The 49,483-nt window shown below is 44.0% G+C and carries 40 protein-coding genes, 1 rRNA gene and 3 pseudogenes; 34 read left to right on the top strand and 10 right to left on the bottom strand.

All coding sequences use genetic code 11. The features are described from left to right. A 5S ribosomal RNA gene (gene rrf / locus J2Z18_RS29110) occupies positions 1-92 on the top strand; the annotation flags it as partial. Positions 93-317: 225 nt separating this feature from the next. On the opposite strand, the gene J2Z18_RS29105 is transcribed toward rrf, so the two are convergent. The 3 genes and pseudogenes from J2Z18_RS29105 to J2Z18_RS30860 all read right to left on the bottom strand — a co-directional run bounded on the left by J2Z18_RS29105 (position 318) and on the right by J2Z18_RS30860 (position 1,018). Continuing rightward, complete coding sequence (locus J2Z18_RS29105) at positions 318-497, bottom strand: hypothetical protein (RefSeq protein ID WP_007131491.1); 180 nt, start codon at positions 495-497, stop codon at positions 318-320. Between the two features lie 5 nt (positions 498-502). Beyond that, a pseudogene (locus tag J2Z18_RS30720) lies at positions 503-619 on the bottom strand (AraC family transcriptional regulator); the annotation flags it as partial. A 105-nt stretch (positions 620-724) separates the two neighbouring features. After that, entirely contained in the window at positions 725-1,018 is a 294-nt protein-coding gene (locus J2Z18_RS30860) for a DivIVA domain-containing protein (RefSeq protein ID WP_007131490.1), read from the bottom strand. A gap of 221 nt (positions 1,019-1,239) precedes the next feature. On the opposite strand from J2Z18_RS30860, the gene J2Z18_RS29095 reads away from it, so the two are divergent. The 11 genes and pseudogenes from J2Z18_RS29095 (at position 1,240) to J2Z18_RS29050 (ending at position 12,902) form a co-directional block, all read left to right on the top strand. After that, positions 1,240-1,818 (top strand): DUF8617 domain-containing protein, encoded by a 579-nt coding sequence (locus tag J2Z18_RS29095; protein ID WP_007131489.1) that lies wholly within the window; start codon positions 1,240-1,242, stop codon positions 1,816-1,818. Positions 1,819-2,604: 786 nt separating this feature from the next. Further along, a complete protein-coding gene (locus tag J2Z18_RS29090) occupies positions 2,605-3,360 on the top strand; it encodes an alpha/beta hydrolase (protein ID WP_007131487.1) in 756 nt (251 codons plus the stop codon). Between the two features lie 415 nt (positions 3,361-3,775). Further along, positions 3,776-4,318 (top strand): RNA polymerase sigma factor, encoded by a 543-nt coding sequence (locus tag J2Z18_RS29085; protein ID WP_007131486.1) that lies wholly within the window; start codon positions 3,776-3,778, stop codon positions 4,316-4,318. Between the two features lie 28 nt (positions 4,319-4,346). Further along, complete coding sequence (locus J2Z18_RS29080; protein ID WP_312889706.1) at positions 4,347-5,381, top strand: hypothetical protein; 1,035 nt, start codon at positions 4,347-4,349, stop codon at positions 5,379-5,381. 200 nt (positions 5,382-5,581) lie between these two features. After that, positions 5,582-5,686 (top strand): annotated as a pseudogene (locus J2Z18_RS30710) (TetR/AcrR family transcriptional regulator); the annotation flags it as partial. A gap of 658 nt (positions 5,687-6,344) precedes the next feature. Beyond that, positions 6,345-7,091, top strand: a complete 747-nt coding sequence (locus tag J2Z18_RS29075) for an amidohydrolase family protein (RefSeq protein WP_007131484.1) — start codon at positions 6,345-6,347, stop codon at positions 7,089-7,091. Between the two features lie 132 nt (positions 7,092-7,223). Continuing rightward, positions 7,224-8,105, top strand: a complete 882-nt coding sequence (locus J2Z18_RS29070; RefSeq protein WP_083832651.1) for a metallophosphoesterase family protein — start codon at positions 7,224-7,226, stop codon at positions 8,103-8,105. Beyond that, positions 8,050-8,637 (top strand): chloramphenicol phosphotransferase CPT family protein, encoded by a 588-nt coding sequence (locus J2Z18_RS29065; protein WP_040739586.1) that lies wholly within the window; start codon positions 8,050-8,052, stop codon positions 8,635-8,637. The genes J2Z18_RS29070 and J2Z18_RS29065 overlap by 56 nt, the downstream gene beginning before the upstream one ends. Before the next feature lie 1,160 nt (positions 8,638-9,797). Further along, positions 9,798-10,472, top strand: a complete 675-nt coding sequence (locus J2Z18_RS29060; RefSeq protein WP_007131481.1) for a response regulator transcription factor — start codon at positions 9,798-9,800, stop codon at positions 10,470-10,472. 3 nt (positions 10,473-10,475) lie between these two features. Then, positions 10,476-12,215, top strand: coding sequence for a sensor histidine kinase (locus J2Z18_RS29055; protein WP_007131480.1), 1,740 nt, complete (start codon positions 10,476-10,478; stop codon positions 12,213-12,215). Between the two features lie 3 nt (positions 12,216-12,218). After that, positions 12,219-12,902 (top strand): hypothetical protein, encoded by a 684-nt coding sequence (locus J2Z18_RS29050; protein ID WP_007131479.1) that lies wholly within the window; start codon positions 12,219-12,221, stop codon positions 12,900-12,902. Between the two features lie 280 nt (positions 12,903-13,182). Here J2Z18_RS29050 and J2Z18_RS29045 read toward each other — a convergent pair whose 3' ends face one another. Both J2Z18_RS29045 and J2Z18_RS30965 read right to left on the bottom strand, forming a co-directional pair. Beyond that, complete coding sequence (locus J2Z18_RS29045; RefSeq protein WP_210095705.1) at positions 13,183-14,685, bottom strand: response regulator; 1,503 nt, start codon at positions 14,683-14,685, stop codon at positions 13,183-13,185. Further along, positions 14,678-16,405 (bottom strand): cache domain-containing sensor histidine kinase, encoded by a 1,728-nt coding sequence (locus tag J2Z18_RS30965; protein ID WP_007131477.1) that lies wholly within the window; start codon positions 16,403-16,405, stop codon positions 14,678-14,680. The genes J2Z18_RS29045 and J2Z18_RS30965 overlap by 8 nt, the downstream gene beginning before the upstream one ends. A gap of 269 nt (positions 16,406-16,674) precedes the next feature. Here J2Z18_RS30965 and J2Z18_RS29035 point away from each other — a divergent pair, with 269 nt between their 5' ends. The 3 genes from J2Z18_RS29035 (at position 16,675) to J2Z18_RS29025 (ending at position 19,826) form a co-directional block, all read left to right on the top strand. Next, positions 16,675-17,988, top strand: a complete 1,314-nt coding sequence (locus J2Z18_RS29035; protein ID WP_210095704.1) for an ABC transporter substrate-binding protein — start codon at positions 16,675-16,677, stop codon at positions 17,986-17,988. Between the two features lie 88 nt (positions 17,989-18,076). Further along, positions 18,077-18,973, top strand: a complete 897-nt coding sequence (locus tag J2Z18_RS29030; protein WP_100085266.1) for a carbohydrate ABC transporter permease — start codon at positions 18,077-18,079, stop codon at positions 18,971-18,973. Positions 18,974-18,992: 19 nt separating this feature from the next. Continuing rightward, positions 18,993-19,826: a carbohydrate ABC transporter permease gene (locus J2Z18_RS29025; RefSeq protein ID WP_007131474.1), complete on the top strand. Its 834-nt coding sequence runs from the start codon at positions 18,993-18,995 to the stop codon at positions 19,824-19,826. A gap of 600 nt (positions 19,827-20,426) precedes the next feature. On the opposite strand, the gene J2Z18_RS29020 is transcribed toward J2Z18_RS29025, so the two are convergent. Together J2Z18_RS29020 and J2Z18_RS29015 are read right to left on the bottom strand one after the other, a co-directional pair. After that, the gene (locus tag J2Z18_RS29020) at positions 20,427-21,494 is read right to left on the bottom strand and encodes a hemolysin family protein (protein WP_007131473.1); all 1,068 of its coding nucleotides are present in this window, start codon (positions 21,492-21,494) and stop codon (positions 20,427-20,429) included. A gap of 64 nt (positions 21,495-21,558) precedes the next feature. Beyond that, entirely contained in the window at positions 21,559-22,869 is a 1,311-nt protein-coding gene (locus J2Z18_RS29015) for a hemolysin family protein (protein WP_210095703.1), read from the bottom strand. A gap of 848 nt (positions 22,870-23,717) precedes the next feature. Between J2Z18_RS29015 and J2Z18_RS29010 the strand changes: the two genes are divergently transcribed. The 4 genes from J2Z18_RS29010 (at position 23,718) to J2Z18_RS28995 (ending at position 27,472) form a co-directional block, all read left to right on the top strand. Next, entirely contained in the window at positions 23,718-24,158 is a 441-nt protein-coding gene (locus tag J2Z18_RS29010; RefSeq protein WP_007131470.1) for a hypothetical protein, read from the top strand. Positions 24,159-24,251: 93 nt separating this feature from the next. Then, positions 24,252-24,524, top strand: coding sequence for a DUF2277 domain-containing protein (locus J2Z18_RS29005; protein WP_007131469.1), 273 nt, complete (start codon positions 24,252-24,254; stop codon positions 24,522-24,524). A 291-nt stretch (positions 24,525-24,815) separates the two neighbouring features. After that, positions 24,816-26,261: an erythromycin esterase family protein gene (locus tag J2Z18_RS29000; RefSeq protein WP_210095702.1), complete on the top strand. Its 1,446-nt coding sequence runs from the start codon at positions 24,816-24,818 to the stop codon at positions 26,259-26,261. 272 nt (positions 26,262-26,533) lie between these two features. After that, on the top strand, positions 26,534-27,472 hold the full coding sequence (locus J2Z18_RS28995) for a phosphotransferase (protein ID WP_007131467.1): 939 nt from the start codon (positions 26,534-26,536) through the stop codon (positions 27,470-27,472). Positions 27,473-27,511: 39 nt separating this feature from the next. Here J2Z18_RS28995 and J2Z18_RS28990 read toward each other — a convergent pair whose 3' ends face one another. After that, positions 27,512-28,171: an AlkZ-related protein gene (locus J2Z18_RS28990; protein ID WP_007131466.1), complete on the bottom strand. Its 660-nt coding sequence runs from the start codon at positions 28,169-28,171 to the stop codon at positions 27,512-27,514. A gap of 12 nt (positions 28,172-28,183) precedes the next feature. Then, complete coding sequence (locus J2Z18_RS28985; protein WP_007131465.1) at positions 28,184-28,570, bottom strand: VOC family protein; 387 nt, start codon at positions 28,568-28,570, stop codon at positions 28,184-28,186. An 894-nt stretch (positions 28,571-29,464) separates the two neighbouring features. Here J2Z18_RS28985 and J2Z18_RS30695 point away from each other — a divergent pair. Then, complete coding sequence (locus tag J2Z18_RS30695; RefSeq protein ID WP_306436993.1) at positions 29,465-29,746, top strand: GNAT family N-acetyltransferase; 282 nt, start codon at positions 29,465-29,467, stop codon at positions 29,744-29,746. Positions 29,747-29,973: 227 nt separating this feature from the next. Here the strand turns inward: J2Z18_RS30695 and J2Z18_RS28975 are convergent, their stop codons facing one another. After that, positions 29,974-30,828, bottom strand: a complete 855-nt coding sequence (locus tag J2Z18_RS28975) for a helix-turn-helix domain-containing protein (RefSeq protein WP_007131464.1) — start codon at positions 30,826-30,828, stop codon at positions 29,974-29,976. Positions 30,829-30,934: 106 nt separating this feature from the next. Between J2Z18_RS28975 and gap the strand changes: the two are divergent. From gap to J2Z18_RS28905, 14 genes and pseudogenes are all read left to right on the top strand, one after another. Then, positions 30,935-31,935: pseudogene (gene gap / locus J2Z18_RS28970) on the top strand (type I glyceraldehyde-3-phosphate dehydrogenase). 517 nt (positions 31,936-32,452) lie between these two features. Then, positions 32,453-33,136 carry a response regulator transcription factor gene (locus J2Z18_RS28965; protein WP_007131461.1) on the top strand — a complete coding sequence of 228 codons (684 nt, stop codon included), beginning with the start codon at positions 32,453-32,455 and terminating at the stop codon, positions 33,134-33,136. Further along, positions 33,137-34,138, top strand: a complete 1,002-nt coding sequence (locus J2Z18_RS28960; RefSeq protein ID WP_040739517.1) for a sensor histidine kinase — start codon at positions 33,137-33,139, stop codon at positions 34,136-34,138. It begins immediately after the preceding gene. A 101-nt stretch (positions 34,139-34,239) separates the two neighbouring features. Beyond that, positions 34,240-35,178, top strand: coding sequence for a VanZ family protein (locus J2Z18_RS28955; RefSeq protein ID WP_007131459.1), 939 nt, complete (start codon positions 34,240-34,242; stop codon positions 35,176-35,178). Between the two features lie 89 nt (positions 35,179-35,267). Continuing rightward, the gene (locus tag J2Z18_RS28950; protein WP_007131458.1) at positions 35,268-35,951 is read left to right on the top strand and encodes an ABC transporter ATP-binding protein; all 684 of its coding nucleotides are present in this window, start codon (positions 35,268-35,270) and stop codon (positions 35,949-35,951) included. Then, positions 35,948-38,539: an ABC transporter permease gene (locus J2Z18_RS28945; RefSeq protein ID WP_007131457.1), complete on the top strand. Its 2,592-nt coding sequence runs from the start codon at positions 35,948-35,950 to the stop codon at positions 38,537-38,539. The genes J2Z18_RS28950 and J2Z18_RS28945 overlap by 4 nt, the downstream gene beginning before the upstream one ends. Positions 38,540-39,164: 625 nt before the next feature. After that, positions 39,165-40,031: a carbohydrate ABC transporter permease gene (locus tag J2Z18_RS28940; RefSeq protein WP_007131456.1), complete on the top strand. Its 867-nt coding sequence runs from the start codon at positions 39,165-39,167 to the stop codon at positions 40,029-40,031. 62 nt (positions 40,032-40,093) lie between these two features. Then, positions 40,094-40,927 carry a carbohydrate ABC transporter permease gene (locus tag J2Z18_RS28935; RefSeq protein WP_167324122.1) on the top strand — a complete coding sequence of 278 codons (834 nt, stop codon included), beginning with the start codon at positions 40,094-40,096 and terminating at the stop codon, positions 40,925-40,927. Between the two features lie 38 nt (positions 40,928-40,965). Continuing rightward, a complete protein-coding gene (locus J2Z18_RS28930; RefSeq protein ID WP_210095701.1) occupies positions 40,966-42,120 on the top strand; it encodes an efflux RND transporter periplasmic adaptor subunit in 1,155 nt (384 codons plus the stop codon). Between the two features lie 37 nt (positions 42,121-42,157). Continuing rightward, entirely contained in the window at positions 42,158-43,495 is a 1,338-nt protein-coding gene (locus tag J2Z18_RS28925) for an ABC transporter substrate-binding protein (protein WP_210095700.1), read from the top strand. A gap of 476 nt (positions 43,496-43,971) precedes the next feature. Next, positions 43,972-46,506 carry a hypothetical protein gene (locus J2Z18_RS28920; protein WP_312889702.1) on the top strand — a complete coding sequence of 845 codons (2,535 nt, stop codon included), beginning with the start codon at positions 43,972-43,974 and terminating at the stop codon, positions 46,504-46,506. Positions 46,507-46,775: 269 nt separating this feature from the next. Further along, a complete protein-coding gene (locus tag J2Z18_RS28915; protein ID WP_210095698.1) occupies positions 46,776-47,471 on the top strand; it encodes a response regulator transcription factor in 696 nt (231 codons plus the stop codon). Further along, positions 47,464-48,570, top strand: a complete 1,107-nt coding sequence (locus J2Z18_RS28910; protein WP_210095697.1) for a sensor histidine kinase — start codon at positions 47,464-47,466, stop codon at positions 48,568-48,570. The genes J2Z18_RS28915 and J2Z18_RS28910 overlap by 8 nt, the downstream gene beginning before the upstream one ends. A gap of 41 nt (positions 48,571-48,611) precedes the next feature. Further along, positions 48,612-49,301, top strand: a complete 690-nt coding sequence (locus J2Z18_RS28905; RefSeq protein ID WP_210095696.1) for a stalk domain-containing protein — start codon at positions 48,612-48,614, stop codon at positions 49,299-49,301. Positions 49,302-49,483 lie beyond the last annotated feature (182 nt).

Here is a 49,483-nt window from a genome sequence, read left to right as displayed (position 1 = left end):
CACGCGTTCCCATACCGAACACGACCGTTAAGCCTTCCAGCGCCGATGGTACTTGGACCGAAGGGTCCCGGGAGAGTAGGACGCCGCCAAGCACACGTAAGACACTATCCATTAAGTTGATAGTGTCTATTTTTTGTTATATAGAGTTTATCGATGCAGACAGAGTTACGCAGTATTTGGATGGTCCTGACATCGTATTGTCTTCATTTCTCAATTGCAAAAAAGCGATTGCCTTATGCAGGAAGACAACTTAATGCTTTTTGACATGGTATAAACAAGTAGTACAATATTATGTTTGTTTATTTATAAATGTAAGCTTATACGCTAACCGAAACAATGGCGCCAACTTTCTGTAAAATTAGTAGTCCGCTTTCAATTCGTTCAATGAAGTATTTCTTTTCTTCTAAGACAATAACATCATTTTCATAAAGCTTAACTTCACTTTTGAAGTAGATAAAGTTATCTGATCCTGGTATGGCTCCTTTATAGTAATTCACGGTGTTCAACTCCTTAATCCGCTTCTGAATTCCCTAAAACCTTTAGGTGTTTTTCCTTGGACCTTTTTTAAGGATTGTATGAAGTGATTCACATGATTGAAGCCCACCTTGCGAGCGATCTCGAGCGCCGACTAACATTTGCTGGCAGATTGCTGCTAGAGAGCACACAAAAGGGGCCTCATAAGGCCTCTTTTGTGTCAATACCCTCGTCTGGACAGGAACCTCCCTTAATCTTTCGGTCTGCCGAAACAATGAATCTCTAGTTCGCGAAGTCGTTGATGGAGGCCTGCAGGAACGCTTGAAGGAGTCGCATGATTTAACAACATAACTACATATTCCTGAAGCTCCTTTATTATTTTGTTATATGTTTCATAGTCTTTAATGATCCTATCCAAATAATCGTTAACTTGGTCCTGGTCATACCCACGAAGCCTGTGGTCAAACTCGTGCATATGTATTTCGAGAGGGGTGAGTTCTATTCCCTGTTCAGTTGGTTTCCTTAATAAACGTTCTTTTTCCATTCTCTTCACCGTCCTTAATGGTTACTACGATTCATTATAGCGGGATGTTTCAAAAGGTTTAACATTGAAAATTCAAAACTGGACCATTAAATTGTATATTTCTCTTTAGATTGTTTCTCTTATCGGGCAGGAAAACTCCAGGATGTGGTAATATTTATATTGCAATATACTTTGTAAATGGCAACCCTAATTTTAAGAAGCGGCCGGTTTGAGGTGAACGAATGAATTTTAGACGTGAATGTGGACAAATAATACACGATACGACGGATTATTTATCCTATAAGGGATATTTAATATCGGATCAAGATCAGTTTGATCTCCTGGACGAGATTGACGATGCTATTGAGAAATCGGGACCGTCATCAACAGATAAAGAAGAGGCTGCAATGAGAATCCGATCATTAATAGGCACACTTTTTAAAACGGTTTATCAATGTTCCAATTGCGGTAATTTCTTCATTGATAATAATCATCCTAGGCTAGAAATGTTCAGAGGAGTTAACCCAGTAAATAGAAATTTATTGATGTCGGCTCTCGGGGACAAGTGGAAGGGTTTTATATTTGCGGAGTGGAAAGATAAAATTCCCGATTGGCAAACGTCCAATGGAATCCTGTATAACGAAACAAATGCAAGCTCTCTAACCGTGCGATTAGACGGAAATGGAAAATACAGTGCTTGGGAAACCTTGGAGCAGGATTATTATAAGTTATTTAATGAACTGAAGAATAAGAATGCCATAAGGTACAGCCATTTAAAAAAGAACAATACAGTCATTCATTCATGGAGCTTAAAAAAATAACTTCTATGGAGGAATCCTTAAGAAAACCGGGGTTGTTCTTCCACCAAAAAATGTCCCATATAAGGGGAACGGAGTTTCTTTTTGATTGGATTCTCAATAGCCGGGGGACAAGAACAAAGTCTGATTACCGATTAGATTAGATAAGCTTTTAGCTGCATTTCACTGCTACCTTAAGCTGAATTATTTTTGAAAATCGGAACTTTCACAAATTTATTTTCGTATAAAACTACATGAAAGCTACACATAAGTTGAGTAAAAAGGAATCACCAAAGGAGATCAAATTATGCTTACTAATAAAAAAAGCGAAAAAGGAATCGAAGAAAAATTTGATAATACTGAAAAAGTAATGACGATCGGCGAAATTTTTTACTGGATTACCAGGTCAGTAGCCAAATTACTAAATTAGATGGATATCCTTGTTCACTTATTTGCACTGTAGGTAACGTGGTTTTATTAAAATTATGAAAATAGTATCCGTTTCGTAAGGTAGCTGACCAGTATGGGTCGGCTATCTTTATTTTAATGGCAAGGAGAGGTCAGGCGTCAGACGGATAAGAACATAACCCTTCAGAGATCCGAGCATAAGGAGGGTTTAACGTTTATAGGACCAAGACTTATCCTTTTATAGGACAAGATCTTGATCCTATTGCCAACTGAATCCTTATTCATCATCATAGCCTCCGGGAATAACTTATGACAATTTATCCATATCAACAAATTAAACTTGTAATTATACTTACCGGTAAATATAATTTAATTTATTTCAAGTGAAGGGAAGTGTCAACCATGAAGAAGAAAAACAAATGGATTAGAAGGCTGGTATGGGGATGCTCATTGTTCGTGATTGTTGCAATTGGCTTATTCATATACCTGAAATTGATAACCTACAGTCCTTCCAGTCAAGCGGAGCTCGCTTTTCAGAGCGATAATTTGGTCAAAGTAACAGAGGTAAAAGACGGTTACAAATTTGAGGCTGGTATGGGGAAGGTAATCGAACCTAATATTATTTTTTACCCTGGAGGTCTGGTAGAACCGAAAAGCTATTCCCCCTTTGCGAGGGAACTCGCAAAACTGGGACATCGCGTATACATTGCAGACATGCCGCTGAATCTAGCCATTTTTGGTCAAAATAAAGCCAACTCCTTTCTTGAAGAACACCCCGATGAATCATACGTTATTGGGGGACATTCTTTAGGAGGTTCATTTGCAGCCAGATATGCTTCTGAACACAGTAAGGAGCTTGAGGGAATATTTTTCTTGGCTTCTTACGCTGATGATACGGGTTCAATAAAAGATTCAGATCTGTCTGTATTGCAAATAACAGGGACATCAGATGGAGTACTCAACAGAGAAGCTTGGGAAAGGGCTAGAACCAACCTACCTGCAGACACTTTGTATGTCAGTATCGAGGGAGGGAACCATGGACAATTTGGATCATATGGAAAGCAAAAAGGGGATCATGATCCAGCCATTGATGAGGAAGAGCAATTAGAAAAGGTTGTTCTTGCTATAGAGGATTGGATCACCGAAATGAACAAATAGCCGAAAGTCACTCCGGATTTTTCCCGAGTGACTTTTTTTGATGAGAAAAAAATATTTTTGATAATATTTCATTAACGGTTGCTCACTTATATTGGCTATCTGTTGAAGAGCTGGGTTTCCTTTACTTCTTACATACATATCGTGGAGTTACTAACTGTCGCCGCATCCGGGCTGGGAAATGCGTAACCCGGATGCCGCACAAGTTCGCGAGCAAAACAGGAAATGGGGTGTGGGAGGAGCCAAATCAGATATTCATCGCTCCAGCTAAGCCGTTATCGGGTTCCGGTAACGGTTTTTTGTGAATTTTTATTGGACTTCATGTAGGGTTTCCGGAATTAATGGTGTCTTATATAGTAGCACCGGATTTATGGGCTTAGTTCAACTAAAAGAGATGGTTATAAAGGGGGGAGGATCCATGGAGGATCGGACATTGTTGTACGGTATTGCTCGGAAAGATCCGAAATGTTTTGAAACATTGGTTGACCGATATTCACGCTACATAGCCGCGGTGGTTGCTAAGGTGGCTGGTGGACGGTTTAATTCCTACGATGTGGAGGAAATCACCGGGGACGTGCTGGTCAAGCTGTGGACAGACGGGCCCAAAATCATGCTGCGTGGAGATAGCCTCAAGCCTTACCTGGCCATAGCCGCGCGTAATCATACTTTGAATGTTTTGCGAAAAAGGCAGCGGGTCATAGAATCGGAACTGGAAGATGATGCGGTTTCTTGTCCTTCTGCAGAGGCACTGGCTATTCTGCGACAGGAGAAGGAAGCGATTAGCGGCATGGTCCAGGATATGGGGGAACCGGATCGTGAAATCTTTATCCGCAGATACTTCTATTTGGAGAAAGTCCGGGATATTGCAAGCAGGCTGAATATGCAGGAGAAAGCCGTCACTGCCCGGATCCGCCGGGCGAAGGATAAACTGCGCATCCATTATGAAACCGAGAATCCGTAGGATTTTTATAAGGAGCGTGTCTATAGGAGTGAAGCTTCAAATGAATAGCGAAAGGGGATGGATGCAAGTGAAGCGACGAATTGTAGATATCTTGGCCAATATCGACAATCAGGAACTGGAGAAACTCTTTCTTACGGAGGAAGAGGAACGCGAGTTGACGCAGCATATCAGTTTGGAACGCATCAAGAATCGAGCGATGAACCGTATTCTAGAGGAGGAAACGATGATGTTTAAAAACAGGAAGGTAAAAAAATATAAAGCCAGTATCGTTATCGCTGCCGCGATGATTATGATACTTAGCACGACCGCTTTTGCGAGTCAGTACATGGATAGCTTGAAGCAGTTCTTCGGCCAATCCGCATCCATTGCGGAAGACGAACGGTCACCTATACAAGGGACAGATACCGCCTCCGGGGTAACCATGAATGTGGAAGAAGGGATTTATGTCGGCAACAGCGGTTATTTGGTGGTCAGCTTCATGAAAGAGGATGGCATGCCATTCCCAGAGGGTGCTTCGATACCTGCACTTGAACTGAATATGGAACATGATGTGAATTATATGGTGGGGCAGCAGCTTGTTGACGATGACAAAAAGCTTATCGGCGTATTTGAAATGGATGCGATGAATGACCTCGACGGGCTAAAGGCACGGATCACAGCCGATCGAATCACGTCAGCGGCCATCACCCAAGCCGTTGAAGGCCCTTGGGATGTACAATTCACCATTTCTCCCGGGAAGCAAAGAGAGCAGGGTCTAAATCTGACGATTGATGAGGGCGAGGAGGCAATGTCTCTCAGTACTATTAGTGTTTCTTCCATCGGGTTAGCTATCGAAGGCAAGCGTACCGACGGTGAGTTAGATAAACTGCCGGAATATACGCCGGAGGTTAAGGTTATTGCCGCTGACGGATCAGAACTGATGCTGCATGTCAGCTCGACAAGTACCACAAAGAACGGATTTCAATGGCTGTATAATCTCGACAGCAAGAATAACCTCGTTTTTCTAGGGGATGTAGACATCAAGAGCATCAGCATTGACGGCAACGTGACGGAGTTGAAGTAAATATAGATATAAAGTGGCAGGGGCAACGATCAAAGGGCAGAAGCGTCGACTTCTGCCCTTTATGCATGAGGACCAGACAATACCACTTATTCGTGGTTGATTTTCTTCATATCTGCATGACAAATGGACCAGTAATGCTCTAAAGACTTCTCTCCAATAAGATTCCAACTTGTTTGGCCATAACTTCCGGGGGATAAGGCAGTTCTTTTAGAAGTTGGCTTCAAAGCTATGTAATGGGAGGATTCAAAGGTGAGATTGATCGGGAAAGCGGCAGAAATGTGGATTTAAGTGAAGATGTTGCGTTGTAATACCGGTTTTGGTTGTACGGGTTCATGGTCCGTCTTGTCCAAGATGCCGAGAAGCTGACCGAAGAAGAACAGGAGCAATATGAGCAGGCGACTTCCAAGCTGGCTCCGTACTACGAGAAGATTACCGGTACCGCCAACAAGTAAGACTTGAGGAAGTGTAATATGACATGAGTAAGCCACCTGGTCCTTTCCAAGTGGCTTATTTACATGCTGTATTTAGAATTGACTGAGCTTGTAGGTTGTATTCATAAGACATCCTTAATTATAGGTTAGAATTGAATATCCTAGATAATGGATTCTTAAAGAAATACTTACTTAATGAATACTCATTGGATTTATGCTTTTAATTTCAGCCTCAGCTGTAGGACAAGAATGAGTCCGATTACCGGTTAAATGAAAATCTAAGCAATTCCAATGCTATTTCATTAAGCTAAAGGGTTGGAATAGCTTAATGAAGAGGATCCATATAAAATGTGACTCTAAAGAAAAACATGCGACAAACTCATATAATTCTATCAATGTTGGGTGCTTTTTATCTTAGTGTTTTTCAGTTAGAATATAGATGAAGCATTAGTGAAACTTAATTTCATTAGATGAAACACATGTGTACCTTTTTCTAATGCTTACATCTGGCGATAGGAGAGGAGAAAAATTCATGCGAACCATTTTTGATACACACCTACACATCATAGACCCACGTTTTCCATTAATAGAGAATCAAGGATTCTTACCTGAGCCCTTTACCTGCAAAGACTATTTAGATAAAGTTCAGGAACTAAATGTAATGGGAGGTGCTATTATATCGGGTTCATTTCAAGGATTCGATCAAAACTATCTCATTAATTCGTTACAAAAACTCGGTGAGAATTTTGTTGGTGTAACTCAATTGCCACATGATACGTCAGATGAAGAAATAATCAGGCTGCATGGCTACGGTGTAAGAGCCATTCGTTTTAATGTCAAGCGAGGAGGTTCGGAAGACATCTCCCGTTTAGACTACTTCGCCAGGAGAGTTCATGAGTTAGTAGGATGGCACGCTGAATTATATATTGATTCTACTTCTTTACCTGAAATTGCAACAACTTTGGAAAAACTCCCTGCAGTATCGGTAGATCATTTGGGTTTATCAAGAGAGGGGTTTAATAACCTTCTATCTTTAGTCGATAAGGGAGTTAGAGTAAAAGCAACCGGCTTTGGTAGGGTTGATCTTGATGTAACAGAGGCTATCCGTACAATTTATTCAATTAACCCAGATGCCTTAATGTTTGGAACCGATTTACCTTCAACGAGAGCAAAGAGACCTTATGATCATTCTGATATTGAATTGATTTACAACACTCTTGATAATGATCAAGTTGAAAAGGTCTTGTATAAGAATGCGATTAAATGGTATATGAAATAACTATATTGAGCGAAGCGTATTGAGGAGCTTTAGGATATTACTAGCAGGAGATGGCGAATTTTAGCCGTTTGTCCTTAGCCTGTTCAACGAAGACTCGTCGATATAAACCTGATGGCAATGGCATAGTATATTATGAAAGATTCAACTGAGACAGGAGGGTTCTGTATCAGATCATTGATAATTAGTGATGTTCATGGTTGTCTCGATGAATTCAACTTGTTGCTAAGCAAAGTTAATTATAGGCCTCAACATGATGAGTTGATTTTATTGGGAGACTACGTTGATCGAGGGATAAAGAGCAGAGAGGTCGTGCAGCGAGTCAAGGAATTGCATGAAGAGTTTGGGGTGGTTGTACTAAAGGGAAACCATGATGATATGATGGTAAGCGCCCTGATCAACAATGATGAGAGCCTTAATGCTCATTGGTTAAATAATGGAGGGTATCAGACGATAGAGAGTTATTGTGGTTTTGACTTCTTGGAGGAGCAATTTGATTGGAATACATATATAAAAGCCAAGGAATTTATTCGTAATCACTTCCAACCGCACATTGATTTTCTTAATGATCTGCCATTGTACCATGAAACAGATACTCATATCTTCGTACATGCCGGAATCAACCCATTCTATGAGGATTGGAAAAAACAGCCCGATGACGATTTTTTGTGGATCAGAGACATATTCATTAACAATCTCACAGGTACAGATAAGATCGTCGTTTTTGGCCATACGCCATGCGTTTATTTGCACTCATCTGCAGATATTTGGTTTAGTCCTCTTGAGGATAAGATAGGTGTTGACGGAGCATGTGCCTACGGTAAGCAGCTTAACTGCCTGGAGATAAATCATGGTGAGTACTTTCTACATTCTGTTAAAAAAGGTGAAAGCCCTCCCAATTTGGCAAGAGATAAGACGATATGTGAACGCTACGCCAATCCTATACGTGAGGGTGATTCGTTTGAAGCAAGGGATTATTGTGTTAATGAACGGAACTTCAAGTTCAGGAAAGACTAGTATTTCTATAGAACTGATGAATCAAACAGAGATTCCATTTCATTATTTATCAATAGATCATTTTATTAAAGAATTCAACACCAAATTTTTAGATGTTGTTGAACCTACAAGAGAAGTAGATCAGCAAAGGATCGGACAAATCATTTTTGATCCCTTACTCTCCGTGTACTATTCGACAATAAAATTGTTTTCAGAAATTGGTGTGAATGTAATAGTAGATACCGTAATCGACAACGACAAGTGGTTGAATGAGTGTCTTGATCTGTTTTTCGATCAGCCTACGTTATTTGTAGGAGTAATATGCTCGAAAGAAGAACTCATTAGAAGAGAGCAAGCAAGAGGAGATAGAGTTATTGGACTAGCGGCTTCACAGTTCAACAAGGTATATAGCGTTGATGAGTACGACCTCAGAGTAAATACGGAAAAGATGAATCCAAAAGAATGTGCCGAAAAGATATTAAGTTATATGAAGTCCAATAAGGAATACTTGGCATTTAAGAATTTAAGTAAAAGAGATGTTAGTGTTTCATAAAAGGTGTATCCATCATCAAACCACCCCCCCTTCAAATTATTTGATAGGGGGGGTGACGAGGGACAAGAACTTGAGCCGATTCCCGATTAGATAAAGTCTCTACCTTTTCTTAAAATGCTCATTCATTGTTAGTGTTGAAAAGTTTAGATGCGTTAAAATATTTTCAATATGTCACCTATTTAATATAGTCTGAATCAAAACCTCCAGTGAGATCCCAGTCAATAACCCTAGTGCTTATATAACCTTTTCTCTTGAAATATACTTCTTTTGCGAACTCCTCGATTTATTAGTGAAGCTAATATAAATGGTAAGGAAGATGCAGATTAGAAGTATCGTATGGAACAGGATATGTGGTGTATTTGGCACAATACCATTCCTTAAAGGCAAAAAGGAATGCGTGTTTCCAAACATTTCGATGTATCTTGTACTTTTCTCCTCGGCACCGTATCCAAACAAATAAGGAATCCACCAATCAAGCAATGCTCCAGCAAATATAAAAGTGGGATGAATAAGTAAACCAAAACTTTACCCATAAAGGTTGTCTCTTGCCGACAAAAACCAATATCAGAGCTATCAATATTAAAATTTGCACAACTCCAATAATTGTGACGGTGACCAGTTCGCTCTTTGAACGATTCAATGAAATTGCCTGGACATTATTTAACGTGCCAAGTGGAACCCAATCCTGTACCACCATAAATATAAGGATCAAACCATACCCCAATAACAGTATCTTTTCTGAAACACGTATCTTCCTCAGCTTCTACGCATACCCTTCTATTCCGATTTTTTTAATATATGGATCTTGTGCCCTTTATAATATAAGCCATGAAAGAATATTTACTTAATACGGCTAAAGGCTGATTTGATCCCTAGACCTAAGAACGATACTAGTTGGAAAGCACAGAGATAGAGTATTCTTTTAAGAACTCACTCTCGGAGTGATGGATAGAACAACGGGATTGGATTAGAAAAACGAAAGAATTTGCGCAAAACTATGACGTGTACACACGTTATACACAAGTTTAATTTATATTTAGTTAATGAATGGGATCGCTAAAAGATAAAAGTGGTTCGTGCTTCTATTCTGCTATACTGATAAAACAATAGAGGTGGTGATTTCTATATGCCTTTGAAAACAGAAAGTGGAGCGTGCTGTAATGAAACGAAGCATTTTATTGATTGAAGACGATGTACTTATGAGGGAGTTTATTTCAGATTACTTTATTCAGGAAGAATGGGAAGTGCAAGAAGCGGAAAACGGTAGGATCGCTCTCGATAAGTTTAATGCTGCCCATTTCGACCTTATTATTCTTGACATTATGATGCCAGAAATGGATGGTTATACGGTATGCCGGAGTATTCGGGCAAAATCAGATATACCCATAATCATAATTACGGCAAGGTCTGATGATGAAGACCAGCTATTGGGTTTTGAACTTGGAGCAGATGAATATGTCATAAAGCCTTTGAGTCCTCGAGTATTGGTAGCCCGTGCTAAAGCACTATTAAAGAGGAAAGAAGGAACTGTAGGTCGTAAAAACGAGATGCTTGTGTATGGTGAACTACAAATTAATAGAAAGGCACACGTCGTAAATATATCAGGAGTGAATATAGATTTTTCTCCAAAAGAGTATGACTTGCTCCTTTTTCTAGTTCAAAATTACGGAAAAGTGTTATCAAGAGAATATATTTTAAACGCAGTTTGGGGATATGATTATTTAGGTGATTTAAGAACCGTGGATACACACATTAAGAAGTTAAGAGCAAAGCTTGGTGAAACAGGACGGTATATAGTTACGGTAGTTCGTGCGGGTTATAAATTTGAGGTGTGAGGGATGAAAAAGCACAGTGTAGTTACCAAATTATTTGTAGCGACTTCACTTCTAATCCTGTTTATTTTTTCTTTGGTCATGTTCGCCCAAGGACAATTCTTCGAGCATTTTTATAGATCATCTAAAATTAATGCAATGGAGCATAACTCGAATCAGCTCTTGAAGGAGTTGGAAAAAGAGCCGAATGCAAAACTTCCCGCTAGAACAATCGGGGAGTTCATGAATCAAAATGATACTAGTATTTCAATATTGAACAGTAATTTTGAAATCATTCGTTTGAATCCTTATTTTATAAAACTGCAAACTAAAAATAAAATTGTAAAAATTGAGATCCCGTTAGATGGGATACAGGAAGGGGAGGTACCACAGAACTTAAGATTAGGCGATGTAATAGCTGTAGATGGAATCTTTATGGATGAAAACGATACGATCATGCAGCCTGTTTCCATCCGACCAAGGGGAAATTATCCAGAAGTTGGACTTGTGCGGGTTCAGGGTACGGTATCAGATCTGCTCATTCCTGAGAATCGTACTTATAACCCTTTATATCAAGACGCATTGGTAAAAGAAGCAGTCGAGGAATGGTTAGAAAACGTCGATTTATATCAACACCAACTAAAACAGGGTTCAGTAATCAGGGTGAATTGGAGCGATAAATGGAGCGGGGTCGATTATGTTTTCTTGCTTCACCCATTCTTAAACAGTGCTAACGAGAAACATTACTTATTTTCGATGACCTCCATGCAACCGGTGGGGGAAGCCGTCAATACCCTAAGAAAATATTTCATTTATGCAGCACCCATTATTATTTTCCTTGTAATGTTACTTTCATTAGTTTACTCGAGAATGCTTTCACGCCCTTTGATTATGTTAAACCGTGCAGCAGTACGTCTGGCTAAACTAGACTTTTCTTCACCGCCTGATGTTAGAACCAATGACGAATTCGGAGAACTATCTCGAAGCTTGAATATATTATCCCATAACTTAGATACGACAATAAAACAACTACAACACGCAAACATAATGCTGCAGGAGGACGTAGAAGAAAAAAAACGGGCTGAAGAGCTTCGTAAAGAACTCATTGCTAGTATTTCACATGAACTTAAGACTCCGCTTGGCATAGTGAAAGGTTTTGCGGAGGGGTTACAGGATGGAGTAGCAAAGGAGAAGAAAGAGCGATACCTGGCCTTAATTGTTAATGAGACGGACCGGATGAACGACTTGATTATGGATATGTTGGAATTATCTAAATTCGAAGTGAAAGCCGTCAAGCTGTCTCCAAGCTCCTTTGATCTATATAATCTAATACAGAGGGTAGTAGATTCTTTTTCACAACAAATGGAATCTAAAAAGCTTCAATTTTATACTAATAATCTGAACCAGAGAGGCTTATTTGTTGAGGCAGATTTAAGGCGAATTGAACAAGTTCTTCTGAATCTTATGAGCAATGCAATAAGGCATGCATTTGAAAACAGCGAGATTAAAATGAGCATAAAAAAAGGAATAGGAACTATTACCGTCATCATAGAGAATAACGGAAAGTCTATTCCTGAGGAGGATCTAGTACGTATTTGGGATCACTTTTACCGGGCGGAAAAATCTCGAGATCGGAAAACCGGCGGAACAGGTTTGGGCCTGGCGATCGTAAAGCATATTCTTGAACTGCACGGCAGCGATTATGGAGCAGTAAACACTAAACAAGGCGTGGCTTTTTACTTTACTTTAAACGAAGGCAGGAAATGAATAATGATTAACATTAAAAAGGTAACCGTTATTACAGGTGTGGTAATGATGCTGATTACTAGCGCTTGCGGTAATGAATCAACGAAGACATCAGATGGCAATGTGAATCAAAAGTCTGAAACGATTCAGGGGAATACGACAACTGATTCTAATCAAGAGCAGGAAGATAAGAAAGAAAGTATTAATAAAGAAGAATCCGGTGACATTGAAGAGAATCAAGGTAATAATGCGGAAAGCGGATCTTCTGATACTTCAGATGATAAAAAGATAGGTGGGAATTCTAAAGAAACCAATGATAAAAATGTAAGTGAAACTAAAACAATTCAATCTAATCAGTCTGATCAATCTAATCAAGATACCCAGGACAAAGAAATTTTAATTATTATTGACCAGACAGAAAAGCCAACAACAGGAAATAGCTTTGACTTTTTTGTAAATAAGGCTCCTGAAGGCTACAATTTGGTAGAAATGCAGTGGTTATCCGAACATTCTGTTGTAAAAAACACTATTCAAGAAGCGGTTGAACATGGTAGTAACGGAGAGGATGGCTTTTATATTAGTGGAAATGGACAGTATTCTGGATTTATCTATCCCGATAATCTAAAAGGAGAGAAAGGGAAAGTACTCTTTCTTTTCCGAGATGAACATGGTAATGAGTTAACTTGGGAGAAAGAAATCACACTGTAGTATTTATACAAAGAAAGCGCTCATTGGAAGCTTGTTAATAGTCGGCTTTATGTATGGGATTTGATCTATACAGGGCTGTCACTGTATTCTCATTCATGCAATTTAAGAAGCGATCAGAGATCACAGGAGTGATACTGGATCGCTTCTTATTTTTTATCGGTTAACCTTTCAGCTTCGGCAGAGACAGATAAGGAAAGTGAACCATTGTCTGGAAGGTCTTCTGAATTTTTTGATATAAGGATCGATAGGCAGATCTCCATTCAGGATTTGAGATCGCTTTTTACATTTCGGAATCCGCACTTTGGCTTGGCGGCCTTCCCGTAATTTTCTTGAATACCTTGGAGAAGTATTTGCTGTCCGAGTAGCCCAACTGATAGGCCAAATCCGTCAGTTTCACATCGGGATTGCGGCGGATCATCTCTTCGGCCCGCTCGACCCGCAGCTTGTTCACCAGTTGATTAAACGGCATTCCCGTTTCTTTTTTGATCAGCTGTCCAAGGTAGATGCTGTTGTGATGAAAGATCTTGCCCAGCATGTTCAAGGTCAAGGTCTGATTCAGATTATTCTCGATATACTGAACGACGTTCATCGCTTTGCTCCCCGAATCAGAGTCCGGTTCTGTCGTTGGGGTTAATGCATTCAGTATATGGGCCCTCGAGGAAAAGGCAAGCGAAGCCAGCAGCGCTGCATCCATCTGCTCCTGCATGCCGTAATACGCTGGATCATAGTCGGAATACCACTTGAACACGGTCTTAATGAAGGTATCTAGATGACCCGGTGTCGGAGCTGAGACCAGGCATTGATCGAGCTGCTCGGAAATATACGCAAGCGAGCCCTTGTAATCCTGCAGAGAGAGGTGCATGCTGATGATCCGCTGATCCTTGATTGTCAGAAAAGGGGTATGCACCGCAGTCGCTGGTGTGAATCGGCTCTGAAATAGCTGTCCATATAAACCGGCTATTGTTCCCATTAGCTCCCGCTGCATGCCGGATAGCGACTGAAACTGCATGCTGGCTGCATGCGTTGTCTGGATGCCATCTTCCCGAAGCTGCACCGAAACCAGGTCCGTAACCGAAGCAGCCTGCTCATATGGAGCTATGGCAGCGAGCAGGGTGCCGGACGGTAGGAATAGATGGCATGACCGTGCATGTTGATGAAGAAGAACATCCTCATACTCCAAAAGATCTTCCGTGGTGATCTCGGGTAAACCTCCATCCTCTTGAAGTGGTAACTGAAACAAGAGCCATTGGTAGGGCGACGGAAAAGAAAGCTCCGCGAGAACATCTCCGCACCGCTCACAGGTCTCCACGCCCCGAATGACGGCGGACAAACGATCGCTGGCGTTCCGTTTGGATTCGCGCAGCTCGTGGATACGGGCAGTACGGCTCATTTGGGAGACGTTTTCCTGTTCCTTTAAATGACCGATCGCTTTACGCAGACTGTTCAGCAGCTCCTGGTCCTGAATCGGCTTCAACAAATAACCTGCCACATCATGATCGATGGCTTTCTTAAGATATATGAAATCGTTGTACCCGGAGATGATGATGATTTGCAGTGGAAGCCCGTGGGAGCGCAGCCGCTCGATAAGCGCGATTCCGTCAAGGATGGGCATTCTGATATCCGTGATCATGATATGAGGTGCATGTCTCTCGATCAGATCCAGAACGTCGCTGCCGTCATGGCAAACACCGGAAAGCTCCAGACCAAGCTCATTCCATGGAATGCGGCTTTCCAGCGCTGTGCAAATAATGGGATTGTCATCTGCGATTATGACCTTATACATAAGCATCTTCCTTTCGGATTGGAACTAATAATACGACTCGTAGTCCCTGTGAAGGGGCGGACTGAAAATCCATGGCATAGGAATCCCCATAAAATAAAGCCAACCGGGAATGGACATGTCGTAGCCCGATTGAGGTACCGGGAGAAGACAGTGTTCTTTTCTCCACCTGCTTCAAGCTTTCTCTCAACCGGGATAGTTCATCGGAAGACATGCCCCTGCCGTTATCGCACACTTCGATGCGAACATATTCATCCTGAATGCTGCTTTCGATCCAGATCTTAGGAGTATGTCCCGGCTCCCTGCCGAATCCATGCTTGAAGCAGTTTTCGAGCAGGGGCTGAAGCACCATTTTGGGTATTAGCTGGTCCAGCGTATCCGGATCGATGTTCATGTCCACGTGGATGTCCGGATAAAAAGAGCTGATTTCGGCTATATACATATAATCCATTAGATGCCTGATTTCCTGCTCCAGCGTTACGATGTCCTGAGGCTGAAGGCTGTAAGTAAACAGGGCTCCAAGCTTTTGGCACATGATGCTGGCAGTTTTGGAGCCGTCGATGATGGCCTGGCTGGAGATTGTCTCAAGGGCATTATATAGGAAGTGAGGATTAATCTTTTGCTGCAGAGCATCCAGCTCAGCCTGCGTCTTCAGAAGATTCATTTCATAGTTTTCCTTAAGGAGGTCCTTGGTGCCGGTCACGAGAATATTGAAGGAATTTTTGAGGTCATGGAGCTCGATGATATTCCCTTGGTAGTTTGCGGCGACTTCTAAATTGCCTCTGGATACCTGTTTCATAGCCTTCATCAGTAAATAGATCGGGCGGGTAAACCGCTTCATGGAAACGAGCGAAATGATGAAAATAATAAACAAATACACAGCCATAATGGATAGGATTACAAGGATGATCGAACTGATTTGCTTGATAAACAGCTGCTCCGGCACGTAGCTCTCAATCGCAATCCCCGTAAATGTCGAAACCTGGCGGCTAAACAATTTATTGTCCCTTGAGGACGTCTGACTCGAAGGGTCCATGTTGCTGAACAAGATCTGCCCGGAAGGATCTTGAATCCGGATCGGAATGGATGGATGAATCCGCTCGACCATATCCCTGAAATCAGGGTAGGTAATATCCATAATGACATAAGCAATCGGCTTTCTTGTCTGAATGTCGGGGATCGGTTTGATGATGGAGATGGCTTTTTCGGCTGAAAGATAGTAATCACGCTCATTGTTGAAGAAAATCCGGCTTATCTCAGGATTTCGTTCGAATATCTCATACCAAGCCGCATCCCTGGGGACAAAGTTATCGTTAATGTCTTCTTTCGTCGAGTTGACGGGCAAATGCCCTTTCTGGCCCACAACGCAAAACTGGAGCCCGTCCTGAAACATAGTCATGTTCTTTAACGTTGTCGACATGCTGCGGAACGCGTTGGTGGCCGCGCTGATATCATAATTGGGAACGGCGTAGTAGAGCGTGAGCGGCAGAACGACACTCTTATCGGTCGTAATGATGTTTTGTGTGTTTTCGATCGAACGGAAGAACGAATCCAGCTGATCGTTAATGAGGCCGATGGCTTCGTTATTGTATTTCATGATCTCGTTCCTGGAGTAGGCCGACAGCATGATGAGCAGGGGAACGGTGATCACAATGACGGAACAGACAATATATGCGACCGTTCTGCGGTATAAATAGTTGAAAAAATGCGTTTTTCCAGCCACAGCTTAACCTCCCGTTATCCAAAACACATAAGATTTTTCCACTTTATTGCTAAGATTCGTCGGTGTTCCAGCCGGCGGATATTGTATATCATGGACTCACCACATTCATGTAAGTGCTTACAACATTGGGTTTTCAGTCTAAAAGTAGACACGGTACCGTTAATCTACAGTAAAATCAGTTTTTAATCAACGCTTTATTAAAGCACTGTGCTGCAGAACAGGGCAAGGGATAAAGCATAGGCGAGATTTACGAATGGGAGGGTCTTCAAGTGTTCAAACATTTTAAACGACTGGCTTTACCGCTGGTAGCAGCTTTGCTGCTGGGTGTAGTATCGGCGTGCTCCGGATCTTCAGGGAAGGAGGGAGCATCAGGCACGGATCAGACGGCTTCAGGTAAACGGGTAACGATTACGGCTTGGCATGGTGCATCCGGAGAAAGCGCGAAATTTTTAGACAATATCGTTAAAAAGTATAACGAGTCGCAGTCAAATGCCACGGTGAAGCTCGTGTTCGTGGATACGGACAATATGGTGACCAAGTTAACGGCAGCAGCTGCAGGCAAGGCTTTGCCGGAAGTCGGGATGCTGATGTGGCCGATGTGGCTGGGACCGCTGAAGGATGTCGTCAAACCTCTGGATGAATTTATCCAGGCCGAGCCGGACAAGTGGAACGAGGATGACTTCCTGAACGGTCTGATTGACGGTAACGTGAGATTTGACGGGGTGACCTACGGCATTCCGATTGAGACGAATAATCGTGCACTCTATTATAATAAGAAGCTGTTTAATGAAGCGGGCGTTACACCGCCGAAAACCTGGGATGAGCTGGTCGAAGCGGCACAGAAGCTGACGGACCCGGCTAAAAAGAGATGGGGAATGTCCCTGCCAACGACACAGGGCGGAGCGTTGGATGCCGCCTGGGCACCCTTTTTGTGGCAGGCCGGGGGCGAATATGTCAATGCAGAAGGTACGGAACTGCAGTTTAACGGAGAAGGCGGTAGAGCCGCAACCCAATTTTTCGCTGATCTGATCAACAAGCACAAAGTGGCCAGCCTGTCGCCGCCGCAAAACGGATTTCAATCCGGCATGATCGCGATGAGCATTACGGGACCATGGTCTATTCCAACCCTGAATGCCAACGAAAAGCTGGATTATGGCATTGCGCCGTTGCCTGAAGGAACAAAGGGCAAGGCGACGATTTTGGGCGGCACGAACAATTTTATTTTCAAAACAACTCCGGAAAAGGAAAAGGCGGCCTGGGATTTTCTAACCTGGTTGTCCACGCCGGAAAACACGGCTGAATTCGCGGTCGGTTACGGTTCGATTCCGATTCGCAAGAGCAGTTCGGATATCGCTGCTTGGAAGGAATTCGTCAAGGAGAATCCGGACATTCAGGTTCACATCGACGGGTACCAGTACGGCAGATATCAGCCTTTTAACGTGCTCACCCTTACGGAGATCACCGAGGTTATCACTTCGCATATCGAAGCTGCCATGCATAACAAAGAAACGGCCGAAGAGGCCATGCAAAAAGCGTACGAGGAAAGCAAACCGTTATTAAAAACATGGTCTTCATCTAAATAAGCTCGTGTAGGAGGGAGATGGGGTGAGAAAAGCGGCATCCGTCTCCTTCCCTCTATTCTTGATTAAGCGTGTGCGAGGTGGTGCAAACATGAAAAAGTTTAAACGTATATTCGGCAAGGATGCGGCAGTTGCATGGATGCTGATCGCGCCAAATGTTGTCTGGATCGCCGTATTTACGCTGTTCGCCATATTTTATTCGTTTTATTTGAGCTTTACAGAGGTTGATTTGTTCGCGAATCAATTCACGCTCGTGGGGCTGGACAATTACAAGCAATCCTTTGCGGATCCCGTATTCACGAAATCCATCGTCAATACAACCGTATTTACGATATTTACGGTAGCCTTCTCCATGAGCATTGCGATCGTGGTGGCCGTGCTGCTTAACAGCAAAATCAAAGGCCGAAAGCTGATGCGAGCGGCATTTTTTCTGCCATCCATTCTGCCAGTAATCGCCGTGGCACAGGTATGGATTTGGATTTATGAACCGAGCTACGGGCTTTTGAATTTTTTTCTGGAGAAAATCGGGGTCGGAAATCCCAATCATCCATTTCAATGGCTTGTCTCGCCGGATACGGCAATGCTGTCCGTCATCATTTTCTCAATATGGAAGTCGTTTGGCTATAACATGGTCATTTATCTGGCTGCGCTGCAGGGCGTTCCTAGATCCCTGTACGAAGCTGCGGAAATCGACGGTGCGAATGCCGTCCAGAAATTTTTCAGGATTACGATTCCAGGACTTCGACCAGCCACATTTTTTATCTTGATTACATCGATCAGCGGTTCCTTCCAGACCTTTGGCGAAATTTATGCCTTGACGAACGGCGGGCCGATGAACCAGACAAATATGATCGCTTACTATATCTACCAATATGCGTTTGAGTTTTTCAAAATTGGCAGGGCTTCAGCGGTGAGTGTTCTGCTATTTATTTTGCTGTTCGCTATCACAATCTGGCAGTGGAACTCGTATCAGAAGAAAGAGGATTGAGTTGTAGGAGGTTTAACGGATGAGAAGACCAACACACATGATCGGGATGCTTATGGTTTACGCGATCCTGCTTTTGACGGTCGTGACGACCCTGCTGCCATTAGTATGGATGATCACGACTTCAATCAAAACACCGGGAGAGGTATTCGTGTACCCACCCAAGTGGATTCCTACCGAATTTGCCTGGTCCAACTACACAACGGCTTGGGAAATGGCTCCCTGGAATAAGTACTTTTTTAATACCGCTTTATATACGGCGAGTACCGTGACAGGTGTTCTGATAACGTCGGTCGCAAGCGGATATGCCTTTTCCAAGCTGGAGTTCAAGGGGAGGAAAACTCTTTTCCTGGCTTACATCGGAACAATGATGGTACCTTCGCAGGTAACGATCATTCCCGTATTTATCATTTTGTCGCAAATGAACTGGGTGGATACGTATTCGGGCCTAATTATTCCTGGCCTTACGAGCGCCTTCGGCTGTTTCCTCATGCGCCAGTTCATTACGGGCATCCCGACGGAGCTGATCGAGTCGGGCTTAATTGAAGGCGGGGGGCATATGCGTATTCTGGCTTCGATCGTGACGCCGCTTTTGAAACCGGCCGTGGCGACCCTGGGGATTTTCACGTTTATGGGGACCTGGAACAATTTCTTCTGGCCACTAATCGTCACGAATAGCGATGAACTACGCACCGTACAGGTAGGACTCAGTTCCTTTCAGAACCAGTACGGAGACGGCGATTGGGGGGCGATGATGGCCGCTGCGACCATGGTCAGCGCTCCGGTGCTCATCCTTTTTCTTGTCGCCCAGAGGTACTTCATTGAAGGCATTGCGATGACGGGGATCAAGGGGTAGCTGCAACGGCAGGATACGGGAACGGATCCATCAGCTCGTCGAATGCAAGATAAGCAAATAAGGTAAGACGACAAGAACAAACACGCCTAGTAGCCGCATAGTTGCGGCTATTTTGTATTTGGTTGCGATAAAATCCGGAATTCTTCTAACCACAATCAGGACTGGAAGGATTTGAATTGGCGTTCGGATTTTTCATCCCCTACGAAATCGTAACAAGAATATGCTTTTGCACCTATGACGGCTTGGATGTTGTTCCAGCTGCAAGATGATGAGGAAGCAGGAGCGGTCTTCATTGGAGAGGCAGCGGAAATATTAAGTATTTCTAACTGGCAAAATATTGAAAAGAACAACTGATATTTATTGAGGAAAACAAGAAAGAGAAGAATTTGATGAAAAAGAGAGTAAGGACAGCAAGATTAAACACCAATAAAAAGGATGTTCTCCAATGAAAATGGGAAAATTGTGGAGTATGGGTGGGGTAGCCAGACGTTTCGATGCTTTACCATTACCAGTGCCCCATCCCTATGATAAAAATAACGTCAACCGCCCATAACGGGCTGATTGACGTTTAATATTGTTCATTACGCAGTAAGACTGGAATCAGCCCTGAAGAGCTGGCAGGCTGCGGCCTACCGATTCGTCACGAATGTCGCCGACGATTTCTTCCAAAATATCCTCCATCGTCACAAGTCCGACGATTTGGCCAGAAGCATCGGTCACGGCTGCCATATGAACCCGCGTCTGCTGCATTTTGAGCAGGACGTCCCGAATGGAGGCCGTGTCCGCGAAACGCGGCATGTCGTAGATGAACCGCTCCACGTCGGATTCCTTGCCGGCTGCAATGCTAGTGAGCATTTCCTTGGTATTGATAAATCCGACAAAGTGATCCGTCGAATGTTCATCCACGACCGGATAGCGGGTAAAATCATAGTTGTCCAGCAACTGGATCAGCTCGTTCAGCGGCATTCCCTTACGAACGGTCACGATCTGGTCGCGGGGGATCATAATTTCCCGCAGCAATCGCTCGTCGAAGGCAAAGATATTGTTTAAATAGGCCCGTTCCGTCTGATTGATTTCGCCGCTTTCGTAGCTTTGATCCACGATCCATTTCAGTTCTTCCTCGGAGTGAACCGATTCATGTCCAGCCGGCTTGACGCCAACCATGCGAAGGAGCAAGCGGGCCGCGCCGTTAAGAGCGTGAATAAACGGATTCATGACCTTTCCGAACCAATACAGAGGTCCGGCCAGCATTAGCGTCATTTTCTCCGCAAATTGGATGGCTAGCGTTTTTGGAGCCAGCTCGCCGATGACAACATGCAAAAACGTAATGATAGACAGGGCAATGATATAGGATAGTGCCGTTGCAACCGCCGCTGGCACATCGAATCGCTCGAAGAGGGGATGCAGCATGCGCTCCACGGTCGGTTCGCCTAGAGCACCAAGCACCAGGGCTGTGATCGTAATGCCAAGCTGGCAGGCAGACAAATAATAATCCAGGTCGCCCGCGACTTTCTTCGCAACCGTCGCTTTTTTGTTCCCTTCGGCAATCAGTTGATCCATTCTGGACATCCGCACTTTTAGAATGGCGAACTCGGCACCGACAAAGAATGCGGTCAGTCCGATGAACACGGCTACCAGAAACAGGTTTAATGCAATTATACCGTCCAATAATTTCCCTCAGGCGAGGGATTCACCTCCACAGGTAGATTGATTATAGCGATTGCTCGTTGGTTCAGATGGTAGGTTCCATTTGTTTTAACCGGACTTGCTTGATTTGCAGCTGGTCCGTTTCGGCGACGGTCCATACATAGCCGCCGAACTCGATTTCATCCCCGTTCTGCACTGTCGTGCCGCGTTGATACTGAATCCAGCCCGCGATCGTGTCCATGCCGCCGGTATCCTGGAAGATCATCCCGAATTGCCGCTCCAGGTCCTCCAGCAGGACGCGGCCGTTGATCAGGTATTGATCACCAACGATCTTTCGGATGTCAGCCACCTCATCGGCATCGAACTCGTCTCGGATTTCCCCGACGATTTCCTCCAATATGTCTTCCATCGTCAAAATACCGGCCGTGCCTCCGTACTCGTCGATAACAAGCGCCATATGCACCTGCTCTTGCTGCATCTTCAGCATAGCTTCCTTGATTGGGGTCGCCTCAAAGATATAGGGGATGGTGCGTACGAATTCCTCAAGATTGCGATGGCGTCCGCAAACGATATGCGGGAGCATTTTCTTCACGTTGACGACGCCGATGATGCGGTCCTTACTGCCTTCCTCGATGACGGGGTAACGAGTGTAATTATTCTCGTCCAGGATGGAGACGATTTCTTCATACTTCATATCCTTGTCCAGCGTCACAAGTTCGGTTCTCGGCACCATGATATCTTTTGCAACTCGTTCGTCAAATGCGAATACGTTCTCCATGTAGGCCAACTTCGTTTGATTGATCTCGCCGCCTTCATAGCTCTGGGTCATGATGATACGAAGCTCCTCCTCGGAATAATGCTCCTCATGCCCCGCCGGCTTAATGCCGAATCGTCGCAGAAGGACGCGTGAAGCTCCGTTCAACGCCCAGATGAAAGGGTACATGATCTTGCCGAACCAATATAGCGGGGCGGAGAGAAGAAGGGTCAACTTCTCAGCAAATTGGATCGCCAGCGTCTTCGGCGCCATCTCGCCTACGACGACATGAAGGAATGTCACGAGGATGAATGCGATCGCATAGGATACAACCGATGCTGCGGCGTCCGAAACGTTGAGAAGGTCGAATATCGGGTACAGCAGCCGTTCAACGGCAGGCTTGCCAATGGCCCCGAGCCCCAGGGCGGTAACGGTTATGCCCAGCTGACATGCGGACAGATAGTAGTCCAGGTCGCTCGCGACCTTTTTGGCGGTGACCGCTTTCCGGTTGCCTTCAGCTATCAATTGATCAATTCGCGACATCCGGATCTTCACGACGGCAAATTCCGATGCGACGAAAAATGCGGTCAATCCGATCAAGACAACGAGTATGATTAAATTTGTAACGGTAATAATGTCCAATTAATTCCCTCAAATTTGAGGGATTCACCTCCAGATTGAAATACGGCTATTCGGATACGCACGATTCAATGCTGGTTCGGCTCCATTGCAAGCCACGAAAGGAGGTAGCTTGAAAAAGTCCCAACCACTCAAGCTGCTTGGCCGAACCGAGCAAAAAGCTTGTCGGCAGTCGCTTCTGAAACCGTTTTAGTTCCGGAGCTTGATCCATTTGCAATAACGCCTTCCCAATGTACTACCTCCTTCCTGTTTGTAATTATGATGGTTGGCTACAAAGCATAATTTGCTGCATTCGTAACCATACAGTATTACGTTATAGTCTGCAGTTGGTTTCATGAATTGTTCCTACACAATGCCCCGCTTGGCTTTTCCGACGCATCAATACCCATTCCTAACTCTTTGAACCAGGAATCAGCTTTGGCTGAAAAGTGATTTTGAGAAGTTTACCAACGAATGAATCCTGTCTCTATCTCTTTAACAAGCAATAACCTTCAAAGATAAGGGCTGATTTAACTAATTTCTTTCCTTTTCATAATTTAACAAGAATGTTACAGTCAACAAGAACGAGCATTCCGATTTAGAGATGAAAAGTGTAGGGGATATCTTTAAGTGCTAAGAAGGTTGATGAATATTCTTCATTTAAGATTTATCCAACAAGGGTCACATATGATGTGCTTGCCGCTGCCAGGCATTAACCAGCACTCGATGTGTTTCTAAGAGAGGGCAGAGGGCGCTTATGGACAATTACTTGGAAAGCAATCAACGCGGCTTTATCGTCAGGTGTTTGCCGAAATTTCCGATTGAAAAAATGATGCAACTACTTAACTTAAGAATGGAAGAAGGTAGAGAAAATGATCCGAGAAATTGAAGAGCAATTCACTGAAGAGATCCTTGCCGAAGCAATAAAGCGATATGACATTAATAGAGACAATATTCGTTCAATGGGCGGTTATGAAAGCTTTGTTTATGAATACCATAAAAACAATGCATTTTTCATATTGAAAATCTCACATACAATTAGAAGATCAATAAATAATATACGGGGGGAAATTGAATTTTTAAATTTTTTGTCGAAAAAAGGACTGGCAGTTTCAAATGCTCTTCCATCGACCAGAGGTAATATGGTTGAAGAAATTGCTGCAGAAAATGGTTCGTTCCTAGCCATTTCATACGAAATGGCTCTTGGAAAAGAAGTGTCGGATGAAGATTGGAATGAATCGCTTTACGAAAAATGGGGCGAATGTTACTCGCGTTCGTTCCTTTACAAAGTCCGCGTTTTGCTTCTTTTTTAATATGAAAGGGTTGAGGAACTATTTGAATGAGCAAACTATGTTATGCTGGATACATCAAAGTGCGTTCATTACAAGAAAGGGGTTTAGTATGCCATGTGCCGAAATATCAAGACCTTATTTAATTTCGACCCGCCTGCGACGGATGAAGAAATTCAGGCTGCAGCGCTGCAATTCGTAAGGAAGCTCTCGGGCTTTAACCGTCCTTCCAAAGCGAACGAAGCAGCATTTAACCAAGGGGTGCAAGAGATTACCATCGTTGCAAGGCAGCTGCTGGATTCTTTGGTGACTCAAGCTGAACCCCGCAATCGAGAGGTTGAGATCGCTCGGGCCCGGGCACGAGCCGCTAAGCGATTCGGGGAATCTTGAGCGAAAATAGACGGAATCTCATTGGAGATTCTTCGTGTCGGGAACAAGATCATGATCCCATTGAAAGTCGCTAATTTAGCGGCTTTTTTGTTTTATCGGTACAAGTTCTTGTCCCGATTGCCGTAATGAATAAGAACATTACCCGATTGCCGATTAGATATGCATAAACTACATTTCACTTCTCTAGATCATTAAGCTGAAAGGCAGGATTACTCAATAAAATTATAGAATACCTAATATGGGATTTGATGTTAGGAAGATAAATCCCCTATAGAGAGGAGAGTTGCAACAATGAGGCGGCGATTATATTTAGCATGGATAACCGTTATATTGATATTACTTACTGCTTGTTCTAGTCAACCAAATGATCTAACGAATAAACTAGAAAAATATGCTGTACCCGTTAAGCAATTGACGATACCCGATGGTGTCCAGATTATTGGTTTAGGCGAAGCGACCCATAACAATGCTGAATTTCAGTCTGTGCGGCTTGATGTATTTAAGGTGCTTGTCGAAAAGTATGGAGTTCGCACATTGGTATTGGAGGAGGAATTTGCGGGTTTTGAATTAATGAATCGATATCTTTCTGGCGAGGACATAGAGTTGAAAGATGTGTGGGAAGACTGGATTCCGATGTACCACACACAAGAGATGGCTGCGTTATTCAATTGGATGCGCGAATATAATCGATCCGCATCTAGTGAAGAACAGTTGCAATATTGGGGCATGGATGTTCAGCGACCAAACCTAATACAACCCATACTTGACAAGTATTTAAAAGATGTGGATTGTGATCTTTACAGAGAGTTCAGCAGCATTAATGTAAGTGTTGATGACCTTATGGGATTATTTTATCTCTTAGTCGGTGATGAATTAGATTCTGATAGAGATAGAGCATTAACTGCAAGTATGTATAAACGGATACAACATCAATGGAGTCCACTGTTACAGAAGGATGTTCGTCTTATTGAACAATTGATACACAAAATGAATATGAAAGCTGATCATCTTATATCCAAGTCCAGCAAGCAATTGTACGAGATCGCGATGCAGAATATGCTGTCTATATATGCCTACTATTCGTCGATAAATGATTCTTTAATACGAGATTATAGTAAAGGTTATGGTTTCTTACACTTTATTTCACATTCGCAGAATCGCGATACAGCCATGAAGGAAAAAGTGGATTGGATTATAAATCAAGCAAACGGGCCGATACTAATCGCAGGGCATAATGGACATATCGCTAAAAAGATTAAAGCGTCAGGAGACTATTTTGTTAAAATTGCAGAAGATAAAGGGATTAGTATAGATAACGAAATGCTAGAAATTACATATATCGGAGAACAATTAAAGAAAAGTTATGGTGATGCATATTATACAATTGGAACATCCTTTAATGAGGGGGTATTAGCAGCAGACTCAATGATACGATCGGATAAGAATCCGCCTTCATTAACCGTTCGTATCGACAACATATTACTGAATTCATTCATGAAGTTGCCAGAGGATGCTTATTTCTTGGACTTTGATCGTGCAATGCAAGATAAGCAATTAAAGCGAATACTCACGAAAGAGATGTTGAAGATGCCTCATATCGGAAGCCTTAATGGTGTTGATTTGAATGATCCTAATTCTCGCAACTCGGACGATTATCAATTTGAAATGAATTTAGATGAAGCATATGATGCTTTGATTAATTTTAGACATGCCAACCTGTTTACACCTTATAGATGATACCGGGAAACTAACGGGAAACGATAATTAAATAAAGAAAAGAAGGCAGCTGACAATGAATTGGGGCGCTGTCATTATCCTTCTATGCGTCGATATATTAGCAATTAAGCTAACAGAAACGTAAGTTGAATAAGGCTTAAAAATGAGCAGGCTACAGTTGCCTGCTCATTTTATTAAAGTTACGGGAAGTAGAGTTTCATTATAAACGTACTATCCAAAATAGTGTGTGATAAACTATTAGAAGCACGACGCTTGGAGGGATAAAGGACACAATGGAAAAATCTGCAGTTATACAAGCAGAGCGAATAGCATGCGATTTTCTTCAGGAACAAGTAAAAAGTTCATATCAAATTATAGGTAAAGGCATCATAAATCAAATTTTCGTAGTCGAAACGGAGAGTCATAAAGTTGTTGTCCGGATGAACAATAAAGATACATTTCAGAGCTTTATCAAAGAAAAGTGGTGCATCGAGCAGGCAGCCGCAGTTGGCGTTCCAGGACCTAAGGTGTTGTCCATTGGTATAGTTGATGAAACCGCATTTATGATTCAAGCCTTTATTGAGGGAGACAACGGGGTAGACAGTACTGTTCCCAAGTCTGATATTTGGAGAAAACTAGGCGAATATTCCAAGCGTATTCATTCTATTCAAGTGAGAGGATATGGAGGGGATCTGTTTGATCCAGTCCACGGTGAGTTTCAGTCACCTACTCATGCCGGATCAGACGGCAGTTGGCAAGGGTATGTGCAATATAATATCAATTGTTTGAATGAGCATGATCGTTTGATTGAGCTTGGAGTAATTACTCCGATGGAATCGCAGAGAGTAAAAAAACTGTTTGAAAATTTGAAGAATACATCGTTTCACTTCGGCTTAAACCATGGAGACATGTCTTTGAAGAATACAATTGTCAATCAGGCAAAGCAAGTTATATTACTGGACTGGAATCCAGAAGTAAGCGTGGTACCGCATGCAACTGTTGCTCAAATGATACATTATCAAATCTTAAGACTAGAAGAAAGTGCAAATGTTGAGGAATTTAAAGCGTTTATGGACGGGTACGGAATAAGTGAAAAAGACCTACCTGAAACGAGGCATTTGCTACTATTAAGGGCTTTCGATAACCTAAGGTGGGCTATTGATCGAAGCCCTGATCTGATCGATCCCTATGCTGCGTTTGCAAAACAAGTCATCAACATGATTATGGATTAGCAAAAAATGATCGGTTGATGATGCGTCATAGAGGCGGAGTCAGAGAGCTAGTTTCTTTGCAAAGAATCTAAAAGATTTCTCAGAGCAAAATTCGGATAATTCCGATTTCAACCGAATCCTCGCATCATCGACGAGTACATCTTCACTTCTTGCCTGAATCGAGCTCAACCATAATTCCGAAGGTTGGTAGCACATACTGTTCCAGCCTGAATTATCTTCATTTTGTTTTGCTGCTCCAGTGATAACGACATCACCATAATTCTGTAGTTCAACCAGTGACGTTTCATATTCTTTTTTGTTCTCTTTTTTATCCAAACCGGTCAATTTCCGCAAGTTTCGCGAATCGATATTTCCATGCTCGCACAAGACTTTATAGATATGATACGCAGTTCTTGATATCAGACCGTCATTATAACGTACTTCAATGGTTTTGCCGGATGATAGGAGGGACCTGACTATGGGAAAATAATCGGTTTGAATGAAGCAGGCCTTATCACCAAAAAACTTTCCATATGCAGCAACACCGTCTTGGACAATCCGAATACGCCACAACCATGGATCCGTACCGGATCCTGAATGCCAGTCGTTATGATCCGCCGCAGCTGTCAACGATGGATAATCTGGGATAAACGCTGCGAACGGAATAATCTTATTTTTTTCTACTAATTGGACAAATTCTTCATAACTTATAGTACTCATTCAATACACCCCCTACTCCATAGGAATTTCATGATACAACTCGATCAAGTTTCCTGCTGGATCTCTGAAATTTAAGCTTCTAATCCCATATTGCCTTGAAACCGGCTCAGATATAAAGTTTACCTTTCCCTTCAATTCGAGAAATGACTTGTCTACGTCATTCACTTGAAAGACGATGACTGTCCTATCATTAAAGTGATCGTCTACAGAGTAAGATTCGTTGATCGCTTCGGCCATGGATTTTCGGTCAAAAAGGGCCAGAGTAGTGTTACCTGCATTGAAATCAGCATATCTTCCTTCCTCTGTTCCCCAAATGGGTTCCAACCCCATTACATCTCGGTAAAAAATAAAACATTCCTTAAAGCAATCTACAAGCAAGCGAGTGTGAGTTAGTTCCATGCCAATGGCCTCCAGACTATTTTGGAATAATTCGGTAATGAATCCTTATAAATATAACATTAACTGGGCTTAAGTGCTAATACATGTTCTAACACTCACATATCACCTCCTAGTACTTTATTTAAGTGATAAGAAAATAGGTGGGCTGGCACTTCAAGTGATTCATGTTTCCTGTTCACTTCATTACTTAACGAAAGTTAACGAGAATCTAAAACTTAGTATAGATTAGGATAGTGACAACTTCTGTCATAGTCATAAAGATACGGAGCTGATCGCATTTATAAATTCAAATGGGTCATGGAATTGATGAAGACCGTCAAATTTTAGAAGTAATACGTGACTCTAAGATACAAAGCGGAAAGAAAGGAAATTATTTAGCTAACGAGCAGGGTAGTTCAATAATTTCTCTCGAATTCTCTACATATGTGGCTATTTACGAAGAGCATAGATAGGATGTTATGCGAAACCGGGGCACTTATTTCATTTATATACGCTATTCACAGGTGGTAGCTTATCTATTTCAAGCTAGTTCAATAATGTTAAGTCCTCTCCCTGAGGGTAGCTCTAAAGCCTGCCGTTACAGACAGCGGGTGACCGTACCACAAGTAACGGCAAGTGTTTTGATGATATGGTTTCTGTACCCAAAATGCTATAAATAATGGTTACGAGCTAAACGCAGGGATAGGCAGGATAGCCCAAGAATTCATTGAATAAAGGGAGGGGGGTCAGCTTGGTGGATCAGATTACTCTTCACCGGTCCGATTGCTCTGATGTTGAGACAATTGCAAATTTACGGGCAATAGTACTACATGATGATTTAACAAGGTTAGGAAGATTTAATGAAGAGAGGTTCGCCAACGTTTAAGGGATTCATTTGATCCAAATCATACATGGATCATAAAAGCAGGGCCTAGGTTTATTGGATGCATTGCTTTCAAAACGCTAACTGACGGGTATTTATTAGAGCATTTTTACATCCATCCTGATTTCCAAGGCAAAGGAATCGGCAGCCAAGTATTAACTTATTTCCTGAAACAAGATCATGTCGCAGGAAAACGGGTTACTTTGAATGTTCTTCAAGGGAGCGCGGCTATTCGTCTATATGAACGCTTCGGGTTTGCAGTGGATCGTGAGGATCCCGTTGATATTTTTATGTCTACGGTAGTAGACTCGTAGGGTTCATTTTTCATGACGGAAAACGATAGTTTTAGGACATACTGGCTCCCTTTCGGCTAGAAACTGAAGCTTTGTCTGATGTCTCCATCTTGAATGAGTCATAGCAACTTGTTATTGCACTAACGAAGAACTATAGCGCAACAATTCATTACGGCAGCTGGCCACGTGACCGGCTGCCGTTGTTCGTTGAAGTAACATTAGATTATGAAGAGGAGAATCTTCCTTCATCATTGGGCAGCAGAGAACTTGCGGGAAATTTCCCGATATGCTGTTGGTGACATGCCTTTTTTAGCCGTAAATTGTTTAATGAAGTAAGTGTCATACTCAAATCCGGTAGCTCGTGCAATTTCATTTAAGCTCATGTCGGTATGAGTCAGAAGATTCCCCGCAACCTTCAAGCGGTGCGACATTAAGTAGCCCATCGCTGTGGACCCGCATCTTTCCTGAAACATCTTATTGAGAGAAACGCGATTCAAGTACGCGCACTTTGTTAAATCTTCCAGGGTGATTTTTTTCGAATAATTGGTGTGTATATATTCCAGAACCAAATCCACAGGTGATTGTTCACTGTGACGGTTTAAATGTTCAAGCACTCCCATGATTTGAATAAAATATTTTTTTATTCTACATGCCCAGAGTGCATCGCTTTGCGCATACACTTCCGTGCCAAGCACAAAAAACCACTCCAATAATTGTGGATATGCCTTCTCGGTTATGCGAGGTATGCCCGTTCGTTCAGGAGACTTACGAAACAGCGAAAGACCTGTTTGTATTTTCAAATCGGTCGGAAAGTAATCTGCTGTTTCAGCATGAGGAGTTGAGTTAAGAAAATCCAGATGAAAACAAAATGATGATGCAGAAGCGTTGTGCTTTTCTAATCCTTGTATCGTATCCTCTTCAGACAAACAAAGAATAGCGGGTGCTGAAATGGTGACCGGGCGTTCGTTCAATATCCCTTTTATGCTTCCATTTGTGACAAAAACGAGAGTAAACCGCTCCGGGTAGGGGATATGTGCAAAATCCTCGGCAGCTACAAATTCGATATTTACCGTTCTGTTTTTATGGCGGTCAATTTGTGGCATGGTTCTCACCTGACAGATAGTATAGTTAAATGCTTCACTTATGACAGTGTATCACAAAATTTCAAGGGATATAATTTGGGTATCTGACAGAAAGGTGGTTATGATGATGGCAATCAACATCGCAATTAACGGTTTTGGCAGAATTGGCAGACTTGCATTTCGGCAGCTTTTTGATACGGATGGATATAGAGTTGCAGCCATCAATGATCTTACAAGTCCGCAGATGCTTGCGCACTTGCTGAAGCATGACACACGCAAGGGCGTTATGATGCCAAGATTGGTTATAGTGAGAACAGCTTGAACGTGAACGGTGTGGATATTCCGATTTATACCGAAAAAGACCCCGGAAAGCTGCCCTGGCAGGAACTGAAAATTGACGTTGTTCTGGAATGCACTGGCTACTTCGCATCAAAAAAAGCGTCAGCAGCACATATTGAAGCAGGCGCCAAAAAGGTGCTGATCTCCACCACCGCCGGGAACGATGTTCCCACGATTGTCTTCGGTATCAATGAACATACGTTGTCTAAGAACGATACCATTGTTTCGGCTGCTTCCTGTACGACGAACTGCCTTGCGCCAATGGCGTATTTCTTGAACGAGCTTGCACCACTCAAAAAGGGCTTTATGACCACCATACACGCTTACACAAACGACCAGAATACCTTGGATGGACCCCATCCCAAGATCGACCTGCGGCGGGCGCGTTCTGCAGCGGGCAACATCATTCCGACCTCAACCGGAGCAGCAAAGGCAATCGGGCTAGTGATCCCGTCCTTGGATGGCAAGCTGGATGGAACATCGCAAAGGGTGCCGGTCATGGCGGGCTCACTGACAGAATTAACCGCAGTAGTAGCCGGCTCCGTCACAGCAGAGCAGGTCAACACGAAGATGGAACAGTCCCAGTCGAATGTATATGGCTATACAGAAGAACAGCTTGTCTCGTCTGATATTATCGGCATGACTTACGGCAGTTTGTTTGACGCAACACAGACAAAGGTAACAGAGCTCGGAACAGATACATTGGTGAAAATTGCTGCGTGGTATGATAACGAGAACTCCTTTACCAGCCAGTTAATACGTACCGCAAAATACCTAGCAAAATTATAATGTTTAGCGGGGTTAGAGGATACTAAAAAATGAGCGAATAATCACAAAGCTGCCAAAAGCCATGAAACAGGCATATCGCTGGAAAATGGGGCTGTATCCAAATCGTTCGCATGACATGGGAACATAGCATCTAAAACATAAAAAAGGATCTCAATTTCACTGTATAGAGGGGCTGCCCCATAACGTGAGACAAAATAAAAACACCTTCAAGAGCATGCAATCATGTCGTAAGGCATGGAGACAACTTGGAGGTGTTTTTGCATTGTTTGTTAGGATTTTTTTCAACTCGTGACGATAGAAAGATGAATCGAAAAACAAAAACAAATGTCGGGGGGACAAGAACTGAGCCGATTCCCGATTAGATCAGGATCTCAACTATACCCTTCTCAATTTGCTTCCGAAGTGGACTGCCGTTTTCTTATGGGAACGGCTTTTATTTTTCCTAGTGCGTTGGTAAACTATCAGAATGAAGATGGGGTCATAAATTCAATCAAACGTTAGGATGATCGTTTTGGATATGAAATTCTTGTTAGTGGAAGATGATAAAACAATTGCGTCCGGTCTGGAATATTCGCTGCAGCAAGAGCGCTATTCAACCGTTATCTGCCATGATGTCGCATCCGCAAAACAGGTGCTCGCCGAAGATATCGATCAGTTCGCTTTATGCCTGTTCGATTTGCAGCTTCCGGACGGAAGCGGCTATGAATTGTGCAAGATGGTGAAGGAGCGGCGGGACATTCCGGTCATCTTCTTAACGGTGATCGATGATGAGGTCAATGTCGTAATGGGGCTTGATATGGGAGCCGATGATTATATTACCAAACCTTTTCGAGTTCGCGAACTTCTGTCGCGGATCAAGTCTGTCTTGCGGAGATATCAAAAGCCGTCCCAAACCAAAAACATCATAGACATCGATAATATCCGCATCAACACACTGGAAGGAAAAGTCTTTAAAAACAGTACCGAGATTTCGCTGACCGCTTTGGAGTATCGATTGCTCTTGATCTTTGGCAACCATATTGGACAAGTGCTCTCAAGAAATCAGCTTTTAGAGCAGATTTGGGATGTGGCCGGCGATTTCGTGAACGACAATACGTTAACCGTTTATATCAAAAGGCTGCGGGAAAAGCTGGAGGATGATCCCGGACATCCGACATTGATCAAAACCGTACGCGGCCTGGGATATAAGGTTGGTGATTAGATGCTGCGCAATCGAGAAATAAAGATGTTATTGTTCGTCATGGGTTTAATCAGCTTAGCGGCGATTGTTGGCGCTCTTATGATTTCTCCTGCCGCCACGGCACTCGTTTTCTTTCTATCGATTTTGCTCATTGGCAGCAGCTTATTGTATACGAGATGGAGATACCGCGAAATTGAAAAGCTGTCCGTCTATTTGCGGGAGATTAGCAGCGGCAATGATACCCTTGACGTACGGGATAATCAAGAAGGCGAGCTCAGCATCCTGAAGAATGATATTTACAAAGTGACGCGCATGCTGTCGGAGCACCGGTCGTTGTTGCAGCGGGACAAACTTCAACTCACGGATGCCATCTCCGATATTTCGCATCAGCTCAAAACGCCGCTCACCTCCATGACCGTCATGGCGGACCTGCTAAGCGCCCCTGACCTGCCTCCGGCCAAAAGAACGGAGTTCACCCACCATATTCGCATCCAGCTTGAACGGATCGACTGGCTTGTTTCTTCTTTGTTAAAGCTATCGAAAATGGACGCGAAGACCATCCCATTCAAAAAAGACCGAATACCCATGAAAAGCCTTATCCAAAAGGCATTAGAGCCGGTAATGATTCCGATGGATATTAAGGGACAGACGATTTCCATTGCGGGGGATGACGACGTCTCTTTTGTCGGCGATTTCAATTGGACTGCTGAAGCGGTTATCAATATTTTGAAAAACGGAGTGGAGCATACGCCTGAAGGCGGTGCGATCGCCATCACATTTTCCGAGAACGCGTTATTTACGGAACTCGTCATTGCCGACAACGGAAAAGGCATACCGAAAGAGGATTTGCCTTATATTTTTAAACGTTTCTACAAAGGAAAGAATGCTGGCGAAGGGAGCATCGGCATAGGGCTTGCGATGGCTCACAGCATCATTGCCAGCCAGAACGGCGTGATCGATGTGACGAGCGACAGCGAGAAGGGTACGCAGTTTCGGATTAAATTTTATAAGCACGTGATTTAGCGTCACACCGTAAGTGACTGAATTGTCATCTCCATCGTCACTGAAAAGTCATTTTAGACAGATAAAATGATTTTCATCAGAAGAACGATGGAGGTAAGACAATGCAATCGAAGCAACAACGCAAGAGTATTTTTGCTATTACGATATTTTACACCCTGTTTATTCTATATTTTTTGTTTTTCGCTTTCGGCAGAGTAGGTAAGGCAGATCAAATCAAGGGGTACACCTTTATTTTTTTACCGGACGATTTTTTTAGGCTGCCGGGTCTATCCGACCTTCTACATCCGACATTGATGGACTTTGTGGGTTTCGGGAACGTCGCCGCTTTCATTCCTTTTGGCATATTGATTCCGTTGTTATATCGGACTAGCTTTGTTCGCTTCATGATTCTGTTCATCCTGTCCATTCTCGTGCTGGAGACGATTCAGGCGCTTACTTTTCTCGGCAGCTTCGACATGAACGACGTCATACAGAACTCAACGGGAGCAGCCATCGGATTCGGGGCGTACAAACTTGGCTTTCGCGCGAAAAACATCTGGAGAAATATTGTTGCCGCGGGTATTTTCAGCGTTGTTTTGATGCTCGGGGTGTGGGGGATCTTCGGAATGGTTGACCAAGCGTTCACCAAAGAGATGGGTCCCTTTGTGGCGATAAACGATTTAAGGGATAGTACGGGGAATTCTTCAACAGGACCCCAAACGGCCAGTTTTGAGATGGGTGGTCAAAAAGTGGAACCCCATTATAATGTGTACAGCATTGAAGGTAGAAACAAGGAAACGTACACATATACGTTTGGCAATAAGAAGGAGGTGTACCTCTTCTTGAATTATGGAATTCCCGATCAGAAGGATTCCCGGGGCAGCATTAGGGTCACCGCCGATGGACATGAGTTCCTGACTATATCTGTAGAAGCCGGACGCCATGAGCCGGATATGAGCTCCATTTATCTTCCTCAGGCCAATGAGCTTGCGATCACCATTGAGGGAAATGTAATCCTGTGGGATGTTGGATATCAAGAGATGGTATATAGCTGGAATTGAGCTTGAAGGAGCGCCCATGCTTCCGAAGCGAGTTTTGTACGCAGTCGATTCAAGAAGTAACGCCCACAAAACTTTTAGGAGATATGGCAATGGAAATTTTAAAAATCGAGCATTTGTCTAAAATATACGGCACTGGCGAATCGGCGGTAAAGGCGCTTGACGATATTTCATTTTCGGTTCAAAAAGGCGAATTCGTCGCGATTATCGGCCCGTCCGGATCGGGAAAATCGACCCTTCTACATCTGCTGGGAGGCGTCGATCGACCGACAAACGGCAAGGTTTTCGTTGAAAATACGGACATCTATGCATTGGACGAAACGCGTCTGGCCATCTTCCGGCGGCGACAAATCGGACTGATCTACCAGTTTTTCAATCTGATTCCTACCTTAACGGTGAAAGAGAATCTGACGCTGCCGCTCTTGCTGGACAACCAGCAGGAAGATAAGAAGCAGTTCGATGCGCTCGTAAAGACGCTGAATTTGGAGCATCGTTTAAACCACCTGCCGAATCAGTTATCCGGCGGGCAGCAGCAGAGAGTTTCGATCGGCAGAGCGATCATCAGTAACCCTGCCATCATGCTGGCAGACGAGCCCACGGGGAATTTGGACAGCAAAAATAGCAGCGAAATCGTCGATCTGTTGAACATGTTGAATAAAACCTATCATCAGACGCTGATTATCATCACTCACGACGAACGAATCGCTTTACAGGCCGACAGGATCATTTCAATTGTAGACGGCAAGATTGCCAAAGACGAGGTGATCCGTCAATGAATATTGTCTACAAACTTGCCATCCGGAATTTGAAGCAAAACAAGAGACGAACACTTGTCACCATCCTCGGCGTCATCATTTCGGTTGCCATGGTGACCGCTGTCGCTACGCTTGTGTTCTCCTTCTCGGATTTAATGATCAGGCAAACCATCGCGGATAGCGGGGAGTGGCATGTTCAATATCATGATGTCACCAAAGAACAGCTTGCGGCGATACAAGCCGATGAGGCGACCAAAACCGTTGCGATTTCAAGGGATCTTGGCTATACCCTATTAGAAGGGGGACAAAATCCCAATAAACCATACTTGTTCATCAAGGAATATGATGCGCAAGGTTTCACGCAATTTCAGGTTGAACTAAGCAAGGGCCGTCTACCCCATACGGACAAGGAAGTGGTTATTTCTGAGCCCGTTGCAACGAACGCCAAAGTGAAGTACGAAATCGGCGATCGTCTAACCCTTCAGATCGGCGAACGATTCGAACAAGGGGGCGATCATCCCTTGGATCAGACCGAACCGCTGCGTAGGGAAAACGGCACATTGACTGAAAGGCTGCAGCATATCAAGACAAAGGATTATACGGTGGTCGGCTACATCAAGCGCCCCGAATGGGAAACGGCGGGGGCCCCGGGTTATACGATCATCAGTTATGTCGATGAAAATATGATCGGGGCAACCGATCGCGTGAATGCAGCGGTGGTCTTGCAGAAAATCAAACCGTCCTTGTTTGCGCATGCGGAAAATGTGGCAAAGAGAAACGATATCGAATCGGTCCAATACAATAACGACTTGCTGCATTATTACGGCTTGTCCAAAAACGAAGAATCGTACAGCATGATGTACTCTTTATCGGCGATCCTGATGGCGGTTATTATGATCGGCTCGGTTTCGCTCATCTATAATGCGTTTGCGATATCCGACTCGGAACGTTCCCGTCATTTAGGGATGCTCGCGAGCGTCGGGGCTACGAAAAGGCAGAAGCGAAATTCCGTGCTTTTTGAAGGTGTCATCATTGGCTTGATCAGCATCCCGATTGGTATTCTATGCGGTCTTGCTGGGATCGGAATCACCTTTTGGTTCATGAACCCGATGATTGAAGGGGCATTATGGAGCAGTGAAAAGCTGACGGTCATCGTCACGCCGTTATCACTCTTGATTGCCTGTATTGTTTCGATGCTGACGATTTTCATCTCGACGTATCTGCCGGCGATCAAAGCATCCAAGGTTTCCGCCATGGACGCGATTCGCCAAACGTCCGACGTTAAGCTTACGGCGAAAGCCGTGAAAACATCGAGGTTCATTCGCAAGCTCTTCGGCATCGAAGCGGAAATCGGATTGAAAAACTTAAAAAGAAACAAACGGAGATATCATGCCATTGTATTTTCGCTTGTCATCAGCATCGTTTTGTTTTTGACGGTATCGTTTTTTACCGCCGGCATGAAACAATCCCTGGAACTGTCGCAGGAAGGCGTCAATTATGATATGGAAGTGTCGTACAGCAATGGAAAAAGAATAGACGACCGGTTGCTGCAATCGATTGTATCCTTAGATGGTGTATTGGAATACAACCTGATTCAAGAGTTCTATAAGCGCGCTTGGGTCGATGAAGCGTACATCTCCGAAGAATTGCAAGAGATGGCTAAGAAGGATAAGAGTTTACTGCAGGACGGAAAATACCCTTACGAGATTAAGATCCATGCATTAGACGATTCGAGTCTGCAAGCCTATGCCAATGCCGTCGGTGCAAATTTCGAACAGCTTAGGGACCCGGATCATCCCGCCGCGATCGTGATGGATACGATTCATTACCGGGATTTGGATAGGGGGAAATACGTCCAGACGAAGGCCATATATACGAATGTCGGTCAAAATTTCGAACTAACGAATAGCTATCAAGATAATGCGGAAGAAACGAAGGTAAGACGTGTGACCGTTGCTGCGCTGACGGATCAAGCGCCGATGGGAATGAGCGGGGCAGGCGTGGGTGGGTTAAATATGATCGTGTCGGAACGCATCATGGATCAATTGGCAGACGTTGAGGAGCTGGCTAACGTTCAGACATACCTCTATTTGAAAAGTATGGAGCCAATGAGGACACACCAGGAAATCGAAGAGATGTTTGAGACCAATCTGAATGTCTACAATGTATATCAATTCAGAAAAAGCGAAGAACAACAGATTCTATTGACGTCCGTCTTTTCGTACGGTTTTATCGTGTTAATCTCCGCGATTTCGATTGCGAATATTTTTAATACCATCTCGACGGGCTTATCCCTTCGTAAGCGAGAAATTGCGATGTTGAAATCCGTTGGCATGACGCCAAAAGGCTTTGCGAAAATGATGAACTATGAAAGTATCTTTTATGGAGTCAAGTCGCTGCTGCTCGGGCTTCCCGTCAGTTTCGCCGTGATGATTCTGATTTATCGGTCATTTGCGAACAGATTCAGCTACGGATTCACCGTTCCCTGGCTGAGTGTGCTGTCAGTTGTCGTCGCCGTATTTGTTATTGTCGTTTCTGCGATTATTTTTTCCAGCAGGAAATTAAAAAAGGAAAACATTATTGATGCGTTAAAGCAGGAGAATGTATAGGGAATATCTCGGTCACCGTTTTTCCTTCCTGTGTTTTACTTAGTGGCGGTCCAGAATATGAGTTTGAGATACAGTTGGCGTTGAAATCGATTATTTTTGTCGGTGATTTCAGCTGCCAAACATGAAATGGATGTAGAACGATAACGAACATCTGAGAAATGAAGTGCACCCCTTAGAGCGGACATGGGATAAGCCCCTAGTGGTATCCGATGAATCCTAGGGGGTGCACTTTTAGTATAATATGGAAGTTTCGCGTGTTAGACGTGATGATTATCTGGTGAAGCCTTTCGATCCGCAGGAGCTTGTAATTCGGATTCGGTCGCTGCTGCGTCGGGTACAGAATTGCCGCAGAAAAGCGGGTCGTATTGTGAAGCTTGAAGCTGGATTGGCTTACTAGAATCGTATCTCTGAAATACACGAAAAAAGCACCTGATACTTTCAGGTGCTTTTTGTTGTACCACTTTTGTTTGTAACGAAATCGCCTAGTCACTTCAATATTTTAAGTATTTTTAATATTTCCCACACTTTTTTCTTAAGCAATCTTATTTATTCTAAATGCAGTGGGGAGCGCAACAGGCCAGGATGGAGGTCGAAACTTTACTGAGAAAGGAAGGATCAGTCAATCATGAAAAAATGGCTCCGTAAGGATGCTTCGGCGGCCATGTTTTTTCTCGTACCAAGCGGTATCGGATTTGCACTCTTTTATCTTATCCCGTTTGCCATGGGTATGTATTATTCCTTTATGAGCCAATCGTTGGGCGGCGAATTTGTGGGATTCGATAATTACCTGGAACTGCTTGAAAGTGGTTCCTTCCGCAAGGCGGTATCCAACACGTTTTACTTCAGCGCGGTCAGTGTTCCGCTTATGGTCATGCTGTCACTCGGGTTAGCGATGCTGCTGAATAAGAATACATATATTCAAAAATGGCTACGTACAGCTTATGTTATGCCGCTTGTTGTGCCCGTCGCCTCCATCATCATGATCTGGCAGCTGCTGTTTGATTGGAACGGCTCCCTGAACGCATGGCTGAACAGCTTCGGATATGAACGGGTGGACTGGATGAAGACGGAATCGGCACGTTGGGTCGTAATCATTGTGTACCTATGGAAGAACATCGGTTACAACGTCATTTTATTCCTGGCGGGACTACAGCAAATTCCGAAGGATTACTACGAAACGGCCCGGATTGAGGGGGCTGGTCGTTTACGGCAATTCCGAAGTATTACTCTGGTCTATCTGACTTCCACGATGTTTTTTGTTGTGATCATGTCCATTATCAATTCATTCAAAGTGTTCCGTGAAACGTATCTGATCGCAGGTGATTACCCCCATGACAGCATTTATATGATGCAGCATTACATGAACAATATGTTCGTGTCACTCGACATTCAAAAGCTGACTGCGGCGGCAACCCTGATGTTTCTCTGTATTTTACTGATTGTACTAGTGCTGTTTGCGATTGAGCGCCGACATCGGCAGTACATGGAATAGGAGGTGGAGCGAAGTCTGTGCAAGTAGCCTACATATTGAAAAAAAGTGCTTTAACGTTTGTCATGGGTGTTATTGCTATGATCTTAATATCCCCAATTGTGATTACTTTCACAAATTCATTGATGACAGAACTGGAAATTGAAATCAATTATGGCCTCATCGGACAAATGAATGAAACTACTGCGGGTAGAGACGGCTCCTTTGCGAACCTGAAACTGATTCCGGACAAGGTGTCTTTTGCACAGTATGGGAAGGTTTTCATTGACAACCCGAAGTATCTGACGATGTTCTGGAACTCCGTGTTCATGGTGATGCCGATTATTGTAGGTCAGACACTCGTCGCGGCACTGGCTGCTTATGCATTTTCCAAGCTGATTTTCCGCGGCCGGGATACGATGTTTTTGGTCTATGTCATGACGATGCTCATGCCGTTCCAAGTCACGCTGGTACCCAATTATATTATGGTCGATAAGCTTGGCATGCTGAATAGTACGGGCGCCATCATTGTTCCTGGTATTTTCGCAGCTTTTGGTGTATTTATGCTCAGACAGTTCATGCTGGACATTCCCTATGCCTACATTGAAGCAGCCAAAATCGACGGTGCCGGACATTTGCGGATTTTTATAACGATGATTGTTCCGATGATCAAGCCGGGATTGGCCGCACTTGTGATCTTGCTGTTCGTTGATTATTGGAACATGGTGGAACAGCCGCTTATTTTTTTGGACGACCCGTTCAAGCAGCCGCTGTCCGTCTTTTTATCCAGGATTAATGATAGCGACCGGGGGATTGCCTTTGCTGCATCCATGATCTATATGGCCCCGATGGTAATGTTATTTCTGTATGCGGAGTCGTATTTCATAGAGGGCATTCAATTGTCAGGTATTAAGGGTTAGCTTATTAGGACGGTTTTTTTAGGAGGAGAAGAAAGGATATGGAGTTTGGAAAAGGGTTAGCTGACCAAAGACGAAAGCGAATCCTTCAAATCGTGTTCATGGGTTTTATGGGGGTCCTGCTGTTGTTTACATTGTTCAGTAACACGCTGCAGTCGTTGACCTTGCCCAAGGTGACCACGGAACAGCCGAAACAGGGAGGCATTGAGCTATCGATCGCGGGAAGCGGAATACTTCAGCCGATCGCCGAAGCTAAACTATCCAGTTCAAACGACTGGAAGGCTCAGCAGATTTACGTAAAAGAAGGTGAACGTGTTAAGAAGGGACAGAAGCTTATCGCTTATGACAACGTAGCGGCAAGACAAGAAATCGAACTTGAATTAACGAATCTGGAAAAGCAAAGGATTGAGCAGCAAAATCTTCAGGATCAGTTTATTCAATCTTCCATTGGGGAGGATGAGCTTAAACTGCGCAGCGCGAAACGTGAAATTGAAAAAGGGAAACTCGATATCGCTGCGCAAGAACGTAAGATCAACGAGATGAAAGAACGACTGGCAAAAGACCAGATGCTTACCGCTCCCTTTGACGGTATTGTCACGAAGCTGAATGCGGTTGAAGGACTTGCATCTGCGGGCGAGCCGGATGTCATTGTCTCAAATAGCAGCCAAGGCTATAGGTTTGAAGTCGGCGCTGATGCAAAACGTTTGTCCAGTATTGGGATATCCGTTGGTGAGCGGATCGAGGTAGAAGTCCACACAGATAAAGAGCAGCAAGCCAATGTCATGGAAGGTGTAATTGAAGAAATCACCAATGCGGAACCGATGATTGAGGGGGCAACCGAAGGAACGGAGACGGTAACCGTCCCTCAAAAGAGAATTCGCATTAAACTCATAAACACCAAGCTGAAAGGAGGTGAGCAGGCTCGAATTAACATCGAGAAAAGCTCTCTCGATCAAGGGCTGCTTGTTTCTAATGAAGCTGTTCATCAGGACCGGGAAGGTATGTACGTTTTTGTAGTCGAAGAGCAGCCAGGTGCACTCGGTAACGTTTTTGTTGCCCGAAAAGTCAACATCAAGTTCAGCGAGCGAAATGACAAAGAAACGATGATCCAAACGGATAGCATTTATGAACAAGATAAGATCATTCTGAAAAGCAGCGAGCCTCTGCAGGATGGCAACCGAGTACGCTTGGAATAGGCGTTGTAAACAGAACATATCAGGAGGAAATTATACGATGAAAAAATGGCATTTACTTATTTCTATGGGAGCTTTGATCGCGAGTTTAACCGCTTGCGGGTCAGGAGAAGGCGGGAACGCGGATAAGCCCGCAACGAAAGAGGGAAAAACGGTGCTTACCCTGTCACTGACAGAGTCGACTCCGTTCTATCAAACGCTGGAAAAAAAGTTCGAAGAGAAATACCCGGATATCGACCTGCAGATCCATGCATATAAAAGCATGGGTGAACAATGGGGACCTGGGGATTTCGAGAAGTATCGTACTGCAACGAATACAGCCATGTTATCAGGAAACGGGATGGATATCATTGAAGTTGGCGGCTTGCCTGTTAAAGAATATGTGAGCAAAGGCTTCCTACTCAATATGAATGATTTGCTGGAACAAGACCAAACACTCCATAAAGACGATTTGCAAATGAATATTTTGGACGGTCTGAAACTGAATGACGGACTGTATACCATCCCTTTGGGATACTCCTTGAGAGTATTGGTTGGTAATGGGGACATGTTGGACAACGCTAATGTGGCAATCGATGATAAAACCTGGGATTGGAAGAAGTTCGAGAAGGTTTCAAAGGAAGTGATCCGTAAGGCAAAGGAGAACGGTATCCCTGAGGTTTATGCATTGGCGTCCTATCCGCCGGAATACCTCTTCCAAGAAATGCTCTATGAAAACTACGCTGCATTTGTTGAACCTTCCGCCAAAAAGGCATTGTTCGACTCTCCGGAATTTGTGGATTTGCTTCAGCAGGCCATGAAAATGAATGATGAGAAGATTATAACCGCTAACGAGGTACAGCCGGGTCAACAATTGTTCAGTTCAACCCCGATTAGGTCACCGCTTGATTTCATCGACGGCCCTTATATGCTGTTCGATCATCCAAAGATCATGCTGTTACCCCGAGCGGGAGAAACCGCGCAAAAAGGAGCGCGAGTCTTTACTTCAACCCAGTTCGCGATTCATGCCAAATCGCCAGCACAAGACGAAGCTTGGAAGTTCATCACCTTCCTATTGTCAGAAGAAGCACAATTACTGCAGGAAAGAGAAGGGTTCTCAATGCTTAAATCCGTGAATGAAAAGCTGATAAATGACCTTCAGGAAAAAGTGGAAAGCGGCGATTATAAGCTTCCGAATGGGCAGCCGGCCGAAGTACCCGACGAACAATTCAATGTGTTTAAACAAATGGTTCAGTCCGCGGATCAATACGTGGATCTGGACAGTAAAGTGATATCGATTGCGGGTGAAGAGTCCATGGCGTACTTCAGCGGACAGAAAACTGCAGAGGAAGTGGCGAAGCTGATCCAGAACCGAGTCACCACCTATTTAAACGAATAGGTAGATCATCCAGGAAGCAGCTCACATTTGTGCGCTGCTTCCTATTTCACAGAAAGAGAGAAAGCCAAATACAGGGAGGTGCATTTATGCACAGGCAAAAAAAGACATGCATAGCAATGATGCTATGCGCTGCGATGTTAAGTCAATCGTTTGTCTTTGACGCATACGGGACATCCGCAGCTGATTCGTCTGTTTCCAAATCAGCTTCAGGCGCATCTATGTTCACACTGGATAAACTCGGCTCGGTCACATTGAAGCAGAGCGTCAGTGTGAAGCTGACGGATATGAATATTTCTGTTCATCCTGACGGGAATATTCTCACGTACACACTTCGTTACAGTAATAATAGTGGCAGTAGAGTAGATCTAATCGATTATTTTTCCAAGCTATCCACTCCGAGTGGCACCATCATAAAAGGAAAAGTTGTTACGAGTGATGCTGGTAAAAGAACGTTGCCTGCAAATAGCAGTCAATCCGTGACGTACTATGTGAACATTGGACGATCGGCACAGGTAAACGGAATGAAGGTTTCCATGTTCGGATGGGATTTTAGCAGCGCCACTTATGAGAAGAAGCTGGGAGGTTTCACGATTCCGGCTCAGTACTCATCTGTAGTCCCTGTAGGCAAGAGCAAGAAGATGAAGATGAATAATATTTCAGTTACGGCCAAGGCAGATACGGTACAGAGGTATACAATCAACGGAAAAGTATATATAAAGTTGGGCATGAAGCTCTCGAATGGAGGAACCAAGGTGCTTAGCGATCCAGGATATAAAGCATATCTAAAATCGGCTGGCGGCTCGATATTTGAACTCTTGCCTGAATCGTCTAGCACTGGCTACAAGCTCCAGCCTCAGGAGAGCAGAACCATCTACTATTGGACAGAAATTCCTTCCACGATGAAGACCCGTGGCATGACGCTGCAGCTGGCTCAGGAAGACGAAACCTTGAAAATGCATCTTCCGGTGCAATCGTTCAAACTTCCTGCGGCAGCTTCGGATATTGCCGTGGCTAAAGGCAAAAGCGCTAAGCTTATGATGAAACAGCAGCCTGTAACGGTCAAGGCAGAAAAAATGCAGCGTATGAAACATAATGGGAAAGTGTATTTGAGGGTGGGGGTCAATTATGCAAACGGAGGTAAGAAGGTGCTAAGTGATCCTGGATTTAAAGTGCAACTGAAGTCGGCCGGCGGCTCGGTGTTCGACCTTGTGCCTGAGGACGAAACAGGAGCCAGCTTCAAGATTCAGCCAGGGCAGAAGCGAACGATTTATTATCTGGCAGAGGTTCCGTCCAAACTCAAAACCGACAATATGATGATGCAATTCATGCTGGAAGATGAAGCTTTAAAAATGACGCTGCCAGTAAAAACCTTCAAGCTGCCTTCCGTTACGGCTGATGTGCCTGCGGCGGATTATGCCGTCAAAAAAATATCCGTTAATCACCTTATGATTGAAACGCAGTTGAAAAGCGCTTCCGTATATGCTGAGAACGATACCGGGAAATGGAGCATACAATTCCGAGTTAAAAATCTTGGCGAAAAATCATTGAAGCTGCCGGCTTATGAGCTTTCCATCCACACGAATGAAGGCTACAGCATCCCGGTGAATGCGAAGGCACTTGCCAATGTTACGCTGAAGCCGTTAGAAGAAAAGCTGATTGATCTCCGTGCAGATGTACCATTGCACATGAAACAGAATATGTTGCAGCTGCAATTAACGGAGCCTGCGGTGGAGGGGAAGATCAGCTTCCCGACAGCCCGCTATAAAATTCCCTATGCTCAGGAAGGCAGAAGCCATCTGGGCTCGGAGAATATCATCGAGAACGATCATGGCACATTCGGCGTAAAGCTGAGTTCATACCAGCGGCTGCCTTGGGGAGATGGGGATCAGATTGCAGCCCGAATCAGCATTCGCAACACCAAAGCGTTAACCGTACAACTGCCGGAACTCAAAGCCCAAGTTAAGGCTGATATGCGTGACATCAGCAGTACAGCTCAAATCGTGATACCGAATGATCAGACGACTCTGGCGCCTAATGAAACCGTAGAGCTATATGTACTTGCCAATGTGCCCTATTCCTATAATTTCAATCAATTACGCATTGAGCTTCAGGAAAGTTCAGGAGAGGACGTCACGAGATTTCTGTCGCTAAATACCCGAGCGGTCAACAATGTGGTGAACCAGGTTGCTGCAGGTGATTCTTATCTGATCCATACGCCGGGCAAGAAAGCGGAGGTCCGTGAACGAATGAGTACCGTGTACCAGGACAGCAGCTCCAATTTGATATACACGGAACTGGAGATGGCCAGTCAGGAAACACGTCAATCCATGCAGGCGCAGCTGGTGGCTTACTACAAAACACCGGACAACGAGTATTATGAGGCAGAGGTCAATCAATCGTCCGTCAAAACAAGCCCGAAAGGAAAAAATCTGGTGACCGTTTGGAGCAAGCTTCCGCTGAATGTGAATACTTCACAGCTTGTATTGTATGTCGGCGAAGGTGTAGCAGGCCGAAAGCTGACCGATCTTGAGGAAGAATCAACGGAAGTCATTGGATCGATCAATACAGTGGGATTAGCGCTTAACCCTAGAGCTATCCAATCAGCAACGAATCTAGGGAATGTGGAATTGTTTCCTTATAAACTCTCCATCACGAGAGGAGAAGCTAGACTTAGTGAGGGAAAAGACATGCTCAATACCGTTATTCATTATAATCTCATAAGGAATGGCGATTACGAGACAGGTGAATATGAACATAAACTCATTATGGAGATTATTGACCCGAACGGACAATCCACGGAGAAGACATTAACGCTCGGCACCGATTTGTTCATCGGCAATAATAAATCATACTCCATTACAGTGAATAACAATTTCCGCAATAATGTAAGCGGAGGGGGAGTTCGCATCAATCTGTATGATGAGTTCCAAGGTCGGAGAATGTTGATCGGAAGCCAATCGTATCCGATTATTTATGAAGAGAATCAGGTGAACAAGCCGGATAGCGATTAAATACTATATCTAGACACAGGTAGATAGAGGGCAACACCCCTGAAGATGGAAGACTATATTCGGGGGTGTTTTTGAACCCTTTCTTTCAGTTTGCAACTGTAACTTTAATAACTCTTTAAGAATTCCAAAAGGATTCTTAAGATATTCCAGTTAGACTGGTATAGTCGGGAGGTGCTTACAAGCAAGCTGTTGGATTGAATTTACGAACCCTCCTGCTTATAGTCTCAAGTTTCAATAAAGTTGCAAAGTGAACGAAGAGGATGGATACCATGAAGCGGATTACAATTCTTATCGCGGACGATGAGCCAGAAATTGCGGACCTGATTGAGCTGCACTTAAAAAAAGAAGGCTATGATGTCCTTAAAGCGGCGGACGGGCAGGAGGCGGTACAATCAGCTCAAACGCATTCCATCGATCTGGCGATACTGGATATTATGATGCCCAAGCTGGATGGTTATGAAGTCATCCGGCAAATTCGGGAACGGAATCAAATGCCGATTATTTTTTTGAGCGCCAAAACGTCCGATCTTGATAAAATTGCTGGGCTGGTGAGAGGAGCAGACGATTATATGACCAAGCCTTTCAACCCGATGGAGCTGATCGCGCGTGTGAATGCCCACCTTCGCCGTTATATGCAAATGAGCCAACCGATGATTTCCGGCAAACCCGCGCTGGAAGCGGGAGGGGTGGTCATTTACCCCGATCAGCGGATGGTGACCCTGTATGGCGAAACGATCGAGCTGACGCCTAAAGAATTTGACATTTTGCATTTACTGGCCAGTTACCCAAAAAAGGTGTTTAGTACGGAAAATATATTCCAGCACGTATGGGGCGAGGCCTACTTTGAAACAAGCAATACGGTTATGGTGCATATTCGGACTTTGCGGAAAAAGCTGCATGAAGATACGAACAAAAACAAGCTGATCAAAACGGTTTGGGGGGTAGGCTATACGTTCAATGGCTAATTTGATACAAAGCTTCCGCTCCAAAATGATTGTGCTCTTTGGCTTGAGCATGCTCTTATCCGGCATCATCATGTTCGCACTATACAAAATTCTGCAATATTATTACCGAACTCAGGTTAAATTCGAGGATCCGCTGGCTTATGTCCGTTTGTTCATAAGAACGGTCGGGGATATTAATTTTTTCCTGATATTTTTTATCCCGTTGGCGGTCTTTTTTTTCTTTCTGCTTACGAAGCCTTATGTGGCTTATTTCAATGAAATTTCTGCGGGGATTCGGCACCTCGCCAACGGCGAGTTTGACAAGCGGGTTTCGATTGCGACCCGGGACGAATTCGGGGATATCGCAGCGGATATCAATCTGACCGGGGAGATGCTCAAGCAAGCGGTGGCGAGGGGAGATTTTGCCGAGAGCAGCAAAGATCAACTGATACTGAATTTGGCCCATGATTTGCGTACGCCGCTCACTTCCGTTATCGGTTATCTGGATTTCATTCTCAGGGACGAGTTATTGACCAAAGAACAGGTTCGGCATTATACGGGCATTGCTTTCGCGAAGTCGAAGCGCTTGGAGAAGCTGATCGACGAATTGTTCGAAATCACGAGAATGAATTACGGTATGCTGCCAGTCGAAAAACGACCCATCGACTTAAGCGAGCTGCTGACGCAGTTAAGCGAAGAATTACTTCCGGTTTTTGAGAAAAACAAACTGAAGGCCCGATTGCACGTTACTCCGCATCTGATCATTTCGGGCGATGGCGACTTGCTGGCACGCGTGTTTGAAAATTTGCTGACCAATGCGATTCGTTACGGCAACGACGGTCAGTTTGTAGATATTCATGCTTTCCTTGAAGCAGAAGTAGCGGTAGTTCAGGTGATCAACTTTGGCGAGCCCATCCATCCGAACGAACTGCCGCATTTATTCGACATGTTTTACACCGGCGATAAATCCCGGATTCATCGGGAGGGCAGCACAGGCCTTGGCTTATTTATCTCGAAAAATATCGTGATGCAGCATCATGGAACGATCACGGCCGACAGCAGCTTGATTCGTACAGCTTTTGAAGTACGACTGCCGCGAGGCATGCAAGTACCTGAATAAAAATGGTATGACCGACTATCGAAGGGAGCGAAGAGGGCGATTTGCGGAAATATGTATGGGTATGGATATGGTTCGGTTTGTTAGCTGTGATTGGTTTGGCCGCTTACGGCGCAAGCTCCTCGATTGACTTCCTGTCTTCCGGGAAATTTGAGATTAACGGGAAAACCGTCAGGCTTCCTGTAATTAACTACAACGGAAACATCTACGTCCCGCTTCGCCTTGTAGGGGAAGAAATGCATGCCGAAGTTTATTATGACGAGAACAAGGAATTAATCTCGATCAAGCAGCAAAGCCTAGCATTCGATGAACAAATAGAGGCACCCGTTCCGTCCATTGCTTATGAGAACGAGTACAAGGATGGTACCGTATGGATGCAGGAGATACCGCTGCTGCAGGGAAGCTCTTGCTGGAATGGATGCCTGGAAGTGAACGATCCGGTAGAGCAATGGGTGTCCGAAGCCCGGTATCCGCCGGTTAGCGTGAGGCCTGGCTCAAATATCGTCATAACTTATCCGGCTGGATTGGAGCCTGACGGATTGAAGATATTCAACGTCTTTGATTCGGGTAACGGCACTGAGCAGTATGTCGAAATGATGGCGGTTGATCATCGAGTACAGCTGCCAACGGAACTGGGGGTATATACCATCTTAGTTAATTCGGACTGGGAGACAGGATATACCTCGTATGCTTTTGTTATACATATTACTGACCGCGATGATCTAAGCGACTAATCTTGAACAAGGAACTTCAGCCAACACGTCGGAGAGTTACGTTTCAAAATTAAAAGTCAAAAAAAAACCGTCATGTTTTTATGACGGTCAGGCTGTCGAGAAAGTCTCGACAGCTATTTTCTTGTGAATTTAATTCAACACGACACCGCGTTAATGTTGTATAATGGTATTAAATAAACCGT

The sequence above is a fragment of the Paenibacillus lactis genome, assembly GCF_017873605.1.
Lineage (GTDB): Bacteria > Bacillota > Bacilli > Paenibacillales > Paenibacillaceae > Paenibacillus_AQ > Paenibacillus_AQ lactis.
This window is presented reverse-complemented; position numbering and strand designations above follow the sequence as displayed.

What these genes read in the sequence shown, in the direction of transcription:
- J2Z18_RS30860 (WP_007131490.1), bottom strand. Translation starts at nt 1,018, where the DNA reads ATGGAAAAAGAACGTTTATTAAGGAAACCAACTGAACAGGGAATAGAA.
- J2Z18_RS29095 (WP_007131489.1), top strand. Translation starts at nt 1,240, where the DNA reads ATGAATTTTAGACGTGAATGTGGACAAATAATACACGATACGACGGAT.
- J2Z18_RS29090 (WP_007131487.1), top strand. Translation starts at nt 2,605, where the DNA reads ATGAAGAAGAAAAACAAATGGATTAGAAGGCTGGTATGGGGATGCTCA.
- J2Z18_RS29085 (WP_007131486.1), top strand. Translation starts at nt 3,776, where the DNA reads ATGGAGGATCGGACATTGTTGTACGGTATTGCTCGGAAAGATCCGAAA.
- J2Z18_RS29075 (WP_007131484.1), top strand. Translation starts at nt 6,345, where the DNA reads ATGCGAACCATTTTTGATACACACCTACACATCATAGACCCACGTTTT.
- J2Z18_RS29070 (WP_083832651.1), top strand. Translation starts at nt 7,224, where the DNA reads ATGAAAGATTCAACTGAGACAGGAGGGTTCTGTATCAGATCATTGATA.
- J2Z18_RS29060 (WP_007131481.1), top strand. Translation starts at nt 9,798, where the DNA reads ATGAAACGAAGCATTTTATTGATTGAAGACGATGTACTTATGAGGGAG.
- J2Z18_RS29055 (WP_007131480.1), top strand. Translation starts at nt 10,476, where the DNA reads ATGAAAAAGCACAGTGTAGTTACCAAATTATTTGTAGCGACTTCACTT.
- J2Z18_RS29050 (WP_007131479.1), top strand. Translation starts at nt 12,219, where the DNA reads ATGATTAACATTAAAAAGGTAACCGTTATTACAGGTGTGGTAATGATG.
- J2Z18_RS29045 (WP_210095705.1), bottom strand. Translation starts at nt 14,685, where the DNA reads ATGTATAAGGTCATAATCGCAGATGACAATCCCATTATTTGCACAGCG.
- J2Z18_RS29030 (WP_100085266.1), top strand. Translation starts at nt 18,077, where the DNA reads ATGAAAAAGTTTAAACGTATATTCGGCAAGGATGCGGCAGTTGCATGG.
- J2Z18_RS29025 (WP_007131474.1), top strand. Translation starts at nt 18,993, where the DNA reads ATGAGAAGACCAACACACATGATCGGGATGCTTATGGTTTACGCGATC.
- J2Z18_RS29010 (WP_007131470.1), top strand. Translation starts at nt 23,718, where the DNA reads ATGATCCGAGAAATTGAAGAGCAATTCACTGAAGAGATCCTTGCCGAA.
- J2Z18_RS29005 (WP_007131469.1), top strand. Translation starts at nt 24,252, where the DNA reads ATGTGCCGAAATATCAAGACCTTATTTAATTTCGACCCGCCTGCGACG.
- J2Z18_RS29000 (WP_210095702.1), top strand. Translation starts at nt 24,816, where the DNA reads ATGAGGCGGCGATTATATTTAGCATGGATAACCGTTATATTGATATTA.
- J2Z18_RS28995 (WP_007131467.1), top strand. Translation starts at nt 26,534, where the DNA reads ATGGAAAAATCTGCAGTTATACAAGCAGAGCGAATAGCATGCGATTTT.
- J2Z18_RS28990 (WP_007131466.1), bottom strand. Translation starts at nt 28,171, where the DNA reads ATGAGTACTATAAGTTATGAAGAATTTGTCCAATTAGTAGAAAAAAAT.
- J2Z18_RS28985 (WP_007131465.1), bottom strand. Translation starts at nt 28,570, where the DNA reads ATGGAACTAACTCACACTCGCTTGCTTGTAGATTGCTTTAAGGAATGT.
- J2Z18_RS28975 (WP_007131464.1), bottom strand. Translation starts at nt 30,828, where the DNA reads ATGCCACAAATTGACCGCCATAAAAACAGAACGGTAAATATCGAATTT.
- J2Z18_RS28965 (WP_007131461.1), top strand. Translation starts at nt 32,453, where the DNA reads ATGAAATTCTTGTTAGTGGAAGATGATAAAACAATTGCGTCCGGTCTG.
- J2Z18_RS28960 (WP_040739517.1), top strand. Translation starts at nt 33,137, where the DNA reads ATGCTGCGCAATCGAGAAATAAAGATGTTATTGTTCGTCATGGGTTTA.
- J2Z18_RS28955 (WP_007131459.1), top strand. Translation starts at nt 34,240, where the DNA reads ATGCAATCGAAGCAACAACGCAAGAGTATTTTTGCTATTACGATATTT.
- J2Z18_RS28950 (WP_007131458.1), top strand. Translation starts at nt 35,268, where the DNA reads ATGGAAATTTTAAAAATCGAGCATTTGTCTAAAATATACGGCACTGGC.
- J2Z18_RS28945 (WP_007131457.1), top strand. Translation starts at nt 35,948, where the DNA reads ATGAATATTGTCTACAAACTTGCCATCCGGAATTTGAAGCAAAACAAG.
- J2Z18_RS28940 (WP_007131456.1), top strand. Translation starts at nt 39,165, where the DNA reads ATGAAAAAATGGCTCCGTAAGGATGCTTCGGCGGCCATGTTTTTTCTC.
- J2Z18_RS28935 (WP_167324122.1), top strand. Translation starts at nt 40,094, where the DNA reads ATGGGTGTTATTGCTATGATCTTAATATCCCCAATTGTGATTACTTTC.
- J2Z18_RS28930 (WP_210095701.1), top strand. Translation starts at nt 40,966, where the DNA reads ATGGAGTTTGGAAAAGGGTTAGCTGACCAAAGACGAAAGCGAATCCTT.
- J2Z18_RS28925 (WP_210095700.1), top strand. Translation starts at nt 42,158, where the DNA reads ATGAAAAAATGGCATTTACTTATTTCTATGGGAGCTTTGATCGCGAGT.
- J2Z18_RS28915 (WP_210095698.1), top strand. Translation starts at nt 46,776, where the DNA reads ATGAAGCGGATTACAATTCTTATCGCGGACGATGAGCCAGAAATTGCG.
- J2Z18_RS28910 (WP_210095697.1), top strand. Translation starts at nt 47,464, where the DNA reads ATGGCTAATTTGATACAAAGCTTCCGCTCCAAAATGATTGTGCTCTTT.